Origin of the sequence: Cohnella fermenti, assembly GCF_004801405.1 — a bacterium.
Lineage (GTDB): Bacteria > Bacillota > Bacilli > Paenibacillales > Paenibacillaceae > Cohnella > Cohnella fermenti.
On record NZ_SSOB01000031.1, the window covers coordinates 1 to 57,671 of the forward strand.

General features: G+C 57.0%; 45 protein-coding genes, 4 tRNA genes and 1 pseudogene (1 of these 50 running past the window's edge). 41 read left to right on the forward strand and 9 right to left on the reverse strand.

The features are described 5' to 3' along the window. The coding region (locus tag E6C55_RS21600) for a site-specific integrase (protein WP_168735796.1) at positions 1-295 on the reverse strand (295 nt) is incomplete at its 3' end. A 205-nt stretch (positions 296-500) separates the two neighbouring features. Then, positions 501-1,370: an AraC family transcriptional regulator gene (locus E6C55_RS21605; protein WP_136371903.1), complete on the reverse strand. Its 870-nt coding sequence runs from the start codon at positions 1,368-1,370 to the stop codon at positions 501-503. Positions 1,371-1,499: 129 nt separating this feature from the next. Between E6C55_RS21605 and E6C55_RS21610 the strand changes: the two genes are divergently transcribed. The 3 genes from E6C55_RS21610 to E6C55_RS21620 all read left to right on the forward strand — a co-directional run bounded on the left by E6C55_RS21610 (position 1,500) and on the right by E6C55_RS21620 (position 4,991). Beyond that, a complete protein-coding gene (locus E6C55_RS21610) occupies positions 1,500-2,570 on the forward strand; it encodes a Gfo/Idh/MocA family protein (RefSeq protein WP_136371904.1) in 1,071 nt (356 codons plus the stop codon). Between the two features lie 292 nt (positions 2,571-2,862). Beyond that, on the forward strand, positions 2,863-3,825 hold the full coding sequence (locus tag E6C55_RS21615) for a sugar phosphate isomerase/epimerase family protein (RefSeq protein ID WP_136371905.1): 963 nt from the start codon (positions 2,863-2,865) through the stop codon (positions 3,823-3,825). A 26-nt stretch (positions 3,826-3,851) separates the two neighbouring features. Further along, positions 3,852-4,991: a Gfo/Idh/MocA family protein gene (locus E6C55_RS21620; protein WP_136371964.1), complete on the forward strand. Its 1,140-nt coding sequence runs from the start codon at positions 3,852-3,854 to the stop codon at positions 4,989-4,991. A 1,058-nt stretch (positions 4,992-6,049) separates the two neighbouring features. Here E6C55_RS21620 and E6C55_RS21625 read toward each other — a convergent pair. From E6C55_RS21625 to E6C55_RS21635, 3 genes are all read right to left on the reverse strand, one after another. After that, positions 6,050-6,994, reverse strand: coding sequence for an iron-hydroxamate ABC transporter substrate-binding protein (locus E6C55_RS21625; protein ID WP_136371906.1), 945 nt, complete (start codon positions 6,992-6,994; stop codon positions 6,050-6,052). Between the two features lie 133 nt (positions 6,995-7,127). Further along, positions 7,128-8,792: a helix-turn-helix domain-containing protein gene (locus E6C55_RS21630; RefSeq protein WP_230986801.1), complete on the reverse strand. Its 1,665-nt coding sequence runs from the start codon at positions 8,790-8,792 to the stop codon at positions 7,128-7,130. Beyond that, positions 8,779-9,606, reverse strand: a complete 828-nt coding sequence (locus tag E6C55_RS21635) for a helix-turn-helix domain-containing protein (RefSeq protein WP_136371907.1) — start codon at positions 9,604-9,606, stop codon at positions 8,779-8,781. Before E6C55_RS21635 ends, E6C55_RS21630 begins: the two co-directional genes overlap by 14 nt. Before the next feature lie 119 nt (positions 9,607-9,725). Here E6C55_RS21635 and E6C55_RS21640 point away from each other — a divergent pair, with 119 nt between their 5' ends. From E6C55_RS21640 to E6C55_RS21690, 11 genes are all read left to right on the forward strand, one after another. After that, a complete protein-coding gene (locus E6C55_RS21640; protein WP_136371908.1) occupies positions 9,726-10,535 on the forward strand; it encodes a phytanoyl-CoA dioxygenase family protein in 810 nt (269 codons plus the stop codon). Beyond that, positions 10,504-11,436, forward strand: a complete 933-nt coding sequence (locus tag E6C55_RS21645) for a sugar phosphate isomerase/epimerase family protein (RefSeq protein WP_330999648.1) — start codon at positions 10,504-10,506, stop codon at positions 11,434-11,436. Before E6C55_RS21640 ends, E6C55_RS21645 begins: the two co-directional genes overlap by 32 nt. A gap of 252 nt (positions 11,437-11,688) precedes the next feature. Beyond that, entirely contained in the window at positions 11,689-12,540 is an 852-nt protein-coding gene (locus tag E6C55_RS21650; protein WP_136371909.1) for an aldose 1-epimerase, read from the forward strand. A 2-nt stretch (positions 12,541-12,542) separates the two neighbouring features. After that, complete coding sequence (locus tag E6C55_RS21655) at positions 12,543-13,970, forward strand: glycoside hydrolase family protein (RefSeq protein WP_136371910.1); 1,428 nt, start codon at positions 12,543-12,545, stop codon at positions 13,968-13,970. Between the two features lie 26 nt (positions 13,971-13,996). Then, positions 13,997-14,956 carry an ABC transporter permease gene (locus tag E6C55_RS21660; protein ID WP_230986802.1) on the forward strand — a complete coding sequence of 320 codons (960 nt, stop codon included), beginning with the start codon at positions 13,997-13,999 and terminating at the stop codon, positions 14,954-14,956. 15 nt (positions 14,957-14,971) lie between these two features. After that, a complete protein-coding gene (locus E6C55_RS21665; RefSeq protein ID WP_211093626.1) occupies positions 14,972-15,844 on the forward strand; it encodes a carbohydrate ABC transporter permease in 873 nt (290 codons plus the stop codon). 57 nt (positions 15,845-15,901) lie between these two features. Next, positions 15,902-17,431: an extracellular solute-binding protein gene (locus E6C55_RS21670; RefSeq protein WP_136371911.1), complete on the forward strand. Its 1,530-nt coding sequence runs from the start codon at positions 15,902-15,904 to the stop codon at positions 17,429-17,431. Positions 17,432-17,468: 37 nt separating this feature from the next. Beyond that, positions 17,469-18,221, forward strand: coding sequence for an SDR family NAD(P)-dependent oxidoreductase (locus tag E6C55_RS21675; protein ID WP_136371912.1), 753 nt, complete (start codon positions 17,469-17,471; stop codon positions 18,219-18,221). Between the two features lie 27 nt (positions 18,222-18,248). Further along, the gene (gene dgoD, locus E6C55_RS21680) at positions 18,249-19,409 is read left to right on the forward strand and encodes a galactonate dehydratase (protein WP_136371913.1); all 1,161 of its coding nucleotides are present in this window, start codon (positions 18,249-18,251) and stop codon (positions 19,407-19,409) included. Between the two features lie 11 nt (positions 19,410-19,420). Next, complete coding sequence (locus tag E6C55_RS21685) at positions 19,421-21,508, forward strand: DUF6259 domain-containing protein (protein WP_136371914.1); 2,088 nt, start codon at positions 19,421-19,423, stop codon at positions 21,506-21,508. Positions 21,509-21,543: 35 nt separating this feature from the next. Further along, complete coding sequence (locus tag E6C55_RS21690; protein ID WP_168735797.1) at positions 21,544-22,197, forward strand: GntR family transcriptional regulator; 654 nt, start codon at positions 21,544-21,546, stop codon at positions 22,195-22,197. A 74-nt stretch (positions 22,198-22,271) separates the two neighbouring features. On the opposite strand, the gene E6C55_RS21695 is transcribed toward E6C55_RS21690, so the two are convergent. Beyond that, positions 22,272-22,676 carry a cupredoxin domain-containing protein gene (locus tag E6C55_RS21695; RefSeq protein WP_136371916.1) on the reverse strand — a complete coding sequence of 135 codons (405 nt, stop codon included), beginning with the start codon at positions 22,674-22,676 and terminating at the stop codon, positions 22,272-22,274. A gap of 241 nt (positions 22,677-22,917) precedes the next feature. Here E6C55_RS21695 and E6C55_RS21700 point away from each other — a divergent pair, with 241 nt between their 5' ends. The 13 genes from E6C55_RS21700 to E6C55_RS21760 all read left to right on the forward strand — a co-directional run bounded on the left by E6C55_RS21700 (position 22,918) and on the right by E6C55_RS21760 (position 37,019). Next, positions 22,918-24,144 (forward strand): methyl-accepting chemotaxis protein, encoded by a 1,227-nt coding sequence (locus tag E6C55_RS21700; RefSeq protein WP_136371917.1) that lies wholly within the window; start codon positions 22,918-22,920, stop codon positions 24,142-24,144. A gap of 229 nt (positions 24,145-24,373) precedes the next feature. Next, entirely contained in the window at positions 24,374-25,288 is a 915-nt protein-coding gene (locus E6C55_RS21705) for a phosphate ABC transporter substrate-binding protein (RefSeq protein ID WP_136371969.1), read from the forward strand. Between the two features lie 107 nt (positions 25,289-25,395). After that, on the forward strand, positions 25,396-26,325 hold the full coding sequence (gene pstC, locus E6C55_RS21710) for a phosphate ABC transporter permease subunit PstC (protein ID WP_136371918.1): 930 nt from the start codon (positions 25,396-25,398) through the stop codon (positions 26,323-26,325). Then, complete coding sequence (pstA, locus tag E6C55_RS21715; RefSeq protein WP_136371919.1) at positions 26,322-27,209, forward strand: phosphate ABC transporter permease PstA; 888 nt, start codon at positions 26,322-26,324, stop codon at positions 27,207-27,209. Before pstC ends, pstA begins: the two co-directional genes overlap by 4 nt. Before the next feature lie 12 nt (positions 27,210-27,221). Then, positions 27,222-27,980 (forward strand): phosphate ABC transporter ATP-binding protein PstB, encoded by a 759-nt coding sequence (gene pstB, locus E6C55_RS21720; RefSeq protein ID WP_136371920.1) that lies wholly within the window; start codon positions 27,222-27,224, stop codon positions 27,978-27,980. Between the two features lie 20 nt (positions 27,981-28,000). Next, entirely contained in the window at positions 28,001-28,750 is a 750-nt protein-coding gene (pstB, locus tag E6C55_RS21725; protein ID WP_136371921.1) for a phosphate ABC transporter ATP-binding protein PstB, read from the forward strand. Positions 28,751-28,765: 15 nt separating this feature from the next. Further along, positions 28,766-29,425, forward strand: coding sequence for a phosphate signaling complex protein PhoU (gene phoU, locus E6C55_RS21730; protein ID WP_136371922.1), 660 nt, complete (start codon positions 28,766-28,768; stop codon positions 29,423-29,425). A gap of 221 nt (positions 29,426-29,646) precedes the next feature. Further along, positions 29,647-30,468, forward strand: a complete 822-nt coding sequence (locus tag E6C55_RS21735) for a TerC family protein (RefSeq protein WP_211093627.1) — start codon at positions 29,647-29,649, stop codon at positions 30,466-30,468. 826 nt (positions 30,469-31,294) lie between these two features. Next, positions 31,295-33,982, forward strand: a complete 2,688-nt coding sequence (gene polA, locus E6C55_RS21740; protein WP_136371923.1) for a DNA polymerase I — start codon at positions 31,295-31,297, stop codon at positions 33,980-33,982. A gap of 107 nt (positions 33,983-34,089) precedes the next feature. Next, a complete protein-coding gene (gene mutM, locus E6C55_RS21745) occupies positions 34,090-35,034 on the forward strand; it encodes a DNA-formamidopyrimidine glycosylase (RefSeq protein ID WP_136371924.1) in 945 nt (314 codons plus the stop codon). A gap of 106 nt (positions 35,035-35,140) precedes the next feature. Then, a complete protein-coding gene (gene ytaF / locus E6C55_RS21750) occupies positions 35,141-35,827 on the forward strand; it encodes a sporulation membrane protein YtaF (RefSeq protein ID WP_136371925.1) in 687 nt (228 codons plus the stop codon). A 20-nt stretch (positions 35,828-35,847) separates the two neighbouring features. Next, complete coding sequence (gene coaE, locus E6C55_RS21755; RefSeq protein WP_136371926.1) at positions 35,848-36,444, forward strand: dephospho-CoA kinase; 597 nt, start codon at positions 35,848-35,850, stop codon at positions 36,442-36,444. Further along, positions 36,441-37,019: a lytic transglycosylase domain-containing protein gene (locus tag E6C55_RS21760; RefSeq protein ID WP_136371927.1), complete on the forward strand. Its 579-nt coding sequence runs from the start codon at positions 36,441-36,443 to the stop codon at positions 37,017-37,019. The genes coaE and E6C55_RS21760 overlap by 4 nt, the downstream gene beginning before the upstream one ends. 80 nt (positions 37,020-37,099) lie before the next feature. On the opposite strand, the gene E6C55_RS21765 is transcribed toward E6C55_RS21760, so the two are convergent. Continuing rightward, on the reverse strand, positions 37,100-37,318 hold the full coding sequence (locus E6C55_RS21765; RefSeq protein ID WP_136371928.1) for an alpha/beta-type small acid-soluble spore protein: 219 nt from the start codon (positions 37,316-37,318) through the stop codon (positions 37,100-37,102). 136 nt (positions 37,319-37,454) lie between these two features. Here E6C55_RS21765 and nrdR point away from each other — a divergent pair, with 136 nt between their 5' ends. The 9 genes and pseudogenes from nrdR to E6C55_RS21805 all read left to right on the forward strand — a co-directional run bounded on the left by nrdR (position 37,455) and on the right by E6C55_RS21805 (position 47,291). Next, positions 37,455-37,916: a transcriptional regulator NrdR gene (gene nrdR, locus E6C55_RS21770; RefSeq protein WP_136371929.1), complete on the forward strand. Its 462-nt coding sequence runs from the start codon at positions 37,455-37,457 to the stop codon at positions 37,914-37,916. A gap of 277 nt (positions 37,917-38,193) precedes the next feature. Further along, positions 38,194-38,269: transfer RNA gene (locus E6C55_RS21775), tRNA-Ala, on the forward strand. A 17-nt stretch (positions 38,270-38,286) separates the two neighbouring features. Next, positions 38,287-38,362: transfer RNA gene (locus E6C55_RS21780), tRNA-Lys, on the forward strand. 42 nt (positions 38,363-38,404) lie between these two features. Continuing rightward, positions 38,405-38,480, forward strand: a tRNA-Lys gene (locus tag E6C55_RS21785). Between the two features lie 39 nt (positions 38,481-38,519). After that, a tRNA-Lys gene (locus E6C55_RS21790) sits at positions 38,520-38,595 on the forward strand. A gap of 382 nt (positions 38,596-38,977) precedes the next feature. Continuing rightward, a complete protein-coding gene (locus E6C55_RS21795; RefSeq protein ID WP_230986803.1) occupies positions 38,978-40,108 on the forward strand; it encodes a response regulator in 1,131 nt (376 codons plus the stop codon). A 104-nt stretch (positions 40,109-40,212) separates the two neighbouring features. After that, entirely contained in the window at positions 40,213-43,266 is a 3,054-nt protein-coding gene (locus tag E6C55_RS21800; protein WP_136371931.1) for a hybrid sensor histidine kinase/response regulator, read from the forward strand. Between the two features lie 320 nt (positions 43,267-43,586). Further along, positions 43,587-44,396, forward strand: a pseudogene (locus E6C55_RS35460) (FG-GAP repeat domain-containing protein); the annotation flags it as partial. Positions 44,397-44,450: 54 nt separating this feature from the next. Continuing rightward, positions 44,451-47,291: an S-layer homology domain-containing protein gene (locus tag E6C55_RS21805; RefSeq protein WP_230986806.1), complete on the forward strand. Its 2,841-nt coding sequence runs from the start codon at positions 44,451-44,453 to the stop codon at positions 47,289-47,291. A gap of 666 nt (positions 47,292-47,957) precedes the next feature. Here the strand turns inward: E6C55_RS21805 and E6C55_RS21810 are convergent. Then, positions 47,958-48,698 carry a hypothetical protein gene (locus E6C55_RS21810; RefSeq protein WP_136371933.1) on the reverse strand — a complete coding sequence of 247 codons (741 nt, stop codon included), beginning with the start codon at positions 48,696-48,698 and terminating at the stop codon, positions 47,958-47,960. 504 nt (positions 48,699-49,202) lie between these two features. Between E6C55_RS21810 and E6C55_RS21815 the strand changes: the two genes are divergently transcribed. From E6C55_RS21815 to E6C55_RS21835, 5 genes are all read left to right on the forward strand, one after another. Beyond that, entirely contained in the window at positions 49,203-50,381 is a 1,179-nt protein-coding gene (locus tag E6C55_RS21815) for a GntR family transcriptional regulator (RefSeq protein ID WP_136371934.1), read from the forward strand. Between the two features lie 173 nt (positions 50,382-50,554). Further along, complete coding sequence (locus E6C55_RS21820; RefSeq protein ID WP_136371935.1) at positions 50,555-51,535, forward strand: carbohydrate ABC transporter permease; 981 nt, start codon at positions 50,555-50,557, stop codon at positions 51,533-51,535. Next, on the forward strand, positions 51,522-52,445 hold the full coding sequence (locus tag E6C55_RS21825; RefSeq protein WP_230986807.1) for a carbohydrate ABC transporter permease: 924 nt from the start codon (positions 51,522-51,524) through the stop codon (positions 52,443-52,445). The genes E6C55_RS21820 and E6C55_RS21825 overlap by 14 nt, the downstream gene beginning before the upstream one ends. Positions 52,446-52,536: 91 nt before the next feature. Beyond that, positions 52,537-54,006, forward strand: coding sequence for an extracellular solute-binding protein (locus tag E6C55_RS21830; protein WP_136371936.1), 1,470 nt, complete (start codon positions 52,537-52,539; stop codon positions 54,004-54,006). A gap of 125 nt (positions 54,007-54,131) precedes the next feature. Further along, the gene (locus E6C55_RS21835; RefSeq protein WP_136371937.1) at positions 54,132-57,149 is read left to right on the forward strand and encodes an alpha-mannosidase; all 3,018 of its coding nucleotides are present in this window, start codon (positions 54,132-54,134) and stop codon (positions 57,147-57,149) included. Positions 57,150-57,230: 81 nt separating this feature from the next. On the opposite strand, the gene E6C55_RS21840 is transcribed toward E6C55_RS21835, so the two are convergent. Next, positions 57,231-57,671: the end of a GxGYxYP domain-containing protein gene (locus E6C55_RS21840; RefSeq protein WP_230986808.1), read on the reverse strand. The gene runs 2,397 nt beyond the window's last position; 441 of the gene's 2,838 nt are visible here — the last part of the coding sequence; its start codon lies off the right edge, out of view — the gene reads right to left on this strand; it ends in the stop codon at positions 57,231-57,233.

Below are 57,671 nucleotides of genomic sequence, written 5' to 3' on the forward strand. Positions count from 1 at the left end.
GATTCTTCATCCGGGGCACTTGGAGGTAGTTAAGAGGCCGATCCAGGGTGACCGCAAACAGAAAGCGAATCGCAGCGCTATGGAGATTGATCGTTTTCGTCGCAAACTTCTTCTCTTGAATCAAATACAGTAAAAAGTGGCGAATATCGTTCCCTCCGAGTTGTTCGACAGGACGATGGCAATACGCTAGAAAGGCACGTGCACACCGCATGTAACTTTGCTGAGTGTGTAGCGCAAACCCTCGGAGCAGAAGATCTTCTTGCAGTTTGGATACAATTTGTTCATGATGGGACATAGGGACATCTCCTTCAACTGGATTCGCAGTGGGCTGCTATCTAGTTTAAGAGATGTCCTTTCTAAACACATCGCATGTCCCATCACAAATGGAATGTTTCGTTTACGCTGAGCGTTTGAGCTCTTACCACCGCGACAGCGGTTTAGTCCAAAATCGGATCGGATCGGGTGCCGCGCTCAGCCTGGGCCTCGCTGGCCGAAGGAACTTATTCCCTGCCCCAGGCGAGCATCTTCTTCTGGAATTCCTTGGGCGAGCATTGGTTAAACCGCTTGAACATCTTGTAGAAGTGAGCCATATTCGGCATGCCGGTCATCTCGCCCACCTCGCTGATGCTCATGTCCCTCGTCAGGAGGAGCTGCTCCGCGCGTTTTATTTTGCGAAAATTAACATATTCCGTGAAGGATAATCCCATGTTCTTCTTGAAAAACTTAACGAAGTAGTAGTAGCTCATGTTGGCAAGCCGGCACGCGTCCTCCACGCTGACCCGGTCGCCGATGCTGTCTTCGACGTAATCGAGCACCGGCTTCAGGCGAATCCGCTCGACCCGGTCCTGATTGGCGAGAAGCCCCTGCGTGTCGCTGCGGATCAGAACGAGCAGAATCTTCTTGATCAGCAGGTTGACGGCCAGCTCGTAGCCGCTGTCCTTGCGGAGCGTCTCCTGATGGATCTCCTCGATGCAGCGGGCGACTTCGCGCCGGGCGGAAGGGTTCTCGCGGAAAATGTAGTTCATCGTGGTGAGCGGAACTTTGGTCTCGTTGAAGTATTGAAGGTAAGGAATGGTGCTCTGGTCGAAGAAGGTCTGAAGGTCGAACTGCAAGACGGTGTATTGGACCTTCTCCTCGTGGCTGCGGTCGCGATGAAGCTGGGAGCTTCCGATGATGACGACTTCCCCCGAGCTGAGCGTGTGAACCTCCCCGGCCGCCTCGACATCCATCCGGCCATTCTGGATGAGCAGCAGCTCGCATTCGGGATGGTGGTGCCATTCGTATTGGATATGGGGCTGCCTCATCACTTGCCAAACCTTGATCGAGAGGAGCGGATTCTCGTAATAGATCTTTTCCTGCTTGGCCTGCATGTCGAAGGATGCCCCCTAATGACAAAATAGCATAACGCCGTCCCATCATAGGCAATGGGAATCCGCCGAAAAATCGCTATACTTGAATTGTAGAAGAGATCAAGCAACCTTGCAAGGAGGACAAGATAAGTGAGCGAAGTTTATGTCGGCATGATCGGCTGCGGCGGAATTGCTTATGGCAAGCATTTTCCATCGCTCGCCAAAATTCCGGAAGTGCGGCTGAAGGCGTTCTTCGACGTATCGGCGGAGCGGGCGCACGATGCCAAGGAGAAGTTCGGAGCTCCCGACGCCACGGTATATTCAAGCATCGACGATCTTCTGAACGATACGCGCATCCAAGTTGTACACGTGTGCACTCCGAACGATACGCATGCGGAGATCTCGATCAAGGCGATGGAAGCGGGCAAGCATGTGCTGTGCGAGAAGCCGATGGCGAAGACGTCGGAGGATGCGCGCCGGATGCTGGAGACGAGCGAGCGCACGGGCCGCAAGCTGAGCATCGCGTACCAGAACCGGTTCCGCGCCGACAGCCGCTGGCTGAAGGAAGCTTGCAGCAAGGGCGAATTGGGCGACATCTATCTGGCGAAGGCCCATGCCGTCCGCCGCCGCGGGGTTCCGACGTGGGGCGTGTTCCTCGACAAGGAGAAGCAAGGCGGAGGCCCACTGATCGATATCGGCACCCATGCGCTCGATCTGGCGCTGTGGATGATGGACAACTACGAGCCGAAGGTCGTTCTCGGCATGACCTATCAGAAGCTGGCCGAGCAGGGCAGCCCGGCCAACGCATGGGGCAACTGGGACCCGGCGAAGTTCACGGTCGAGGATTCCGCTTTCGCCATGATCACGATGAAGAACGGGGCGACGATCTGGCTCGAGTCGAGCTGGGCACTCAACACGCTCGATTACGACGAAGCGAAGGTGACGCTCAGCGGCACGAAGGCGGGCGCCGACATGAAGAACGGCCTTCGCGTCAACGGCGAGGAGCACGGCCATCTGTATACGAAGGAGATCGTTCTGGGCAACCAGTGGGATGCCGCCGCGCCGAACGACTCCGCCGAGCGCGAGGCGCGCGCGTGGATCGATTCCATCCTCAGCGACAAGGAACCGGTCGTCACGGCGAAGCAGGCGCTTGTTGTGCAGGAGATTCTGGAAGCGATCTACGAATCCTCGAGCAAGGGTCAGGCGATCTCGTTCGGCTGAGCAGGTCGGGAAGGCCGCAATAGGCAGGAAGGTCGAGGCGGAGCCTCGGACTGCTGCTTATTGCCCGGGCAATTCCGACGAGGGACGGTCGGCTTCCGGGACGATTGGGGCCGAGGGTCCCGTGACATCGCTTGCATCTCATAGTAAACTAGGCTTGTCTCTTGCCTGCGCGGGAAGGGAAGAACGGGACGCACCGGCGCCCCGTTCTTCCGCGCGATTCGGGCGGGGTATGCAGGCTGGAACAATCTGTGACGCAGTACCTATTATGTCGAGAGGTTGGGTGAACGTTAAAATGAAGCTTGGTATTTTCCTCGTCCTGTTCGGACAACAGAATCTGGAACAAGCCTTGGATACGGCGAAGAACGCCGGTATTCAGGCCGTCGAGCTGGGCACGGGAGGCTTCCCGGGCACCTCGCACGTCAATGCGGCCGCTATTCTGAACGATGAAGCCGAGATCGCGAGAGTGAAGAACGCGGTTGAATCGCGCGGCCTCACGATCAGCGCGCTAAGCTGCCACGGCAATCCGCTTCACCCCGATGTAAGCGCCGCCAAGAAGGACCACGACGACTTCGTCGCAACGGTGCTGCTGGCCGAGAAGCTCGGCGTCGACACGGTCATCACGTTCTCGGGCTGCCCGGGCGAATCCCCGAACTCCAAGTACCCTTCCTGGGTGACATGCCCATGGCCGCCGGACTTCCTGACGGTGCTCGAGTGGCAGTGGAACGAGATCGCCATTCCTTACTGGAAGGAACAATCCGAATTCTGCCGCAAGCACGGCGTCCGCGTGGCGATCGAATCGCACCCGGGCTTCCTCGTGTACAATACGGAGACGGCGCTTCGCCTGCGCCGCGAGGCGGGCGACAACATCGGCGTCAACTTCGACCCGTCCCACCTGTTCTGGCAGGGAATGGACCCGATCGAATGCGTCAAGGCGCTCGCCGACTCGATCTATCACGTCCATGCGAAGGACACGCAGATCGACGCTCGCAACACCGCTCTGAACGGAGTTCTCGATACGAAGCACTACGGCGACATTCTGAACCGCTCCTTCGTGTTCCGCACCGTCGGGTACGGGCATGATGACGAGTTCTGGAAGTCTCTGGTCAGCACGCTTCGCGTCGTCGGCTACGACGGCACGATCAGCATCGAGCACGAAGACGGCATCATGAGCGTGAACGAAGGCTTCACGAAGGCTGCCAACTTCCTGAACGGGCTCATTCTGAAGGAAAGCGCTGGTGAGATGTGGTGGGCATAAACCAAAATCAAACGATCAATGTCGGCATGGTCGGCTACAAGTTCATGGGCAAAGCCCACAGCAACGCATACAAGCAAGTCAACATGTTCTTCGATCCGGCTGCGAAGGTCGCCATGAAGGCGATCTGCGGCCGCGACGAGCAAGGCGTGAAGGCGGCGGCGGACAAGTTCGGCTGGGAAGGCTACGAGACGGACTGGCGCAAGCTCGTCGAGCGCGACGACATCGACTTCATCGACATCAACGCGCCGAGCGACGCGCACAAGGAGATTACGCTTGCGGCGATCGCGAAGGGCAAGCATGTGTTCTGCGAGAAGCCGCTTGCGCTGAACCTCGCGGATGCGCGCGAGATGCTGGCGGCGGCGGAGCAGGCCGGCGTGAAGCACGGCATCTGCTTCAACTACCGCTTCCTGCCTGCCGTGCAATTGGCGAAGAAGATTATCGACAGCGGCAAGCTGGGCGAGATCCATCACTATCGCGCGACGTACCTTCAGGATTGGCTCGTCGATCCGGAAGCTCCGCTCGCATGGCGCCTGAAGAAGGAAGTGGCGGGCTCCGGCGCGCACGGCGACATCAATGCGCACAGCATCGACCTCGCCCGCTTCCTGATCGGGGAATTCGACCGCGTCATCGGCCATAACCGCACGTTCGTCAAGGAGCGTCCGATCCTCGCTTCGTCCGAGGGCGGACTGGCCGGCCAGAAGGGCTCCGCCGAGAAGGGCGAGGTCACGGTGGACGACGCGACGGCGTTCCTGGCCGACTTCAAGAACGGCGCGATGGGCATGTTCGTCGCCAGCCGCTTCGCTACGGGCCGCAAGAACCACAACACGTTCGAGATCCACGGCAGCAAGGGAACGATCCGCTGGGATCTGGAGAGCCTCAACGAGCTGCAGGTGTACTTCCGCGAGGACGAGCCGGAGCTGGCAGGCTTCCGCCGCATCCTCGCGACCGAGCCGCAGCACAAGTACGCCGGCAACTGGTGGCCGGCCGGGCACATCATCGGCTACGAGCACGGCTTCGTCCACATCGTGTACGAATTCGTCCAGCACCTGGCAAGCGGCTCCCCGTTCGCTCCGACGTTCGCGGACGGCGTTCGCTGCCAGGAGGTTCTCGAGGCCGTCGACCTGTCGATCGAGCGCGGCACTTGGGTGAGTGTGGAAGAGGTTTAAGGATTAACAGAGGCAAGACGGCACCGGCGAGGGAACTCGCGGTGCCGTTTTTTTCTTGTGTTTCTGAACTTTGAATATCTCCAGTCGATGTTCTATAACATAGGTGGTCTGCGTTGCTATTACCTTTGACAGGACTGCCACACTTGCGACTGGAATGGGCAATTTGAACGAATGAATTTAACCTAGCAAGCTACAATCGCGCAGAACGGCGAACCGGAAACTCCTGACCCGCGGCCGGATCGAACGAATAAGCCTGAAATTTCGACTATATTTCGCGAGCTGCGGCCAGATCGAGCGAATAAGCCTGAAATTTCGATTACATTTCCCGGTCCACGGCCGATCGAGCGAATAAGCTTGAAATTTCGATTATATTTCGCGATCCGCGGCCGGATCGAGCGAATAAGCCTGAAATTTCGACTACATTTCGCGATCCGCGGCCGGATCGAGCGAATAAGCTTGAAATTTCGATTATATTTCGCGGTCCGCGGCAAGAACGGCCAGCTTCCAACTTCATCGTAGTAGAACCTCATACCACGCGTGAAGTATCGAAACAAGTATGCTCATGTGAAATTGAAGGGGCCGAATGGAAAAACCGCGATAGTACCCGTTCATGTATATCAATCATTACCTAATGGACATATCTTATGGCGGCTGATGCCCTAAGGTTGTATCTAGAGGGAATGAATGTTGAAGAGATACCTGTGCAGCCGGATATATTTGATGGGGGATTATTAGTTAACCAAGAACTAGTCTCCATACAAGTAGAGGTCTAAACTAAGCCACATGCGAGGGCAACGACCCCATCTCGTTCAGCGGAAAAAAGAACTGGAAGAGGCGGAAGCGGAAGTCAGGCGCGACCTCGGCTGCTCGGCTGCGAAGATTAGGCGACTTGTGATTGGCGGATGAGATTAAAAGAGCGCATGCCCTCCTTCAAACAGGAGAGTCATGTGCTCTTTTAATTTCGGGCAAGTCAGACATGAACGTTAGGTGGAGCGTCTTATGCCGGTTGATCTTGACCCGGCAACAGGATGCTCCAAGCCGTCAATGCCGCTTGATGCTTATCCGAGAAATTGTTCGACAAAAAACTGCATCTGATATTCCATGCTGATCGGATCGTTAAAGTAGAAGGCTTTGGCGTTCGCTTCGAACACATGGCCGTTCTGAACGGCCGGAAGACTCTTGTACGTCTCGGTATCCTGGAACGAATTGTCCTCGTCTTCGTCCTTGCTGAAGATGACGTAATCGCCCATGAAGTCCCCGAGAACTTCCGTCGACAAGGCTGCGTAGCCGTCCGACTTCGTTCCTTCCTCAACCTTCGGCGGCATCTTCAAGCCGAATTGCCCGTAGAGAATCTCGGTTCCGCGTCCGAAGTTGGCTCCGTAGACGTAGAGCTGCTTGTTGAACGTCTCGATGACCGATACCGTCGCGTCCGCGCCGATCTTCGCCCTGATCTCTTCGCCCGCTTGCTTGCTTCTGGCGTCGAAGTCCTCCACCCAGGCGCTGGCTTCCTTCTCCTTGTTGAGCAGCTTGCCGATCTCGATCTCCTGCTGCTTGAAGTCGACCTTGCCGTAAGTGTAAGCGACCGTCGGAGCGATCTTGCGCATCTTGTCCAGATTCTGGTTATCCACGTCCGCAATGATCAAGTCCGGCTGCAGCTCCATGATCTTCTCGGGGTTCTCGTCAGAGATCACTTCGGCATCCTTAAGCTGGTCGGCGAAGTTCGGGTTGTCCTTGGACATCTCGTCGACGCCGATGAGCGGAACGCCGAGAATCAAGACGTTGCCCGTCAGGAACCGGGTCAGAACGACGATGCGCTGCGGATGGGCCGGAACCTCGATCGGCCCCGTCTCGGATTGATAAACGACCGTATCCGCTCCGGAAGCGGACGACGGCGAGGCGGAAGCGGACGAAGAAGCGGATTGTCCGTTGTTGGCTTGATTGCTGCCGCAGGCGCCCAGCAGCAACATGGCGCTCATGGCGAGCGGAAGGAATGTTTTTCTCATGGCGTAACTCTCTCCCTTTTCTGCATCTCTGATAAGATTTTGACTATTATTTTGACTTTGAAAATCATTCTCACCAATTATAAAAAGGCACGGTCCGTTGAACCATGCCTTTTTGTTGGAAGTTGGCTTTGCACTATTGATTGCCGATATTCTCTCCTGTGAATAAGGCGACCGCCCGGCGAAGCTGAAGCCGGATCGACACCGGGTTGTACGGGACCCAGTCGTCCATCTCCAATTCGTGTACGCGACCGTTCTTCACGGCGGGAAGCTCCTTCCATTCGGCAGAGCCGAACACATTGCCGGAATGAGCGGTAGAACCTGCGGCATCGGGCCAAACGATCACCAGTATCCGATCTCCCGCATACAACGGAAGATCGGAGATTCGGATCGGAACAGAGTGGAACCGGTCCCCTCGCTCCTCCAACTCCTGCCGGATTCTCTCCGGGGGCGTCAAGCCCAACGAGTGGTAAATGATGCAGCCGACGTTGCGCCCGCCGTAGACCAGCAATTGCTCCGGCTTGATGACGAATATCGTCACCGCCTCCTTCGCAAGCTCACCCCGATGAACAAGTTCGCGCGCAACGCGTTCCTCTTCCGAGAATTCCTCCAGCCATTGCTCGGCTGCGTCGCTTCTCCTTAGCAGGCTTGCGATCAGGCGCAGATGCTCTCTCCAGCCCAGTTCCATCCACGAGATTCGCATGACCGGGGCGACAACTCGCAACTGCTCGGCACGAAGCCCCAGCTCTCGCAGATGCTCGTCCGCGGCGATAATGAGCTCGATTCCGTTCTGAACCAGCGCTGCGCGAATCTGCTCGATCTCGCTTCCGACGTTCACGAACTTCATCGATCGGGGAGGCTGGACATCCTCCGCGTTCACGTACTCGTTCGTCTCGGACAACAGAACGGTCGGCTCCACGCCGAGCAGCATCAGATGACTCGCGTACGGGGCAAGCAGGACGGCTATCCGCCCGATCGAGCCTCCGTTATAGCCGGAGGGAGACGCGCCTGTCTGCTGCTTAAAGCGCCGGCTCAGATAAAATTCGTCCTTATAGCCGACCTTCTGCGCGATCTCCCGAAGCGTTCCGGAGCCGCCAAGCAGCAGTTCCTTGGCTCGGTTAAGGCGCAGACGGGAGAGGTAGTCATTAGGCGAGAGTCCGGTCAGTTGCTTAAACAGGATCGAATAGTGCGACGGGCTGACCCCCGCCATCTCCGCCAGCAGGCCCCGGGTTATCCGCTCCGAAGAAGAACTCTCCAGATAAGCGAGGCTTCGCTCCATCGAGGGCTGCTCCCCCGGAGACGGCTTGGGCTCCCGCGCTTCCAGCAATTCGATCAGGATCTGGTGAAGCAGCAACTGATTCCGCAAGTGGCGGGCCTCGCTGTCCGCGAGCCGGTTCCGGAACAGTTCCTCCATTCTCGAGAGTATGGACGGCGCACTCTCCAGGAGGAAGATTTTCCCATTGGCGACGAATTCGCTCTCCCGGATCAAGGCGTACGGCGGCTCGGAGCGTTCGTGGATACCGATGGTCAGCTTATATACGTGGAGAGGCCGGTTCCGGCTCGCCGTCAAGGAGACGGGAAGGCTCCTCGGGAGCAGGAGCAGGCTCCCCGTCTTCAGCTCGAAGGATAAGTTCGCCGCTTGCAGCGAGCCTTCGCCGTCGGCGACTGCGATTACCGCGGGATTGCGGTCCATTAATTCTATAGCGGGCCGGCTTGAAGTCAGGTAGACGGATCGTATGCTATTGACGGAGTACAATGGGAACCGGGATTCCATCCATTCCGGAGCCTCATTCGTATTCAAGGGCCATGCCTCCAATATTACCCTTCCGGAATCCGCTGGGGGTCGTGCCGATCCAGCGGCGGAATTGATCGATAAAATGGTTGTAGTTGTGAAACCCGACATCGTACGCGACTTCCGAGGCGCTTCGATGGGTATGCTCCAGCAGCAGGGCGGCTTGGCGAATCCGCATCTGATTCAGATTGTCAATAATGGACAAGCCGGTCTGCTCCTTGACCAGATGGGACAATCGGGAGGCGGAGATTCCGATCGTCTTGGCCAGCCGGTCGACCTGAACCGGATTCCTCATATGAATGGACAAATAATGCAGCGCTTCCGCCACCCTCGAGTCCAGCTTGCGATTGCGCCGCTGCGACAGCAGGAGCAAGATTTCGCGAAGCGAGTTCACGCACAGCTCATGCCAGAATTCGTTGCGTTCTCTCGAGTCGGAGAGAATTCGGCGGAAGGCCTCATGCAGCCGCGAACGGGTCGAGCTGCTCTCGAACGGCTGCAGGAGCAGAGGCTCGATGGGCAGCAGCTGTTCCCCGACGGAACCGGAGGAGAAGTGCGCCCATACGAAGTTCCATGTGTCATCTTGGACCGTTCCGTACACATGGGGTGTCCCCGGTTTAAGCAGGACAAGGTCCCCTTCGGCGCATTCGATCGTACTGTGCGGCGTCTTGAAGTACCCCTTGCCGCTTAAGGTAAAGGCGATGAGCCAATCGTCCCTGCCGGAAGGGCGGTTGGTCGCATAAGTATCGTCTACTTGAAAATGTCCCGAAATTATGACTCCGTAGGATTTTCCGCTGTAGCCCGACGGTTCGACGTATTGCTCCATGGCAAGACCTCCTCCGAATTGATTATAGCAGAATAGCGTGACTCATAAGCAGGATAGATACTGCCTCGCTCCGAGGATTATAAATATACTTAGCGTAGGATCGATAAGGAGGAGATAACATGTCGTACTCGCTGAATTATTTAACCGAAGAGCAGAAGAGGCAGTTCGAGCAGGAGGGGTACCTCATCGTCAAAGGGTTATTCGATAAGCAGCAGATTCAGGAGATTGAAGACACCTTCGAGGCAATCGGCCGCAACCCGGTGCCGGGTCACTTCGAACCGGATTTGTCCGACGAATCGGGCGACCCTTTGAAGCGGTATCCGCGCGTCATGCACCCGCATCGCTTCAACGAGGCGGCCAAGAGATACATGCTGCACCCCCCGGTACTGGCTGTGTTGGAGGATCTGTACGAAGAGCCGCCGTTGGCCGCGCAGAGCATGTTCTATTACAAGCCTCCCGGCGCCAGAGGCCAGGCGCTTCACCAGGACAACTTCTACCTGAAGGTCGAGCCGGGGAACTGCATCGCCGCGTGGACGGCCGTCGATGCGGCCGACTTGGAGAACGGCAGCTTGATGGTCGTGCCGAAGACGCAGGACTACGATATCGTCTGCCCGGAATTGTCGGACGCGAAGGAGTCCTTCACCACGCATTACGTTAAACCGCCGAAGGAGCAGAAAGTGATGCCCGTATCGATGGACCCGGGAGACGTGCTCTTCTTCAACGGGAATCTGATTCACGGCTCCTATCGCAACAAGACGAAGGATCGGTTCCGCCGCTCGTTCATCTGCCACTACGCGAACGAGTCGGCCTCGCAGATCAGCCACTTCTACAGGCCGCTGTACCGGGCGGACGGGTCGGAGGTCGACTTGAAGGAGAATCCGGACGGAGGGCCTTGCGGTGTCGAATTCGAGAATGTTTATCCGCACTGATTCGGCGGCGGGGTCGCCAAGGCTTGACGTGCAGATGTCTTGGTGGGGAATGGAGGGCTTGGAGACAAGCGCGAAGGCGCGAACCGACGAGGAACGGGCGGCGCGGATTGCGGAAGCGGGCTTCGACGGGATCAACGGACCGCTCCCCCCACCGGAGGAAGCGGAGCGCTGGCGGCGTCTGCTGGAGCGCTACGGTTTATCGTTCAGCGTGAACGCGTACCCGAGGACGGCCGAGGACTTGGAGAGGTTTCTGACGCGGGTGCAGGAATACGGATCATACGGGGAATACGGGGAATACGGGGCTGTGCAGCATGTCAATGTCCAGGTCATGATGCCTTTTGTCATTGGGGAGCCCGCCGTTGATCTGCTGCGCGAGCTCGATCGGCTAGCCGGGGAACGAGGAATCCCGGTGTATATCGAGACCCACCGCGGAACGATTACGCAGGATCTGCTTCGCACTGTCGACTATGTGCAGAAGCTGGAATCCCTGCGATTGACTATCGACTTGTCGCATTACGTCGTTGCGGGCGAGATGCATACCGTATCGGAGGAAGCCGAGCGCTTGTTCGACAAGCTCCTTCGGCGAGCGTCCGCGTTCCATGCGAGAGTGTCGAACGGCGAACAGGTTCAGGTCGACGTCGGTCCCGGCGGCGAGCACCCGATGCTGCGAAACTTCGAACGCTGGTGGGGCGACGGAATGCGGCTGTGGCAGGCAAGCGCCGGCCCGGGAGACGTTTTGCCGTTCGTGGTCGAGCTCGGACCTCCGCCGTACGCGATTGCCTTGGACGAGCATGCGGGACGAACGGCCGAGCTCGGCGACCGTTGGCAGCAGTCGCTATTGTACCTGAGGACGGCCAGACGGCTGTGGGCGGAGGCGACGGAGGGAAGCGGCCGCCGATGAAGTCGTGGGGTCGGGGGTTGCCGGGTTTTATGCGAAAAAAATAGAAGACAGCGGCCGGATCAGCGACCCGAGGAGGCAAGCGGACGGTCGTATATGGAACGAAGCCCGAAACCCTGCGCGAGAGCAGGGTTTCGGGCTATTCGTATGCGCGCAGCTTCAAAAAGAAAGCGTTGACATGAATATAAAATTGTATATAATCATAAATATAATAATACAATATAGATTATTATATATTATCAAGGGGGATAGAGGATGCTGGACAATGGCTTGCATCTGGCCTCGGGACGCTGGAGAGCGACGGTTCTGCCCGGCTTCGGCGCCAATACCGTACGCCTTCGCTACATGGATCAAGATATCTTGCGTTATCCCGACCGGATGGAGCAGCTTAGGGGGAATCCGCACGTATACGGCATGCCGCTGCTCATTCCTCCCAATCGGGTGAAGGACGGTACGTTCGGCTTTGACGGCAGAACATACCGCCTGGAGATCAACGAGCCGAGGCATGCGAACCACATCCATGGCGGCATGGCGGACGCTCCGTTTACGATCGTACGGGCAAGCGGGAGAGAGGCGGTATGCGAGTATGAGAACCGCGGGGAGCGCTATCCGTTCCCCTTCCGGATGACGGTCTCGGCATCCGTGAACGACGATGGCTTCCGCCAGGAGATTGTCATCCTGAATACCGGCGACACCGACATGCCCGTTGTGCTGGGCATTCACACGACCTTCATCGAGCCGGACTCGTTCCGCGTGCCGATCGGACAGCGTTGGGAGACGAACGACAGGTACTTGCCAACCGGCCGGATGCTGGAGCTGACAGAGCGGGAGCGAGAATACCGCGAAGGCTGCCTTGCCGGCGGAGAGCCGATCTCCGGCTTCTACACGGCAAGCGGACAACGGGCGATCATCGGCGATTTCGGTTATTGGGCATCGGATCATTTTACGCAATGGGTGCTGTTCAACGGTGGGGGCGGCAAGGGATTCCTGTGCGTCGAGCCGCAAAGCGGGCCGGTTAACGGGCTGAACCGCACAGACGGTTATCTGCGATTACCAAGAGGGGAGAGCGCACGGTTCTGGACCGCCGTCTCCCGAGAAGGAGCATGATCATGGCCAAAGTACACATCGACACTTCGAAGACGATAAGAGAGCGGCAGCGCCTGGAGAGCTATCAGAACTCGACGCTGCGCTACACGCCGCCGGCCGACTTTCCGGAGTTCTGGGCGGAGAAGCATGGCCGTCCTCGCATCATGCGCTGTTGGGTGACGCTTGACGAGGTGTGGGACTACCGAACCGACGAATACTTCTGGAATTATCGGATCGGGGTTAACCGCTATCGGGACGACCCGCAGCATCACGAATACGATTGGGGCTCGACGGTGCCCTCCGAGGTGGACGTTCAGGATTATTTGTCCGCGCATAGCCGAACCAGCGATGAACTCCTGCTCAATCTGCGGAGATACGAGAAGGAGACCCAGCGGGGAATCGTCTCCCTGGACAAGTATGAGGAGGTCGTCGAGAAGGTCATTGAATATTACAAAAACCTGTACCCCAACATCCGCTACATCGAGCCGTGCAACGAGAGCGACTACGTCTGCTTCGGAGGCATCGATACGGCACATTATTACAAGCTGTACCAGCGTGCCTACAAGGCGGTCAGAAGGCTGAACGAGCGATACGGCTACGCGGTTCCGCTGGAGATCGGCGGCACGGCGATCAATGCCGTAATGGACCGTCCGCATCTGTGGCGAGAATTCCTGCAGCAATTAGCCAACGATCGCGACGAGAACCGTCAGATCAATTATTATTCCATGCACGATTACAATGGCCATCCGAGTCGGCTGAAAATATTTTACGAAATGCATCATGCGTGGATCAAGGAGCTCGGCTTGCCCGACCTGCCCATTTTTGTAGATGAATACGGTTTCACGCAGACGACGGGCGTCTGGACGGACAGCTTGAGGAACGCTTCCGGCGTGCTCTCGGCCATGATCCTGTCCACGCAGCTTCCCGGCATGCATATTTTCCCGTGGTGCACCTTCCATAATCCGTCCTATCAGATGTCGTTTACGCAGTACTTGCTGCTGGAGGACGGACAATATGCTTCCACGCCCAACGGGAATGCGATGCGCATGCTGAGCATGCTGAAGAAGAACGAGCTGGAGATGCAGGGCGAGCAGCAGCATCAGATCATGGCCACGGGCGACGAGACCGGCTATGCCCTGCTGGCGACGAATCCGACCGACAAGCCGCTGGCCGTCGATCTGATGCTGCGCCGGCTCCGCGACACCCAGGTGACGATAACGGAATATCGGGTCGATGCGCTGAACAACAACCGGCTTACCGGACCGGCCTGCACCGAGCTGGGGCTGACGAACCGCTGGAACGAGTGGGTGAAGGGACCCGAGCAGGGGGTCGACATTCGCCGAGTGCTGGAGCCCTACGGATTTACGCTGTGGCTGGTGGAGCCTTATAAGCTCGCGTCTCCGCTTCCGACCACTCACTCCTTGAGCCTGAGCGTCAACGGAGTCCAGTAACCGCATCGTTAAGAGGAGGAACCGGATTGAAGAATTCGACCGGAACACTGCGGCGAGGCAAGGAATCGGCCGTGCTGCAGCGACTTGCCGCCATCAGAAAGGACAAATTTCTCTATTTGATGGCTTTGCCGGGCATACTTTTTTTTCTCGTATTCCATTATGGGCCGATGTACGGCTTGATCGTCGCTTTTAAGGATTACAATATCTATCAAGGCATCTTCTCCAGCGAATGGGTTGGATTGGCCAACTTCCAGGAGCTGTTCGAGTCGTCGGGGTTCAAGAGGGCGCTGCTCAATACGGTCATCATCGGGTTCTATCAATTGCTCTTCGTCTTTCCCGCACCGATTATTTTGTCCATTCTGATCAATGAAGTGGTGCATACGCGCTTCAAGAAGTTTGTGCAAACCGTCGTTTATTTGCCGCACTTCGTGTCCTGGATCGTCATTGGCGGCATTCTGTACGCGATCTTGTCGCCGACGACCGGCATTGTCCAAGAAGTGGCCGATTGGTTCGGTCTTGGCGATTCCGTAATCAATCTGATGGGCAGCACCGAGTATTTCCGCAGTATTCTGATCGCCTCAAGCATCTGGAAGGAGGCCGGCTTCGGCACCATTCTGTACTTGGCGACGATCGTAACGATCGACCCTTCCTTGTACGAAGCGGCCAAGGTGGACGGAGCGAGCAAGCGGCGTCAGATCTGGCACATTACGCTGCCGGGGCTGCGCACGACGATCGTCATTCTGCTTATCTTCCATGTGGGCAACTTCCTTAATGTGGGACTGGAGCAGGTGTACGCGTTATACAACCCTGCCGTCTACGAGGTCGGAGAGATTCTGGATACTTACTTGTACAAGCTCGCGTTCGAGAGCGCGAAGTACGATCTGGCAACGGCTTCCGGGCTGTTCAAATCGTTGGTGGGCTTAACCCTTGTGCTGTTCACCAACTATGCGGCGAAGAAGATCGATCGGGACAGCGGCTTTATCTAAAGGGAGGACAACGGTGTGCAAAAACAACCAGTCAGATGGGGGCTCGGATTGCTTTACTTCTTCCTGGGACTGATCACGGTCGCGACCCTGTATCCGTTCTGGCACGTTCTGATGTATTCCATTAGCGATCCGAAGCGGGCGATGAGCGGGGGAATGTTCTTGCTGCCGCGAGGGTTGGCGTTCGATTCCTACAGCATGCTGTTCCGCAATTCCTTGATCTTCGACGCCTATTCCAATTCCTTGTTCCGGCTATTCGTGGGGACCTTGATTAACGTTGCGCTGACGGCAATGCTGGCCTATCCGTTATCCATCCGCAGATTCATCGGAAGGACGCCGATTACGCTGCTCATCTTCTTCACGATGCTGTTTAACGGCGGCATGATTCCGACCTACTTGCTGGTCAACGGCTTGGGACTCGTGGACACGCTGTGGGCGTTGATCGTCCCGTCCGCGATCAGCGCATGGAACTTCTTTATTATGAAAAATTACTTCCAGGGTCTTCCGCCGGAGCTGGAGGAATCGGCCAACATGGACGGCGCCTCGCCGCTGCGCACCTTGTTCGCGATCATTCTTCCGGTATCGATGCCGGTCATTGCGGCCATCGCGCTGTTCTACGGCGTGTGGCACTGGAACGCTTACTTTGACGCGGTGCTGTACTTGCATTCCCAGGATAAGCAGGTATTGACCCTGTTCCTGAGATCGATGATGAACTTCAGCGCCACCGAATCGACCCGCTCGATGAACGATTCGATGACGGTTGCCAACATCTCGGAGGAATCGGTCAAGATGGCGACCATCATAGCGACGATGCTCCCGATGCTGCTCATCTATCCGTTCCTGCAGAAGTACTTCGTCAAGGGGGTGCTTATCGGCTCCGTTAAAGGATAAGTCCGATTGGAAACGGCAAGTCAAATTCGTATTGAGACGATCGAGGAGGGTCCAGGTATGTTCAAGGGGAAGAAATCGGGAGTTGCGACTGGCGGTATTGCTGTCTTGTTGGTGCTGGCATTGGTGACGGCTGCTTGCAGCAAGAATGAATCGGCTTCGAATTCGGCTTCGAAGAATGGGAATTCCGGCGAGGCGGTCAAGGAAACTCCGGTCGTGACGGCCTTAATGAAGAAGGCGACCGACTTTCCGGAGGATAATGCGGTCATTCAGGAGATCCGCAATAAATCCGGCATCGATCTTAAGGTACAAACCGTGTCCTACGAGGATTACGAGAAAAGACTGAACACGCTGCTCGTCTCCAACGATGCGCCGGATATTTTCACCGTGAACGCCACGAAGATCAAGGAACTGATCGACAATAAAGCGATTCTTCCCTTGAATGAATTGCTGGAATCGGACGGCTCCAACATTACGGCGAACAGAGGAGACGATCTGAAGGGCAGCGCGTATGTCGACGGACAGATTTACGGAATTCCGGAGGGGTTCGCGGCAGGCAACTCCTTGGCGATTCGCAAGGACTGGCTGGACAAGCTGAATCTGCCGGTGCCGACTACGCTCGATGAGTACGAGGAAGTGCTGAAGGCGTTCGTCAATGACGACCCGGACGGCAACCACCAGAAGGACACGATCGGACTGGGGCTGTCCATCCAGGTTCCGGAATCCTGGGTGCACATCTTCGGCGCCTATAATGTTCCGATGGGCAGACAGGTGATGGCGGACGGCAAAGTAACGCCTTGGATGCTCGCTCCCGGCTACTTGGACGCGGTCAAGTATTTGAACAAGCTCTATCATGAAGGCCTGGTCGACACGGAGTTTATGACCATTCCGTCTCTGCAATCGTACCAGAAGCTATGGAACGGCAAGATCGGCGCCTATAACTTCAACGCGGACGGCATCACGCAGAACTGGCTCAGCCGTTACACGGAGAATCCGCAGCCGGAATTCGTCTATGCCCTCATCACAGGCCCGGACGGCCATGGCGGCTACCTCAATCCGAATCTGGCCAACAGTTCATCCTATACGGTCATCTCCAGCAAGTCGAAAAACCCCGAAGCGGCGATGCAGATGCTGAACTTCCTGGTCAGCGACGAAGGGGATAAGCTGACGTGGGCGGGCGTCGAAGGCATTCAATACGAATACAAAGACGGCAAGTTCCAGTGGATATCTCCTTACGAGGATGCGGTAAAGCTGCGCGATTCCGGCGGCTACGTCTATTCCGTGCTGCTGAACAAAAAAAACGGCATGAGGGAATCGCTGTTCAACGACGTGACCAAACAAGGCCGTCAGTTGGCCGCCGACAATCTGATCGAAGAGGTTACGCTGTTCTCGCTGCCGCAGGTTCAGATCGACAAGGGGACGATTCTGAACGATATGGAGAAAGAGTTCAGAACAAAAGCGATCATGGCATCCGGCGATATCGACCAGATGTACGAAAGCTTTAAGCAGAAATATTTGTCCGAAGGCGGCAACGAATGGATTGAGCAAGCTACGAAAATTTATGAGGAAGAGCAGGCGAGTCGAAAATAAGCGGCGCAATCCCGGCAGAGAGAGGAGAGGATCAACCGTGTTCGAGCTTAAAGGGAGAACGGCGCTGGTAACGGGCTCAAGCAAAGGCATTGGCCAAGGAATCGCCCTGGGATTGGCCAGGGCGGGCGCCGATATCGTCCTCAATTCGCACACCTCGGAGGATGACCCGCAAGCGACGATCCGCCAGATCGAAGCGTTGGGGAGGAAGGCGGTCTTCATTCAAGCGGACGTCGCTTCGGAGACGGAGGTTGCGCGCTTGTTCGAGCAGATCGATCGACAATGCGGCAGGCTGGATATTCTCGTTAACAACGCGGGAACGTCCCGATCGGAGTCGATCATGGACACGGAGCTGGACAATTGGCGGCACGTGCTGGATACGAATTTGACGAGCTGTTTTCTATGCTCGAAGCAAGCGATGGAGAGAATGGTTCGCGGTTCGTCCGGGCGGATCATTCAGATCAGTTCGGTCGTGGCGCATCAGGGAGCGGTGTTCGGGCATGTTCACTACGCGGCGACCAAGAGCGGAATGCTCGGCTTCACGAAGTCGCTTGCGCGCACTGCCGCGCCCCACGGCATCACCGTAAACGCCGTAGCTCCGGGCATTATTGATACGGAGCTGCTGCGCAACACCCATGGACAGTCCCGGCTGGACGAATTGTCCCGCAGCGTTCCGTTGGGCCTTGGAACGGTGGACGATGTTGCCGCCGCGGTCGTCTTTCTGGCCAGCGAGGAGGCGCGCTACTTGACGGGGACTACGATTGACGTCAACGGCGGGCTTTATTACAGATAGCAACCTACAGATGGCGAGGGGAACCAGGTGAAAATTACGGATGTGGAGATCTATACGGTTTTTTGCTATCGGACGAACTGGGTTTTTGTCAAGATTCTGACAGATGAAGGCATAAGCGGAGTAGGCGAGGCGACGCTGGAGTACAAAGAGCAAGCCGTGGCCGGCGCGATCGAGCATTTAAAGCAATATTTGATTGGGCAGGACCCGACTCGGATCGAGCTTCACTACCATCATATGTATCGCGACGCCTACTGGCGAGGCGGTCCGGTTCTTATGTCGGCGCTAAGCGCGGTCGAAGCCTGCCTATGGGACATTAACGGCAAGGCGCTCCAGGTTCCGGTGCACCGCTTGCTGGGCGGGAAGTATCACGAGAAGGTGAAGGTATATGCGAACGGCTGGTTCGCGGGCGCTTCCAGTCCAGAGCAATTCGCTTGCGCTGCGCAGAGAGCGGTGAAGCGGGGCTTCAAGGGACTGAAGTGGGACCCGTTCGGCAAGGCGTACATGAGCATCTCCAACGAGGAGTTGGAGAAGGCGCTGGCATGCATCGATGCCGTGCGTTCTGCCGTCGGACCGGATGTCGACTTGTTCATCGAAGGACACGGCAGATTCAATGTGCCTTCCGCGATCCGGATCGCGCGCGAGATCGAACCGTTCAAGCCGGTCTGGTTCGAGGAGCCGATTCCGCCGGACAATCTGGATGCGATGGCGCAGGTGAAGATGAAGTCCAACGTAGCGATTGCCGGGGGCGAGAGGCTTTACTCCCGCCATGCCTTCCGGGAAGCGCTGGAGAAGCGGGCGCTCGACTTTGTTCAACCGGATGTCAGCCATGCGGGCGGGCTGCTGGAATGCCGCAAGATCGCGTCCATGGCCGAGAGCTACTATATTCCGTTTGCCCCCCACAATCCGAGCGGACCAATCGCGAATGCGACGACGCTGCAGTTGGCTGCGTGCACGCCGAACTTCTTCTACTTGGAGATTATGGAGACGGACGTGACGTGGCGGCAACAGATAACCGACGAGCAACTGGTGTTCGAGGATGGCTACATGCATATCCCGGATCGTCCCGGACTGGGCATTGAGCTCAATACGGAAGAGGCGCGCAAGCATCCTTACATGCCTAAGGAGTTGAGGCATTATAACGGCGCTTTGACCGATATCCGTCCGCCGGAGACGTTACCCTACTTCTAGGAGGCAGCTTGATGCTATACGAATTGACGAATGACCATCTATCCGCGAGATTCGACGAACAAGGAAGGCTGACGGAGCTTGTCAACCGGAGGAGCGCTTGCGGCAACGTCATCTCTTCGCCCGCCGAAGGAAGCTTTAAGCTTGTATTCAAACGAGGGGACGATTGGGAAAATGCAGTGTGGGGCAGCGAGCAGTCCTATGAGGTTACCCGAAGGGGCAATCGTCTTGAATTCGCGGCCGGCAGCCTGAATGCTCGCGGTGCAGCGGCGGACATATCGATCAAGCTTACCGTCGAATTGCAGGAGGATCGGCTGATCTTCGGAGCGGAGATCGACAACCGCGAGGATGTGCTGATCACCGATCTCGAATATCCGAATATCGGTATTGTTCATTCGTTGTCCGGCGGCAAGCCCTCCTTGTACTGGCCGCAGCAATGCGGACAGAAAATTACGAATGTCGCCAAGCATCTGGCGGAGATGACGGAGACGCGGGAGCGGCATTCCAACAGGCTTCGCTTGAACTATCCCGGCGGTCATCCGTACGGCGGGAGCATGCAATGGATGGCGCTGGCCGACGGCGATCAAACGCTGTATCTGGCCGGTCACGACTCCGAGTTCTATACATCGGAACTGCTCGTCAGCGGAGGAAGACGTTGTGCCGACGGCGTCGTACTGACGCTGGAAAAAATGCCGTTCATAAAACAAGGGGAAGCTTGGACATCGCCGTCCTCCCTGCTTATGCTGTATACCGGAAGCTGGCACCGCGGCGCCCAGGAATATGCGGAGTGGTCGACAGCCTGGCGCTATGAAGCCAAGACGCCCGAGTGGGTTAAAGATATGCAAGGCTACTTTCTGGTCATCAACAAGCAGCAATTCGGCACAGAGATGTGGACATACGACGAGCTGCCGCACTTGTACGAGCTTGCGCAGGCGCACGGTTGCGACACGCTCGGCCTGTTCGGCTGGTACGACAGCGGCCATGACAACCAGTATCCGCATGTGGAGGCCAGTCCGTCTCTAGGAGGAGTAGCGGCACTTAAGTCGAATATTAGAAAGGTACAAGCTGCAGGAGGCAAGGTAACTCTGTATCAGCAGGGGCATCTGATCGATATCTCATCTGATTTCTACAAGAACGGCGGAGATCAGCTTGAATCGAGAAGCCGGTGGAATGCTCCCTACTTTGAATTTTATAACAAGTCGCATGACAGCTCGTTCTTGAACAGCTATACGAGCAAATCCTTCTCAATCTCCTGTCCGTCCTGTCCGGAATGGAGAGAACTGATGAAGGAGAAGACGGACTTCATTGCCGACTTCGGCGCGGACGGAGTGCTGTTCGATCAAATCGGCGGCATGCCGGCTTATCCGTGCTTTAACGAGGAGCACCCGCACGAGAAGGGCAAGCCTTCCTTGTCCATGTCCCAGGGCCGAATGAAGCTGCTCGAAGGCATACAGACCCGCACCAAGGAACGGGATCGGGAGTACGCGTTCTTCACCGAGCATGTGACGGATCTGTATTCCGGGTATGTGGATTGTCTGCACGGCATGGTTGCGGAACCCTTCCGGGCTTCCGGCCGCAGGGATACGGAGGCGAATGAGGAGCTCGTCGAATGCTTGAATTATCCGGAGCTGTTCCGGTATTGCTTCCCGGATACGATTGTGACGATCCGCAATCCGTACCCGTATATCGCGCCGCGCACGGCGAACTACGCGTTCGCCTTCGGGCTGCGCTACGAACTGGAGATTCGTTATGCGCAAGACCGGGAAGATCTTCTGGCCGATCGCTATGCGGATTATCGCGAGTACGCGAAGCGGGTGACGGAGCTTCGCGCCAAGTACTGGCATGTGTTGGGCCGCGGCAAGTTCCAGGACGGAGACGGCATCGCGAATCGCGCTCCGGGTATGATCGCCAAAGCCTATCGCAAGGACGGACTGCTGGCGGTTGCATTGTGGAACGATACATCCGGCTCTGTCGTGCCTGCGATTGAGGCGAACGGCTGCCGACTGGTCGAGGTATCCACGATCGAGGGAACCTTCCCTTCAATGCCGCATACGCTGGCTCCGCAGCAGATTGCTGTGGCATTGTATGAAGTTGAGGTATGACAGTCAGTTCTATTCGCTGGAAAAGAGGGATTTATGTGGTCAAAAGCGCTAAGGTTACCGCTTATGCCCAAGTCAAGGAATGGATCAAAGAAAGCATTCTCTCCGGAGAGATTCCTGCGGGCTCGCGCATTACCGTAGCGGAGATCATCGAGAAATACGGCGTCAGCCAGATGCCGGTGCGCGAGGCGTTCCAGATTCTCCAAGGCGAAGGGTTCATCGAGCTGCTTCCCCATCGGGGAGCGAGAGTGCTGTCCCTGACGCCGCAGTATCTGACCAACATCTACGAAATCCGGGGAGTCGTCGAAGGGCTGCTGGCCAAGCGGAGCATGCCGCATCTGACGATCTCCGGTCTCAATCGGTTGAAGGAGTTGAACCGTCAGATGGAGGGGATGGTGCAAGCGGGCATCGCCGCGGAGGAGTTGGTGAAGCTGGACAGGCAATTCCACGTTGCGATTTATGAGAACAGCAACAATCCGGAGGGCATGCTGATTTACGAGAAGTATGTCGGCTTGATCGGATCGTTGCGCAACAAGTACGGCTACAGCTCCGAACGTCTGGCCGATATGGTCAAGCAGCACTGGCTCATGATCGACGCTCTGCAGAACCAGGACGCCAATATGCTGGTGCAGATCGTTCAAGCTCATAGCGAGGGGGCAATGCTGGATCTGCTCAAAGCGATGGATAACTGAGCGGAATCAGGCATCCATAGGCGCACCGGAGTCGCGCGACTTCCGGTGCGCCCTCTTCGCGTTCGCCGGAACAATCAAGACACGGTGATCGACCCGACCATGTTGTCGTGGCCGGAGCCGCACTGGATCGAGCAATTGTATTCGTACGTTCCGGCCTTGTCGAGCGTGACCGTCGCGGTCTCGCCGTTCTTCAGGTTCACGTTCAGATCCGGAATGGCGAAGCCGTGGTTGCCGGCCGTATTGTTCAAGGTGATTGTCAGCGTATCTCCGACTTTAGCCTTAATCTCCTGCGGATCGAATTCGAAGTTCTTGGCGTTGACCGTGACCGTCACGGCTTCCCCGCCGCCGGTTGTTCCGGACGCCGTCGGCGAACCGGACGAATTGTTGCCTTTATTGTTGTTGCTGTTGCCGCACGCGCTTAAGGCGATCAAGGCGGCGATGACGACCAGAGCCATGAAGAGATAAGACTTCTTGTTCATCTGCTGATTCCTCCTGGCGGGGAGATCCCCCTCGATTTTCTTTCTATATCAACTTTACCTTGCCCCGAATAAGCCGAATCATTCATTCTTGGCGCCCCCTTCCGCGACAGTACGCAGCAGTATTCGAATCGACAAAAGTTTACACGCGAGGAACATTCCCGGAACCCTCCGTTGACATGCCTCTGGTAGCATCAATAGGCAGAAGCGCCTATTTAAGAGGCGACACGAGGGAGGACTGGCAATGACCCTTCTGATGGATAGACCGGCCGCCGCGACGAAGACGATGGAGTCCGGGCCGGGGGAAGCCCCGAAGAAGTTGGGCAAGCAGGCCGAAGTCGCATCCGGAGAAGCAATGCCAAGGACGGAGGAGCCGCAGATGTCCCCGATCAATCTTGGCGAATGGATTCGCTCCTGCCCCTTGATCAATCAGAATCAGACATGCAGCCAGGTGGATACGCTGTTCCGGGAACGCAGGGATCTCGAGTGCGCGGTTATCTGCGATTCGGTCGGCCGCCCGGTTGGACTCATGATGAAGCATAAATTTTTCCGGCTGCTTGGGGCCCGGTTCGGTCCGTCGCTGTTCGGGGAGAAGCCGATCTCCAAACTGATGGACGCGAGCCCGTTCAAGGCCGAGTTCGACGCGCTGCCGCAGAACCTGATCGACGGCGCGATGGCCAGAAGCGAAGAGACGCTGTACGATGCCGTCGTGATGACCCGTCAAGGCAAGGCGATCGGCATTCTGACCGTCAGCGATCTGCTTCAGTTGTCGAGGCTGCTCCAGCATGAGGCTTCCGAACGGCAGATCCGAACGGTGCGAAGGGCCGAGAAGATGATCTCAAGCATTCATGAAGCGGTCGCCAAAGTGTCGGAGACGTCCCTCCATACGAGAGAGAGCAGCGATCGGATTGCGGAGATGACGGAGCTCGGACGGGACGAGCTGAATCGGACGCTTGATCTGTTCCGGCACTGGAACGAGTCGGCGATCCGGCAGGAGAGTTCGGCTGCGAGCCTGGTGGACAAGGCGAACGAAGCGTCGGGAATTACGGAGTTGATCTCGGATCTGGCCGATCGCTGCAATCTGCTGGCGCTCAATTCCCAGATCGAGGCGGCGCGGGCCGGGGAGCACGGGAGAGGCTTCGCCGTTGTCGCCGCGGAGATCCGGGAGCTGGCGAATCAGACGAAGCAATCGATCGCGAGAATCAATCGCCAGCTCTCGAACATCGCCGAAGCGGCGGAGGCGACGGCGGCCGATGTCCGCGAAGGCCGTCAAGGCGCGGAAGAAGGCGTGCGCAGCGTCCGCAGCACGGAGGCGACGTTTAACCAGCTATGGACGATCAGCTCGGAGCACCGGGGCGATTCCGCCAGATTGACGGCCGCATCGACGGAAGCGAGCGAGATGTCGGAGCAGATCCGGCAGCAGATGGCGCGGCTTGCTTCGCAGCTTGCAGCATCCAATGGCGGCTTATAAGACGGGCTTGTCAGAGGAGCAGAAGCGGCCTGTTAACGATTGATTGTAAAAGAGTTTGATATTTTACATTGCCATAACAAAACGAAAACACGGCATTTACTTAAGGCAAGTAGAATCAGAAACGTAAACACGAGACAGCAACCTGTTGACATGTCGCACCGGCCGGAATCATTCGCAATTCCAAAAAAAATAGGTTGTCCAAATGAAAGGGGATTTCTTCGAAATGAAAATGAAAAAAACATTGCTCACGACGCTCGCTCTTGCCTTCGCGTTCTCGCTTGCCGCATGCGGCAACAACGACAACAACTCCAACGCGGGCTCCAATAACAGTTCTTCCGGCGCGGCCGTCAGCGGCCAAGTGATCGCCGTCGGTTCCTCCGCCCTTCAGCCTCTCGCTCAAGGCGTAGCCGACAAGTTCATGGCCGAAGATGCGTACAAGAACGTCTCCGTCACGGTTCAAGCCGGCGGCAGCGGAACGGGCCTCTCGCAAGTATCCGACGGACAAGCGGACATCGGCAACTCCGATATCTTCGCGGAAGAGAAGCTGGATGCCGACAAGTCGGCCGAGCTGATCGATCATAAGGTAGCTGTTGTCGCGATGGCTGCAGTCGTTCACAAGGATGTCGGCGTCGACAACCTGACGAAGCAGCAACTGGTTGATATTTTCACCGGCAAGGCAACGAACTGGAAGGATGTCGGCGGAGCGGATCAAGCGATCGTCATCGTCAACCGTCCGTCGAGCTCCGGTACGCGCGCTACGTTCGAAGCATTCGCTCTGGGAACGAAGACGGAAGACCTGCAAGGCTCCATTCAAGAAGATTCCTCCGGTACGGTTAAGAAGCTCGTCGCGGAAACTCCGGGAGCAATCGGCTACCTGGCGCTCTCCTACCTGGACGATTCCATCGTCGCCTTGAATTACGAAGGCGTTGAGCCGACGACCGACAACGTAACGACGAACGCCTATCCGGTATGGGCATACGAGCACATGTACACGAAGGGCGAGCCGAGCGCGGCGGCCAAGGCGTACCTCGACTACATCATGAGCGATGCCGTTCAGAACGGCGACGTTGTCGAGCAAGGCTTCGTGCCGGTCTCCTCGATGAAGGTTGACCGCGATGCGGAAGGCAACGTAACGAACAAGTAATTTAGGTTAGCAACCGAATAAGATTACCCCCGGAAGATCAACCGATCTATTGCGGCGAGAGGCGGACGACCAGTGCGCCTCTCCTTGCCGTTAAAGGAGTGGCGCGCATGAACTTACCCGTTACGAATAAACAGGGCGGTCCCCCAGGCAAGTCTGGAAAATGGGGAAAACACGTTATAGAGGAAGCAAGAGGACGCGCGTTCGTCTACTTCTGCGTGCTTCTGATGGTTGTGACGATCTTCTCTATCGTCTTTTTTATCGCTTCGCGCGGCTTAACGCCGTTTATCTCGCAAGGGGTTAGCGTGAAGGATATGCTGTTCGGCCTGAAGTGGAAGCCGGAAGGCAACCCGCCGCTCTTCGGGGCGCTCCCGTTCCTGTTCGGTTCCTTCGTCACCTCCGTTCTGGCTGCCCTGATCGCCGCTCCGCTCGGCTTCTGCGCCTCCATCTTCATGACGGAGATCATGCCCAAGTTCGGCAGGACGGCGCTCCAGCCGGCCATCGAGCTGCTGGCGGGCATTCCGTCCGTCGTCTACGGCTTCGTCGGCCTGTCCGTCGTCGTTCCGTTCCTGCGCGACGTGTTCCCGGGCCAAGGGATCGGCATTCTGGCCGGGGCCATCGTTCTGTCGGTCATGATTCTTCCGACCGTCACGACCATCGGAACGGATGCGCTTCGCAGCTTGCCGAGCGGCCTCAAGGAAGGCTCGTACGCGCTCGGAGCCACGCGCTGGCAGACGATCTACCGCTTGATTCTGCCGACGGCGCTTCCGTCGCTGCTCACCGGCGTCGTGCTCGGCATCGCCCGCGCCTTCGGCGAAGCGCTCGCGGTGCAGATGGTTATCGGCAACGCTCCTCACATTCCTCGCTCGCTCTTCGAGTCGGCGACGACGCTGACGAGCATCATCACGCTTGAGATGGGGAACACGACAAGCGGCTCGCTGCACAATAATGCGCTGTGGAGTCTCGCGCTTATTCTGCTGCTGATGACGTTCCTGTTCGTCTTCGTTGTCCGCATGCTGGAGAGGAGAGTCAAACGATGAGAGCCAAGACTGTCGATCGGATTGCGACCGCCATTATTATCTGCGTCGCGGGATTCATCATGCTCGTACTGGCCGCCTTGCTCGGCTACCTGCTCGTTCGCGGGCTTAAGCATATCAGCTTCGACTTCCTGACCTCGGCGCCTCAGGCGATCAAGGTGGGCGGAGGCATCGGGCCGCAACTGTTCAACTCGCTGTTCCTGCTCGTGCTGACGATGATCATCACGGTGCCGCTCGGCATCGGCGCGGGCATCTACATGAGCGAATACGCGAAGGACAACAAGCTGACGGCGTTTATCCGCCTCATCGTCGAGGTGCTGAGCTCCTTCCCGTCCATCGTCATCGGCCTGTTCGGCTTGCTTGTTATCGTCAACACGTTCGGCTTCGGCTATTCCTTGCTGTCCGGCGCCCTGGCGCTTACGGTGTTCAATCTGCCGATGATGGTCCGCCTCACGGAGCAGTCGCTTCGGAACGTGCCGAAGGAGCAGAAGGAAGCCGGGCTTGCCCTCGGCCTGTCCCGCTGGAAGACGATCTCCTCGATCATGATTCCCGTCGCGCTTCCTTCCATCGTGACCGGTTCGATTCTCGCGGCCGGCCGCGTGTTCGGCGAAGCGGCGGCACTGCTGTTCACGGCCGGCATGAGCTCGCCGCGCCTCGACTTCACGAACTGGAACCCGCTGAGCCCGACTTCGCCGCTCAACCCGATGCGCCCCGCCGAGACGCTGGCGGTTCACATCTGGAAGATCAACAGCGAAGGGCTCGCTCCCGACGCTCCCGAGATTGCGGCAGGAGCTTCCGCCGTTCTCGTCATTATGGTTCTTCTGTTTAATCTCGGCGCCCGCTGGTTCGGCCGCGTCGTGTATCGCAAGCTGACCGCGAGCAAGTAGGAGGGATAACGAATGTCGGCACAAGGATTATCTACGAACAACCTGTCGGTCTTCTACGGCGAGAAGCAAGCGGTCAAGAAGGTCAGCATGGACTTCGAGGAACGGAGCGTCACCGCCCTGATCGGCCCTTCGGGCTGCGGCAAGTCGACATTCCTTCGCTCGCTTAACCGGATGAACGATCTGATCTCCGGCGCGCGCATCGAAGGAGAGGTCTGGATCGGGGACAAGAACATCTGCGACCCGCACACCGACGTTGTCCGTCTCCGCCAACGAATCGGCATGGTGTGGCAGAAGCCGAACCCGTTCCATAAGTCGATCTACGAGAATATCGCCTTCGGCCCCCGTTATCACGGCGTCAAGGGGCGCAAGCAGTTGGACGAGATCGTCGAGACGTGCCTGCGCAAGACGGCGCTGTGGGACGAGGTGAAGGACCGGCTGAGCCAATCGGGGCTGGCGCTGTCCGGAGGCCAGCAGCAGCGTCTGTGCATCGCCCGTTCCTTGGCGGTCCAGCCGAACATTCTGCTGATGGATGAGCCGGCTTCGGCGCTTGATCCGGTATCGACGGCGAAGATCGAAGAGCTGATCTCGGAGCTGAAGAAGGACTACACCATCGTTATCGTTACGCACAACATGCAGCAGGCCGCCCGCGTCTCGGATCGCACCGCGTTTTTTTTCCTCGGGGACCTGATTGAATACGACGATACGCAGAAGATGTTTACGAATCCAAGCAAGAAGTCGACCGACGATTACATCTCGGGCCGCTTCGGCTAAGCCGCGGAAGGAGGAGCCCCATGATTATCGAGATTGAGAAGCTGCACCTGTTCTATACCGAGTTCCACGCGCTGAAGGATGTGAACCTGTCCATTCCGGAGAAAAGCGTGACCGCCTTCATCGGCCCGTCCGGCTGCGGGAAGTCGACGCTGCTGCGCACGCTGAACCGGATGAACGATACGATTCCCGGCGTGCGGATCGAGGGGAAGGTCGAGCTTCAGGGGAAGGACATCTATTCCTCGGAGCTGGAAGTGGAATACTTGCGCAAGCGGGTCGGCATGGTATTCCAGCAGCCGAATCCGTTCCCGAAGTCGATCTATGACAACGTGGCCTACGGTCCGCGCCTGCACGGGGTGGGCAAGAAGTCGGAGCTGGATGCGATCGTCGAGAAGAGCCTGCGGTCCGCATCTCTGTGGAACGAAGTGAAGGACGTGCTGAAGAAGTCGGCCTGGAGCCTCTCTGGCGGGCAGCAGCAGCGTCTGTGCATCGCGCGGGCGCTGGCGATCGAGCCGGAGATTCTGCTCATGGACGAATCGACATCGGCGCTCGACCCGATCTCGACGACGAAGATCGAAGAGCTGACGCGCGAGCTGTGTCGGAACTACACGATCGTCATGGTCACGCACAACATGCACCAGGCAGCCAGAATCTCGGATCGTACGGTGTTTTTCCTAAACGGCGAGGTGGTGGAGAGCGCAGATACGCAGATGCTCTTCTCCAATCCGGTCGATCAGCGAACGGAAGATTATATCTCGGGCAGATTCGGTTAAGGGGGTTGCAGGGCAATGGTGACACGCAGGGAATTCGATATCGGTCTCGAACAGCTTCGCAATATGCTGGTCGAGATGGGCACGAAGGTGGAGCGGGCGCTCGCGGACGCGATGAACGCTCTGGAGACGCTCGACACGGAGGCGGCGCGGGCGATCGTGAAGGACGACCCGAACATCAACCGGATCGAGGAGAATATCTCGGATCTCGGCGCGAAGCTGATCGCAACGCAGCAGCCGGTGGCGAAGGATCTTCGCCGGATTCTCGTCGCGCTGAAAATTTCTTCGGATTTGGAACGCATGGGAGATTTGTCCGTAGATATAGCGAAGGTCGTCATTCGGCTGGATGGGCAGCCGCTGCTGAAGTCGATCGGCGAGCTTCCGCAGATTGCCTTTATCGTGCGGACGATGATTATGGAATCGATCCAATCGTACATCGACGAGAATGTCGATCTCGCATACAAGATGGCCAAGGACGACGACCAGGTCGACGCGATGTATTCGCAGTTCCTGCGCGAGACGTTCACGTACATGGCGGAACAGCCGAAGTCGGTCGCCCAGACGATGCACCTGAGCTTCGTCGGACGCTATATCGAGAGAATCGCCGACCATGCGACGAACATCGGCGAGAGCGTCGTCTTCCTCGTTGTCGGGAAGCGGCCGGATCTGAACCAGTAGACAATTGTACAATTGCATACCCGTTAAAGGGGAGTAGCTGCTACAGCAAAGTCGTCAATACGGGATGAGAATCCCCGGCTTTGTTGGCAATCTAACCATTGTTAGCGAGACCTTTACCAATGAATGTTAGGCGTCCGGAGCGGACAATCCTAGCTTCTTTGGTAAAGGTCTTTTTGCATAGATTCCAGGTTCGCACACAAGCTACAGAAGGAGGAATTGGTATGGATATGTCATTGTTCTTGGAGTACGCGTGGGTGCTGGTCGTTCTGGTTGCCCTCGAAGGTCTGCTCGCCGCGGACAACGCGCTTGTACTCGCGGTTATGGTCAAGCATCTCGATGAGAAAAAACGCAAGAAGGCGCTGTTCTACGGACTTGCGGGAGCATTCGTGTTCCGGCTCGCGTCGCTGTTCATCATCTCGCTGCTGGTCGACGTCTGGCAGGTGCAGGCGCTCGGCGCACTGTATCTGCTCTATATCGCGGTGAGCAACCTCGTCAAGTTCGTGCGCAGAAGGGGCAAGACGGAGGACGAGGTCGCGGCGGCCGGGGAAGGCAAGAAGAGCGGCTTCTGGGCGACCGTCATCAAGGTCGAGATCGCGGACATCGCGTTCGCGATCGATTCGATTCTCGCGGCCGTCGCGCTGGCCGTCGCGCTGCCTCCGAGCGGCATCCGCGCGATCGGCGGCATGGACGGCGGGCAGTTCATCGTCGTGTTCCTGGGCGGCTTCATCGGCCTCGTGCTGATGCGCTTCGCGGCGAACTTCTTCGTGAAGCTGCTGCACTCCCGGCCGTCGCTGGAGGCGGCCGCGTTCGTCATCGTCGGCTGGGTCGGCGTGAAGCTGGCGGTTCACACGCTCGCCCACGAGAACGTGCACGTGCTGTCGCACGAATTCGCGGAGAGCGGCGCGTGGAAGGCGACGTTCTACATCGTGCTTGTCGTCATCGCGGTGTGCGGCTGGTTCCTGTCGAGTCCGAAGAAGTCGGATGGCGGGGCGCACGGCGGATCGGGCGAGACGGCAGGAGGAGACGGCGGGATGGCGAGCTGATCGGGCGAGACGGCAGGCGGAGACGGCGGGATGGCGGGCTGATCGTCGAGATGGCAGGCGGAGACGGCGGGATGGCGGGCTGATCGGTCGAGACTGCAGGCAGAGGCGGGGGAAGACGGGCTGATCGTCGAGATGGCAGGCGGAGACGGCGGGATGGCGGGCTGATCGTCGAGATGGCAGGCGGAGACGGCGTGAAGACGACGGGCGAGGGCATGGGCAATGGGACAAGCATGACGAGCCTGGTCCGGGGCGGAGAACGTCCGCAATCGACGGTGCGGAGCGATGAGGCGAGAGGCGGGCGGAGCGGTCGGCGGAGTGAGGCGGACGGCCGAGATGCGAGAAGAGAGCGGTCGATGGAGCGAGATGAGCGGCCGCTCGACCCATTTTATGTGATAAATCACATTCGTTCGCGGGGCGAAGGGGCCTTGAGGCGCATTGAATGTGAAAAATCGCATTCGTAGCGGCATTTCCGGATAGAAATGCTGGATATATGCGAAAATTCACATAAAAGGCCTCGATTCATCCGAATCCGGGCCAACGAATGTGAAAAATCGCATAAAATCGCGTGAGTCGTTGGAGCAAGGGTTACGAGAGCAGCCGTCCGGGCGATCAGCCCTGGCGGTTGTTGTTCCATTCGGACCCGGGAGTCGGGTGGCAGGGAGCGGGGCGGGATACAAGGTTGGAGCGGGGGGCTGAGCCGGGTATCGGGGGCGAGGGACGGAGGGAGAATGCGGCGGCATCGGGTCTCTCCCGAATCGCCTCGTCCGTCCCGATGTGGTATGATAACGTTGGAAAAAAGTTACCGGACAAGGTGGTCGTTGATCGAATGGAAACCGACAAGCAGAAAGTGCTGCTCATCGACGGGAACAGCATCGTGAACCGGGCGTTCTATGCGATGCCGCCGCTGACGAACAGCAGCGGGCTGCATACGAACGCGGTATTCGGCTTCACGACGATGCTTCTTAAGGTAATCGAGGAGGAGAAGCCGACCCACCTGCTGGTCGCCTTCGATGCCGGCAAGATCACGTTCCGCCACGAAGGGTATGCGGAGTACAAGGGCGGCCGCCAGAAGACGCCGCCGGAGCTGTCGGAGCAGTTCCCGCTGCTCAAGGAATTGATCGGGGCGTTCTCCATTCGGCAGTTCGAGCTTCCCGGCTATGAAGCCGATGACATTATAGGCACGCTCGCAAGGTTGGCGGAGGAACAAGGGCAGACGGCAACCATCGTCTCCGGGGACAAGGACATGCTCCAGCTTGCTTCGGACGGCGTCACGGTGCTGCTGACGCGCAAGGGAGTGAGCGAGGTCGAGCGGTTCACCCCGGACGAGATTGCGAGGCAATACGACGGCCTGACGCCGAATCAGATCATCGATCTCAAGGGGCTTATGGGCGATACGTCCGACAACATTCCCGGCATTCCCGGAATCGGTCCGAAGACGGCGCTGAAGCTGCTCGCCGACTACGGCACGGTGGAGAACGTTCTGGAGCATGCGGACGAGATCAAGGGCAAGGTCGGCGACAATGTGCGCAGCCACGCCGATTCCGCGCGGATGAGCAAGAAGCTGGCGACGATCTTCCGCGAGGTTCCGATGGACTGGACGTGGGAGCAGTTGGCATGGAGCGGCTACGAGGCGGACAAGCTGGCCGCCGGCTTGCGGAAGCTCGAGTTCAAGTCGCTGATCGAGCGGCTGGACTTGTATGCCGCCGGAACGGGGGCGGCCGGGGGATCGGGAGCGGAGGCGGAACCCGCCGAGCTTCTTGTGTACCAGGCCGTTGAGAACGAGGCGGCTTGGGCCAAGCTGAACGGAGATTTGCAGGCGGCGGATCTTGTCATTGTCGAGTCGCACGGGGACAATCCGCATCAGAGCGAAGGCATCGCGCTTGCGGTGGCGACGCCGGAACGAAGCTACATTGTGTCGTACGAGCAATTGACAGGCCCGGAGGCGGCCAAGCTGCGCGAGTGGCTGGCCGACGAGGGCGCGGCCAAGACGGGGTACGATCTCCACCGCGCGGAGCTGGTGCTGGCGCGGTCCGGCATCGTGCTGCGCGGCCAGCAGTTCGACGTGCAGCTTGCCGCTTACCTGCTCGACCCGACCGAGGCGGACCCTTCCCTGGCGGGGCTGCTTCAGCGCCACGGGCTGCGGACGATCCCGCCGGACGAGGCGGTATACGGCAAGGGAGCCAAGTTCAGGCTGCCGGGGCCGGATGCCCTGCGCGCGCATCTGGCGGCGAAGGCCGGTGCGGTTCGGCGCCTCGCGAAGCCGCTGGCGGAGGAGCTGGACGAGAGCGGGATGCGGACGCTCTACTATGAGCTGGAGCAGCCGCTCGCCGTTATTCTTGCCGGAATGGAGAAGCTCGGCATTACGACGAAGGCGGAAGCGCTGGAGGAGCTCGGCAAGGAGTTCCAGGTCGGCATCGAGAGCATGATGGCGAGCGTCCACCGCCATGCCGGCATGGAATTCAACATCGGCTCGACCAAGCAGCTCGGCGAAGTGCTGTTCGACAAGCTCGGACTGCCTTCCGGCCGCAAGACGAAGACGGGCTACTCGACCGATGCGGAGGTGCTCGAGCGTCTCGCTCCGTATCATGAGATCGTGCAGCTTATTCTGAATTACCGAACGCTGACGAAGCTGCAATCGACCTATATCGAAGGGCTGCTGAAGGAAATTCGGCCGGAGGACGGGAAGATCCACACCTTCTTCCGCCAGACGATCGCCGCGACGGGACGGCTCAGCAGCCAGTTCCCGAACCTGCAGAACATCCCGATTCGGCTTGAGGAAGGGCGGCAGATCCGGAAGGCGTTCGTCCCTTCGGAAGCCGGCTGGCTTATTCTCGCGGCGGACTACTCGCAGATCGAGCTGCGCGTTCTTGCGCATATCTCGGGAGACGAGGGACTGAAGGAAGCGTTCCGCAACGAGATGGATATCCATACGAAGACGGCGATGGACGTGTTCGGAGTGACGCCGGAGCAGGTCGATTCGAATATGCGCCGGCAGGCGAAGGCGGTCAACTTCGGCATCGTCTACGGCATCAGCGATTACGGCTTGTCGCAGAATCTGAACATTACGCGGAAGGAAGCGGGCGACTTCATCGAGCAGTACCTGAGCGCGTTCCCCGGCGTCCGGAGATACATGGACGACATCAAGGAGCAGGCGCGCCGGGACGGCTACGTGACGACGCTGCTCGGGCGCCGCCGCTACCTGCCGGACATCAAGGCGTCGAACTTCAATCTGCGTTCGTTCGCCGAACGCACGGCGATGAATACGCCGATCCAAGGAACGGCCGCCGACATTATCAAGTTCGCGATGGTGAGAATGGACGAAGCGCTCAAGTCGCGGAAGCTTAGAAGCCGAATGCTGCTTCAGGTGCATGACGAACTTGTGTTCGAGGTGCCGCCGGAGGAGCTTGAGACGATGAAGGCGATCGTGCCTGCCATCATGGCCGAGGCGTTCCCGCTCGATGTCCCGCTGAAGGCGGACGTCAATGTCGGCACGAATTGGTATGAAGCCAAATAAAGGCATTGCCGTCTTGCGGCCTGAACCGGGTGGTTCAGGCCGCTTCTATGCGTTATAATTAATAGGATAAGCAAAAAGTCAAGAGAGAGAAAGAGAGGGGAACAGCGATGCCGGAGTTGCCGGAGGTCGAGACGGTATGCCGCACCTTGAATAGCCTTATCGTCGGGAAGACGATCGGGCGAGTGACGGTAAGCTTGCCCCGAATTATTCAGAAGCCCGACGATCCGCAATTGTTCGCTGCCCTGCTCGAGGGGCGAACCTTCCTTGGAGTGGAGAGAAGAGGGAAGTTTATCCGCTTGCTCCTCGACGGAATCGTTCTCGTGTCTCACCTGCGAATGGAAGGGCGATACGGGCTTTACCGGGAGGAAGAGCCCGTCGAAGTTCATACTCATGTTATTTTCCACTTTACGGATGGAACCGCGCTGCGATACAAGGACGTTCGCCAATTCGGAACGATGCACTTGTTCGAGCCGGGGATGGAGCTGCGGTCCGCCCCGCTGAAGAAGCTCGGGCTCGAGCCGCTCGACGAGGCGTTCACTGCCGATGCGTTCGCGCGCGCGATCGAACGTCGGACCACCAAGATCAAGCCGCTGCTCTTGAACCAGGAGGTCATCGTCGGACTTGGCAATATCTACGTCGACGAGGCGCTTCACGAGGCGGGCATTCATCCCGAGAGGACGGCCGACGGCCTGAGCCGTTCCGAGCGGAAGCGGCTGCATGAAGCGATCGTGTCCACGCTCCGCTCGGCGGTCGAAGCCGGCGGTTCCTCCATTAAATCTTATGTGAACGGACAGGGCGAGATGGGCATGTTCCAGCATAAGCTAAGAGCATACGGACGAACCGGGGAGGCCTGCCGCAGGTGCGGCGGCGAGATCGTGAAGTTCGTGCTCGGAGGCCGAGGCACCCATGTGTGCCCGAAGTGCCAGAAGCCGCCGAAGCCGCTGGCCGGAACCGGCGCCGCGAAGCGCTTGACTCAGAACAATGCGGTGAAGAGAAGGCTGGACGGAATGCCGACGGGCGGGAAGAAGGCTTCTTCGGGCCAAGCACGCTGACGCCGAGGGGGCAAGAAGGCCGGAATCTGCATAGGATGGAACAGAGCCGCAGCGGCGCAAGGCGCCGCGACCGGCCGAGGCTTCATGTATGCAGGAGGAACGCCCGATGCACCCATACGGCATGTTATCCCTTATCCTGCTGTCCATGGCGGTCAGCCTGGACGGCTTCGGAGTCGGAATTACGTACGGCTTGCGCAAGATCCGGATTCCCGTCGTCTCGGTCCTGATCATCTCTATCTGTTCGGGACTCGTCATTCTGCTGTCGATGCTGGTCGGCGTTGCGCTCTCATCCTGGCTGTCCCCGGACGGGGCGTCGGCGCTTGGGGCGATCATCCTGATTGCGATCGGAGGCTGGGCGCTGCTGCGCTTCATCCGCAATCGCGGGCAGGACGGAGAAGAGAGCGGGAACGAGGAGCCGAAGGAGGCTCCGGTGCCGCGGTCCGCCCAGAAGCGCGCTCTGATTACGCTGGAGATTCGAAGATTGGGCATCATCGTTCAGATTCTGCGCACCCCTTCCGTCGCCGACGTGGACCGCTCGGGCATCATAACGACGGGAGAAGCGTTCCTTCTCGGAATCGCGCTGTCGCTCGATGCGTTCGGGGCCGGGATCGGAGCCGCGCTTGTCGGATATCCGCCGCTCGTTACCGCCTTGCTGATCGCAACGACAAGCGGCCTGTTCCTCTGGCTTGGAATGAGGGTAGGTTTTCTGGTGGCGGGAATGCGATGGGTAAGGCGCTTAAGCGTGCTTCCCGGCATTATTCTTATCGTTATGGGAATTATGAAGCTGTTATAGACAAAGTCGAGGTGCCGAGCATGAATATGGGATTGACCGGTGGGATCGCCACCGGCAAGAGCACCGTCAGCCGGCTGCTCGTGGAACGAGGCGCAGCCCTTGTGGATGCGGATCGAATTGCCCGGGAGGTCGTCGAGCCCGGGCAAGCTCCTCTTCGCCGGATCGCAGAGCGGTTCGGACAAGCCGTCCTGCTGGAGGACGGAACGCTGAACCGCAAGAGGCTCGGGGAGATCGTGTTCTCCGACCCCGCCGAACGCGCGGCTCTGGAGCAGATTACCCATCCGGCGATTCGCGCCGTCATGAAGGACAAGATGGCCGCCTTCGAGCGTGAGGACCCGAAGCGTCTCGTTGTGGTCGACGTTCCTCTCTTGTACGAATCGGGGCTCGAACCTCTTTTTCACAGAGTGATGGTCGTGTACGTGCCAAGGGAGCTCCAACTCGCTCGGCTGATGGAGAGGGATGGGCTGACTGCGGAGGCGGCAAGCCGCCGCTTGGGCGCCCAGATGGACATCGAGGAGAAGCGAAGGCGGGCGGATGACGTGATCGACAACTCGGGAAGCCTGGAGGATACGATCCGGCAGCTCGATTCCTTCTGGCAGGAGCGCGGACTTCGATGAGGAAGGGACATGCCAAGCGCAGAAGAAGGTTGGTGCTTCTCCTGTTCCTTGTCGTTGTCGGACTGCTGTTTTACCAATCGGAGTGGCTTGGCAGAACGATTTATCCGATATATTATAAGGATGAAATTCAGCGAAGCGCCGATCGGTATCAGATCGATCCGAAGCTGATCGCCGCCGTCATCCGTGTAGAATCGAATTACAAGGCGGGAGCGGTATCTCCGAAGGGTGCATTGGGAATTATGCAGGTCATGCCGGAGACGGCGCGTTGGATTCTCGAGAAGGAAGACTTCGGGGCGATCACGATCGAAGATATCGGCCGCAATCCCGAGGCGGGCATCCGGGTCGGAACGTGGTACATACAGGAGCTGCTGCGACAGTTCGACGGCAACCTGAACTTGAGCCTGGCCGCTTACAACGCCGGTCCCGGCAAGGTGAAGACATGGGTCGCGGAGCAGGTATGGGACGGGTCCGAGAAGCGAATCGCGGATATTCCGTACGGCGAGACGAGGCATTACGTGAAGAAGGTTCTGTATTATTACAACAAGTATCAGGAAGTTCATAAGGACTCATTCTAAGCTCGACAGCCGTCAGTCCGCAATGAGAAGAACCTTGAAGCCGGCATGGCTTCAAGGCCCTTCATGAAGAATGCGGATTGTTACTTGAATTGACCGGCAAGTTGCTGCTCGGCGATCTGAACCAGACGTTTGGTGATTTGTCCACCGATCGAGCCTGTGTCGCGGGTTACCATGTTGCCATAGTAACCGTCTTGAGGAATCGCGATACCGAGTTCCTGCGCCACTTCGTACTTCAGTTGGTCCAGCGCGCCGATCGCTTGAGGGACGACCAGCGTGTTGCTGCGGGATCCTGCACCCATTGTTGTTCACCTCCTTGCGGTTGGTACAAGTATTATGTGCAGGAATGTCCGCGACATGTAGGAACGGCGTTGGCAATTATCGGATAACGTCGAAGAACAAAACAAAAGCGCGAATAGAGAGGAGATGAAGCAACGAGTGAAGTGCCCATTCTGCGATTACAACGGTACGAAGGTGCTTGATTCCCGGCCTGCGAACGACAACAAGTCGATCCGCCGCCGCAGAGAGTGCGAGCAATGCAGCAGACGGTTCACGACCTTCGAGATGGTCGAGGAGACGCCGCTGATCGTCATCAAGAAGGACGGGGGACGCGAAGAATTCAGCCGTGACAAGGTGCTGCGCGGCTTGCTGCGCTCCTGCGAGAAGCGCCCCGTGTCCATCGAACAACTGGAGGTGATCGTCTCCAACGTGGAGCGCGATCTGCGCAATACCGCGAACCCGGAGATCGAGAGCCGCATCATCGGCGAATTGCTTATGGAACAGCTATACAACGTGGATGAAGTCGCTTACGTTCGCTTCGCTTCCGTTTATCGCCAGTTCAAGGACATCAATATGTTCCTGAAGGAACTGAACGTATTGATCAACAAGCACGGCATTTAGCCTGCAGCGCAGCGGGCGGCAGGCGCTCCGCCGGGGCTCCGGGAGGAAGGAGGCCCAGGGGAAGCTAAGTTCTCCGGGAGGTTCTCCAAGAGCTTATGCGGGGCGCCGACCTGTCGTCTTCCAATCTGAAGTCGGATGTGCATTGGCAGCATTTGCACATAACAAGCCAACTGGGCCAATCGGCAAAAAAGTTCGTCCATATGCTCGAAAATCCGTTGACACCCCGTAGGGCCGTATGATACACTCATTCTTGTCGCCAAGAGAGGCAAGGCATTACGGGCCCATAGCTCAGCTGGGAGAGCGCATCGCTGGCAGCGATGAGGTCAGGGGTTCGATCCCCCTTGGGTCCACCAAATAAGCCTAACGATGTGGATTCTTAGCTCAGTTGGTAGAGCAGTTGACTCTTAATCAATTGGTCCAGGGTTCGAGTCCCTGAGAATCCACCAGTCCCTTTCATTAGGCGCAGGCAAGACGGAATGACAGGATATGGGCTCTTAGCTCAGTTGGTAGAGCAGTTGACTCTTAATCAATTGGTCCAGGGTTCGAGTCCCTGAGAGCCCACCATTCATTTCCGAATGGCCCGGTGGCACAACTTCATAATATGGATTCTTAGCTCAGTTGGTAGAGCAGTTGACTCTTAATCAATTGGTCCAGGGTTCGAGTCCCTGAGAATCCACCAGCTTCTTAAACCGAAACGGCAGCGATGCCGTTTTTTTAGCATTTACGCCTGTGAGCGCCAATTATTGCAGGTGTTTAATGAATACACTCCCGCAGCCGGATGTCTTTGTCAATTGTTGTATTGACCTGGATCTTCCGGTTGTCTATAATTGAGACTATGTAACCGACCAAGACGAAGGGGCGCTTCGCTGGCAGCCATAGAGGTCAGCGGTCCGACCCCGCCAAGGTTCCACCATATACGATGATCCAACCCTTCCATAGACAGGGTTTTTCTTGTTTATTTAGATTTTTTCAAACTCCTGCCTACTTACTCCATCTCATGCGTAGCGCCCTTATTCGGCAACGGAACAGCCTGCAAGGAGGATATCTTGGTGAGAGTTCTATTGGTCGACGATGAACCATTGGCCTTGACCGGGCTTCGAATGGCAATAGAGAGCGAATTCGGCGATATGGAGATCGTAGCTGCGTATTCGAATCCGACGGAGGTCATTGCGGGCGCAATGGAGCATGGTCCGGATGTCGTATTCCTGGATATCCATATGCCCGAGATAGATGGGCTGAAGCTCGCCAGACAGCTTCAAGCGATCGTACAGGGTATTGAAATCGTATTCATTACCAGCTACGACCAGTATGCGATTCGCGCATTCGAGCTCTATGCTCTGGACTATATCATGAAGCCGGTGGAGAGACAGCGTTTGATCCAGACCGTCATGCGCGTCAAAGAAAAGCTGAATTGGAAAGGTTCGCTGAAACCGCCGAAGCCGGATTCGGCCTGGATTTGCTGCTTTGACCGAATCCGATTCCGACACCCCGGAATGGAGTCGCAGATTGTGAAGTGGCGAACGAGCAGGGCGCAGGAATTGTTCGCCTACCTGCTCCTTCATAGAAACCGGACGGTCAGTCGCAGCTCACTGCTTGAACTGTTATGGCCTGATATTGAGGAGACGAATACGGTGCAGCATCTCTATACGGAGATTTACCACGTCCGTCAAACCTTAAAGCGATATAAGATGGACATGATTTCTATTCAAGCCGGAGAACTGGAGGCCGGATATCGGCTGGATATCGGTGAAGCGCGAGTGGATACGGAGGCGTGGGAACACACCGTGAAGCAATTGGGGCCACTTGATGCGAGTACGGTCGATGCTTATGAACGCGCGCTGCACTCTTATGAAGGCATATATCTTGGGCAAAATGATTATGTTTGGGCGGAGCACGAACGGGAACGTCTGCGATTGATTTGGCTGTATAATATGACCCGATTAAGCGAGTTCTATGAACAGCACGGAATGCAAGACAAGGCTATTCAAGTGAATAGGCGTGTTCAGGACCTGTATCCGGAAGAGGAGGCCTGCTACTTCGCGCTTATGAAATTGTTCGATTCCATCGGCAATAAGATCGAAGTGGAGGAACAATACTTGCTTCTTCGAACGAGGTTGGGAAGCGAGTTGGAGCTGCCGATCGGCGCTCATATCGTTCGCTGGTACGAACAGTGGAAATTGACTGCCGTATGAAACGGCTCATTCGATTTTTTTTGCCTTATTGACTCTTTTTTCTCGTCCTTGTATTAATTGGCGTGCTCTTCGGACTTCGCTCGGTATGGAACGAAGTTTTTCCAATGGACAAATCGTTTCATGCGATAGACGGAATCGTCGACTTGCGCGGAACGGACCTTGCGGCATCTTCTCCGTTAACGTTGGACGGGCAATGGGAATGGTATCCCGATCAGTTGTTGTCCGAGCGGCAAATTCAGGAGGAAGAGCATGCATCTCGCAGCATCCAGGTTCCGGGTAACTGGAGAGAGGCGATCATGTCCGAAGCGAATAACATCGAAGCGAATAACGGCTATGGTTACGCAACGTATCGGCTTCGCATCCTGACCGATCCGCTTGAACAGCCCGTTGCGTTCCGGTTCCAAGCTATTCAAGCTGCCTCCGAAGTCGAGATCAACGGCAACGTTCTGGGGGGAGCCGGGGTTGTTGCCGGGACGGCAAGCGAGTACGTGCCTAGCCAATCCTCGTATGGAGTTTCATACACGGACAAGGGCGCAACGGAGATCGATCTGCTCATTCGCGTGGCGAACTTCGATGCTCCGTTCTCTGGAGGGATTACGCATTCCGTCCAATTCGGCTCAGAGATGACGATCGATAATAGGAGCTTGATTTCGCTCGTCTTGCAGTTATTGACTGTGGGTATCGTGCTGCTGCATGGGGTGTACGCTTGCATTGTCTACTTGTATAGACGCCAAGATCCATCACTATTGCTCACAGGCATGCTTTTTTTGTGCGTTGGCGTTTCGGTATCCAGCGGCTTTGACCTAACTTTGTTCATGTGGCTGCATGTCGACTATACATGGACGATCAAGATCAGGCCGATTGCGTTGCTGTGGAAAAACCTATTTATGTTGCTTGTCTACATGAGGTTCGCAGGAATTGCATGGCGTGGAAAGTGGTTGCGAAATTACGCAGCTATACTTGCGATGCTGACGGCGGCGTTCTTGGTTGCGCCCGTATCGGTCGTGAACAGCGTGATGGACTTGCCTATTTTCCTTGTGGTTTACTTGCTGTCGTATGTTTGGTTTATTGGGATCGTAGTCAAGGTGACCTTCAAGAAGCAAAACGACAAGGATATGAGCTGGTTGCTAGTTGCCGCGATTAGTACGTTATCTAATCTGGCGTGGGTCATGGCGGACGATTACACGGAAGGGACGAGCGTCTATTATCCATTCGATATCTTGTTGGCCGTCATCGCCTTTTCAACCCATTTGTTCAAACAGTATTTACGCAACACCGATGAGATTAGCGAATTATACGGGCAGTTGAAGATCGCAGACAAAGCGAAAGATCGGTTTCTCGCCAATACCTCGCATGAATTGCGGACGCCGCTGCACGGCATTATGAATATCGCGGGCAATCTCTACGACAGAGAGAAGGATAGGCTTACGGAGGACAGTCGCCAAGAGATGGAGCTGCTCGGTACCATCAGTCGGCGCATGTCTTATCTGCTCGATGATCTGCTTGACGTCGTACGCTTGCGGGATCATCGCATACACTTGCAGTTGGAGCCGCTTTGCGCCCAAGCGATCGTCCCCGGCGTTATCGCGATGCTTCAATATATGGCGGAAGGCAAGTCGATCAAGCTGCACATGAATATAGCGGAATCGCTGCCGCCTGTGATGGCGGACGAGAAACGTTTGGTACAAATCATGTACAACTTGCTGCACAATGCGCTAAAGTATACGGAGCAGGGATCTATCACCCTATCTGCCGAAGTCCGGAGCGGGCAAGCCGTGATTGATATCTCCGATACCGGCATTGGCATGGATGAGGAGACGCAGGCGCGAATATTCATGCCTTACGAACAAGGTATAGACGGAATCGACGATGGTAGAGGAATCGGGCTAGGACTTAGCATCTGCAAGCAATTGGTCGAATTGCATGGCGGCGAGCTGTCGGTCGAGTCCGCGTTAGGCAAGGGCTCGACATTCCGCGTAGCTCTTCCGTTGGCGGATGCGACCGCGCAATCGCTCGTTGGGCGGATTCGGCTTGCGGAGCGAGAAGCGGCAGCGGCAGCGCAACCGTACGAAGACTTGCGGGCGGAAGGGCGAGAGATAGACGGCAGATCTGTACGCGACGTGGTTCCGCCGTTGCTCCATGGCGACGATATTCGCTTATTGGCAGTTGACGACGATCCGGTCAATCTGAGAGTGCTCGTCGGCATACTTGAGACAGAGCCTATCCAGGTCGTGACGGCGAGCTCCGGGGAAGAAGCGTTGCGATTGCTGGAGCAGCAATCGTGGGATCTCGTAATTGCCGATGTTATGATGCCGGGAATGTCCGGTTACCAGCTGACGCAGAGGGTGAGAGAGCGTTACTCCGCTTCGGAGCTGCCCGTGCTGTTGATGAGCGCACGCAGCCAGCCTGCCGACATCTACACGGGATTCCTGGCGGGAGCGAACGATTACGTGACCAAGCCTGCGGATGCGCTGGAGCTTCGATCCCGGATTCGCTCGTTGATCGCGCTCAAGCGATCGATCCAAGATCGGTTGCGAATGGAGGCCGCGTACTTGCAAGCGCAAATTCAGCCGCATTTTCTATTCAATACGCTCAACGCGCTGATGGTGCTTAGCAAGATCGATACGACGAGGATGCAGAAGCTGGGTGAAGCGTTCACCTCCTTCCTGCGGATCAGCTTCGATTATTTGAATACCGGGAAGAAGGTCGAGCTCGCTCACGAGCTTGCTCTTGTAGCAGCTTATCTGCACATCGAGAAGGAGCGATTCGGCGACAAGCTGGAGGTTATTCAGGAAGTAGAGCAAGGCATTCGTGTGATGCTTCCGCCGCTGTCGATCCAGCCGCTGGTCGAGAATGCCGTAAGGCATGGTCTCTTGAGCAAGGCGATAGGCGGCACGGTCCAACTGCGGGTTGCTCGCATCGAAGAAGGCGTTCTGATCGAGGTGCAGGATAACGGCGTTGGCCTGTCATCGGACAGGATCGAGAAGCTGCTGAATCCATCCCTGCAAGAGCAGGGCGGCATTGGCATTGTCAATACGAATCGGCGGTTGATTCAACTGTATGGGGGCGGGCTGAGTATCGAGAGCAAGCCAGGTGAAGGAACGACGGTGGCCTTCGTTGTTCCGACGGGGCGAGCGCAGCTAGAAAGAGTTGAATAAAGGGCTGCGACTGTGACTGTATATGGTTTGTATAGTTTGGTTTGATATCCTATTGCATGAGTCGACAAAACTTTAGGGAATGGTTTGGGAGGAGAAGAGTAACAGTGAGATGGAAGTCCGGCAACAAGCTTAGCAAACTTATACCTGTGATTCTTACAGCATTGTTAACAGTAGCGCCGCTTCATTCATTCGCAGCCGACCCGCCGCATTATCAAAGCTCTACAACCATCTATACCGTTGCAGCACCGGAAATAATCTATGACATAAAGTACGCCGATCTCGACGACGATGGAAACCTGGATATGATCGTTATTCAGATTATGTCCAATCAAATCGGGGTTCTGCGAGGCAATGGCGACGGAACGTTTCAAGTGCCTCAACTTTATAATGTTGGCGACAATCCAAGGTCCGCAACCGTAGGTGATTTCAACAAAGATGGGATAAACGATATTGTCGTTGGCAGTTACAACAGCGCCTTCGTTTCCATTCTTCTTGGCAAGGCTGACGGCCAATATGAGGACGCCGTCCCATACCCGTCCGGCTATAAATCATTGTCTGTGACCTCCGGAGATTTCAATAAAGACGGGAACTTGGATGTAGCTGCTACGAACGATTCTGCAGGCAGGGTCTCCATTCTGTACGGGAATGGCGACGGCTCCTTCCAGACGGCTGTTACGGAGACGGTGGGAAGCTATCCGCGCATCGTGAAGTCGGGCGACTTCAATAGAGACGGGAATTTGGATTTGATCTGTACCAACGATGGCTCCAATTCGATAAGCGTCTTGCTTGGTGACGGTAATGGCGGATTCAGTAGGCAAGATTATCCGACGGGAGCCGCTCCTTTTGAATTTGCGATCGGGGATTGGAATCGCGATGGCGTGGAGGATCTTGCGGTAAACGCGAATGGCGCTGACGCAATGACGATCCTGATCGGCAACGCAGACGGCTCGTTTGGCGCACCGATCCTCTATTCGTCCGGTGGTGGGACATACCCGATCTTTATAGACGCCGGCGACATAAATGACGATGGTTATCTTGATATCCTGGTTACGACTCAAGGGTACTCTTATGTCCAATATCTTGGTAACGGCGACGGTACTTTCCAAGCGGGAATCACTTATGCCCCAACTGCTGATGTAAGAGAGGTCAACGCTGAAGATTTCAACGGCGACGGAATCCCGGATTTGTTACTCAGATCCTACACTTCTATTGAGCTCATACTCAGCAAGTCCGAAGGGACGGTCGCCTTCGATTCGGCTGCTTACTCCGTCTCCGAGGACGGAGGGTCCGCCATCGTTACCATCGTTCGAAGCGACAGCTACGGGCCGACGACGGTACGATTGACGACGACGGACGGCTCCGCCACTGCCGGTACCGATTATACGGCAGTCACGGATACGATCTCGTTCCTGGCCGGCGAAACGGTCAAGACCTATCCGATCCCGATTGACGATAACGCGGTGTACTCCGGCAATCGGATGTTTACGGCAACGCTCTCCGATCCTTCGAACATGGTGTCGCTGGGAGCGCAATCAAGCGCGAGCATCACGATTATGGAGGACGAGCTGCCGGATACGACGGCTCCGACCGTAGATGTGACGAAGTTCACGGCTATCGACAACTATGACGGAACGCCGGATCAACTGCTCGGATCGGCGAATGCGATCGGCGAGTCCGGAGCGAACGTTCGCGCTTACGCCTGGAACGACGCCAATGACGACAACGCGATCGATGCGGGCGAGTTGTCGGCGACGGGAGTGGATCTGGGAACGAGCGCTGCCGACGGCTCCGTATCCGCGGCCGATCTGGGCGATCTGCCGCCCGGCTCGTACAAGTATGTCCTTACCGCAACGGACGCTGCTGGCAACGAATCGCTGCGAGTAGTGAGCGCAGCCATCTCCGTTATCCTATCGAAGGCGGCTATGCCGCAGGATAGCGAGATCAGCCCGACGACGGCGACGTTTGATATAAATCCGGCGAACCGGTCAGATGTAACGACGGAGATGACGCTGAACGGCAACACGCTGACGGGCATTGTGAACGGCGGGTCGCCGTTGGTAGAAGACGAGGACTACACGGTAGTGGACGACACCGTCACGATTGGTCAGAGCTACTTGGCAGAGCAGCCGGTAGGCTCGACGACGCTGACGTTTACATTCAGTGCCGGATCTGAGCAGACATTAGTGATAACGGTGAGCGATTCGACGCCGACGACGTATGGCGTCATTTACGATGGCAATACGTCCGACGGAGGCACGGCCCCGACGGAGACGAATAAGGCATCCGGTGCGACCTTCGCGGCGAAAGCGAACACGTTCACGAAGACGGGCTACACGTTCTCGGGATGGAATACGGAGGCGGATGGCGAAGGAACGGCGTATGCAGAAGGCGCAACGGTGACGATGCCAACCGCGGCGCTCACGCTGTATGCGCAATGGTCTGCGATCCCGACGTACGCGATCAGTCCGTTGTCGAACGAGACGCTGAATGCGTTGACAGCAGGCTATGCATCAGGGACGCAGGATACGATAACGGTGACCGTGACGCAGACGGGAACGGGAGACTTGACTGCCTTGGCGACAACGCTGAGCGGGACGAATGCGAGCAGCTTTACGATTACGCAGCCAGTAGCTACTACTCTTAATAGCGGGATGCCGTCCACGACTTTTACGTTGAAGCCGAACGACGGACTTGCTGCAGGAACCTATACGGCAACGGTAACGGTATCGGCGACCCATATGACGCCAGTGACCTTTACGGTGACACAGGTTGTTAACCGCGCCGACAGCGGCAGTTCAACATCTTCGAATACGACTGTCGATTTGGTTATCGACCTGAACGGAACCAGGCTTGATCCGGACACTATCGATACGACGAAGCCGTCCGTCACGCTGCAAGTGACGCCGAAGGACGGCGTAGCTTATGTCAGCATCCCTGGCAGCCTATTAACGAGATTTGCGGGTCAGAACGCAACCTTCTTCATCGAGATTCAGGCGCCTTATGGCAGTTACCGAGTGCCGGTTAATCTGGCTTCCCTCGTTCCGGGACTGCAGGATTTGCTTGCCGCGAACAAATTGAATGCCGAGGATATCAGCTTCAAAATCACGCTGACCGACAAGTCCGGGGACGCGGACATTCAGGCGGCGTTTGCACGTGGCTTGCCGAACGGCAAGGTAATGGGCGCCATTGTGGATTTCAGCATCGAGATCATCAATACCAAGACCAAGCAACCGGTTGGTGCGGCAGACAAGTTCAGCAAGGCGATGGTAAGAATCATCCCGATGCCGAAGGAAATGACCGACCTACCGGATCAATGGGGCGCGTTCCGCTATAACGAAACGGCGAAACAATTCGAGTTTGTCCCTGCACGCAAGGTGCAAATCGAGGGCAACTGGTATGTGATGATCAGCTCATTATCGAACAGTGTGTATGTCGTGGCGGACAATTCGGTCTACTTCACTGATGTACGACAAGATTGGAGCCAACCTTTCATTGATCTGGCGGCGGCAAAAGGTCTTGTTAACGGCGTAGGCGGCGGCTTGTATGATCCGAATAAAGAGGTAACCAGGGCGGAATTCGCCGCGATGCTCGTACGGGCGCTTGGACGCGGCCATTCAACCAACACGGCAGCGCCATATGAGGATGTAAAGCAAGGAGCTTGGTATTATAGCGAGGTAGCCCAAGCGAAGGAACTCGGCCTATTGGCGTTCGCGAGCAGCAACCGCTTTAAGCCGGAGCAAGTGCTGACGCGCGAGGAAATGGCGAGTATGCTGGCGGCTGCCATTGAACTTGAGAAGCTGCCATCCACAGGAGAAAAGGTTAGCTTGAATGGCTACAAGGATATGGGAAGGATAGACCCAATCTATATGGAGGACGTTCGATTAATGGTTAGTCTTAACATCATGAATGGTACCAGCAAGGATACGTTCAGTCCGGAAGGCGAGACGACACGTGCGCAAGCGGCGGCCGTTCTTGTACGGGCACTTCGGGTGCTTGGATTCATTGATCAATTGAACCATCCATAAGTCAAAATCAAAGACCGTCCAATGGAGTCGAATCCATCAGGACGGTCTTTGGTTTGACTGTGCTCTTCATGACTGACGGATAAATAGGAGATCTACCAAAAATCCCGCTTGAATTGGAAAAGTCCATTCAAGCGGGATTTTATTATTTATCATGACATTTTACCGCTAATTCACCCCCTTTCGATAAAATGAATCGAAAAAATGGCCATTCGACATGCCCGCGCGTTGCCGTATATATGCGAAAAACAACTATGACAACAAGGACAGTTGTCACCCCCTACCATGAAAATTTTTCGTATGCGGCCATCCGAAGAGGCGGTTGGAGAGGGAGATGTGCGGGAAACCCGCCTATCGACAGTTCGTTCCACTTGCCATCCTGCCCGGCAACGCTTCCAACTCCCCCATATGTGTTTTCCCTCTGGCGGGATTAGGTCTCTTCTCCCTTTCGCTCAGGATAAGGAGGTACAAGGGGAATCGGCAGTCCTAAGACCAAAGCGAATCATCGGCGAGCGAAGGTTCCTGAGCCAAGGGGAGAAGAGGCATAAGGGTTCAGAAGGGGGATAGCGCCTCTCTTATCACCATAATATGGATATCGATTCGCCGACTCACCAACATGCCGATCGTGTCGGGACGGTAGACGGCCCGGACGCCGGCTCCTCCCTCTATTCAAGCTTGCACAAGACGAGGGAAGAAGGTGCGAGCCGCACTTCGTACCGAACGGAGCCGTCCGCGTCCGTGCCGAGCCTCTTCGGATGCTCCCGCCCGGCGATCCGGATCAGCTCGCGGCCTTCCGGCACGCGGACGGTCCAACGCTGCGGGATCGGAGCGAAGTTCTCGAGCACGAACGTCCCGTTGTCGTAAGCGAACCAGCCCGCCTCGCCGGGGCCGTCGATCCGGTATGGAGCGACATCGCCCGCCAGCACGGCGCGCAGCTTCGAGGGCGACGTCCTCCGGCAGCTTCCACAGATCCGCGTAGTCGTCGGGAATGACAAGCGTATGAATTCGGCCCCGGCTGTAATTGTCGTACATCAGAACCGGAATGTTGTTGTGCCCCTTCAGCGCGACGATGGACTGCCAGGTGCCGTTCGTGCTGTAGTCGAGAATCGGGAAGAGCAGCTCCTCCCGCGACTCGGAGAACCGATCGAAGGTACAGCTATGCGTCTCGGTTGCGAATTTGCTCACGGCCAGTTTTTTCCCCGTTGGATGCAAGGTCGTGAACTCCTCGGCCCCTCTCCCGCTCATCCTCGCCACGAAGCTGGACGTCATGACGATCTGTCCTCCCGCACGCAGATACCCCTTCATCTTCTCGATAATGCCCTCGTCCCGGGCCGCGTTCGCGGTAATGAGCAACGGCTGGGACACCTCGGTTGGAAAATCGGGAGAGAGCTCGAACGGAATCGCCAGCATCCCCAGGTAATCGTACAGATGGTCCTCGCCCTTGGCGTGATGAGGCTCGTAGACGTAAGCGCCGACCGGACGGCCGAGCGCCGCCGCCGCTTCGTCCAGCTTATCGAGCTGGAAGCCGAGGGCGGGGACGTGAACGCTGTCCTTCAGCAGGGAGTAGCAGAACAGGGTACCCGGACGCCTGGTAGGCTTCGTTCCAGTTCGGGTACTTGATGATCATCCTCGCCTTCGGGTTGACCGCCCGCGCCGGCTTCAGGATGAACAGCCGGCTGTAGCCGGGGCGGTAGGCGTCGCCGAGCGTGAGATACGGGTCTTCGCTGAGCGAAGTTGATGGAAAACGTTTTACTTCTATTTATTACACATGAAATATGCTGAAACGGCGGAAACGATGGTTTGGGAGAAAACAGATAAATCGCGCAAAATTTCTTTTCGTTTGAACAAGCCCTGTTGACTAAATGCTATAATTGATATATTTTGATGATAATACACAGTAAGGAGCAATAGCATATGCAAAATGAGCGTCCACCATTGTACGTTCAAATCCAGCAATATTTTAAAAACCTGATTCACCGTCAGGAATTGAAAAGCAACGACAAGATTCCATCCGAGAAGGAATTGATGGAGCAATTCGATGTCAGCCGGATTACGGTGGCCAATGCGCTTGTGCAGTTGGCCAAGGAAGGCTGGATCTACCGGGTGCCCGGCAGAGGGAGCTTCGTGAGCGAGCGTATCGGCGAGCTGATCGGCGGACTGTCGGAGGAGCGCTTGTCCGAGACGGAGGTCGTCACGCCGGATTATCCGATGACGGCTGCGGGAGGGCAGAGAGCCGCAGGCCGAACGATCGGACTGATTCTGCCGGAGCTTGCGGACCACTTCGCCCTTCGACTTATTGAAGGCATCAACCGCAGGCTGACGGAGAAGGATTATCGCTTGCACATCGCGCTTACATCCAATTCGATCGACAGGGAGAAGGAAGCGATCCGGAGCTTGCTCCAATTCGGCGTCCAGGGGCTGCTTATATTTCCGTGCGATGCGGAGACCTACAATGAGGAGATTCTGTCGCTGAAGGCGGTCGGATTCCCGTTCGTGCTGATCGACCGCTACCTGGCCGGTATCGACACGAATGTCGTTCGCAGCGACGGGCTGATCGGCGGCAAGCGGGCGGTGGACTACCTGTGGGAGCTCGGCCATCGGGACATTGCGATCTGCTCGGATTCCATCCTGCCGACGATTACGGTCGAGGACCGCATTGGCGGCTATATGGAGTCGCTCAAGCACCACGAGGCGCTGATCAATCCCGCGTTGATTCTGACGGACTTTAATGTGGATTATCAGAACGCCGACGAGACCCACCCGCTGTACCGCTTCGTCAAGAATCGTATGGCAACCGCCTATATTACGCTTAACGGCAGGCTCGGCGTTCATATTGCTTCGATCTGCCGGAGCATCGGCCTCCGAATACCGGAGGATGTCTCGATTCTGACCTTCGACGATCCGTATTCGGGGCTTGCCGAGGACGGCTTCTACTCTCACATCTCCCAATCGGAGGCAACGATGGGGGAGAAGGCGGCATCCATATTAACGGATGTCATCGAGGAACGACAAGGCCGGGAGCGCTATGTCAAGACGGTAATGGCGCCCGAATTGGTCGTTCGCCACTCCGCCGGTCCGGTATCGGGCGCATGAAGGACATAATGGATTGAACTCCATAATGGATTGAACTCTCCGAAGGAGCTGCACATAGCGGCTCCTTTTATTTGATATATTTAATATATTCAATATTTACATCCAGTTTGCTTCCGTTTATAATGAAAATTGTCCGATATGATCAATTGTTATAGAGAATGGAGAGATGCGCAATGCAGCGGATTACCGCTGAAGGAGTGGCGGACGATAGATCGGGAGGATCGTGGAAGCGCTTTATCAAGAGGCATAGAGACGCCCTGCTGGCTGCGGTCATTCTGACGCCGCTAATCGGATTCTGGCTGGTCGTCAACGGATTCCCGACAATGTTCGGCTTCGTGCTGGGCTTCTTCGATTGGGTTGGATTGACGGATCGACCGTCCTTCGCCGGATTGGACAACTTTATCGCCTTTTTCCAGGATCCGCTGTACACGGGGGCGCTGTGGCGCTCCATATGGATCGGCGCGCTTGTCACCGTCGTTACGCAAGCGGCGGGCTTCGGTGCGGCGCTCCTGATGAATATGCCGCTATTCGGCAAAGGCATCTATCGCACGATCTGGTACATTCCGGCGGTGACGTCCACCGTGGCGACCACCCAGATTTTTAACCTGCTGCTTAGTCCGAGCAATGGCATTATTAACAACATTCTGATTTCGCTTGGCAAGGAACCGATCGTCTGGCAATATTCGGTCGGCTGGAGCATCTTCTGGATTGTCGTGTATTCGGTCTGGAAGGGAGTCGGAGCGGCATCGCTCCTCTGGTTGGCGGGATTGCAGTCGGTCGATCCGACGTTGTATGAGGCGGCAGAGGTCGATGGGGCCGGCAGGATGGCCCGATTGAGGCACGTGACGATACCGGGCCTCAAGCCGATTGCGACGTTTATCTTCATTACAAGCCTCGTCGCGGCCATTCAGATTTATGAACAGGTTCTGTTTATTACCGACGGCGGACCGTACAGCCAGACGGAGGTTCTCGTGCTTCGGATTTATCGGGACGGGTTCTGGGACTTCAATCTGGGCATGGCTGGAGCCTCCTCGCTGATTATGGCCATTCTGGCCATGTCAATTACAATGATCTATTACCGGTGGTCGTCCAACTCCGACCGCCGCACCACGATTCCAATCAGAGGAGGGGGAGCAAGCCGTGAGCGCAAGTGAATCCCGTTCGACGCGAACCCGAGGCGGCGCCTCGCGAATTGTCGCCCATGCCGTTCTGCTGGGCTTCGGCGCTGTTCTGCTGTATCCGCTACTATTCATGATTCTGGCCGGATTTTTTACCAGAGAGGAATTCAACCGCACGGTGCTGAGCGCGTTCCCGATTCCGGATCGACCGACGCTGGCCAACTACAAATCGCTTGTGACGGGGACGGTGACAGCCGCGGTCACGAAGTATATGGGGAACACCATTCTGCGTACGGTCTACTCTACCCTGTTTGCGGTGTTGACCTCGTTCCTTGCCGGCTTTGTCTTCTCCCGGTTGAAGTTCAAGGGCAGAGGGGCGTTGTTTCTCGTTCTGTTGGCGACGCAGACCATTCCTCTGACCATAGCGATTATCCCGACCTATTTGGAATTCGCCCGTTTCCCTTGGGCCGGCGGGAATGACATCTTTGTCGGCGGCACGGGAATTCTGAATACGTGGTGGGTCTATCTCATTGGCGGTCCGGCGATGAACATCATGGGGATGTTCCTTGTCAAGCAATCGCTTGAGAAGGTCCCAATCGAGCTGGACGAGGCGGCCAAGATGGATGGAGCGGGGACGCTCCGTCTCATGTTCCAGATACTGTTCCCGCTTCAGCTCCCCGTTGTCGCTTATATTGCCATTACAACGGCGTTGGGAACCTGGAATGACTTCATAACACCATTCTTCTATACGAGCAGCGATGACCTCCTGACGCTTCCCGGAGCGATTGCTCGTCTCTCTTCCATCAGTTCGGGAGCCGGAGGTACGATCAATTATCCTCTCATTATTACACTCGGTCTGGGCAATACCATTCCCGCTGTGCTGATTTTCTTTTTCTTCCAGCGATATATTGTTCAAGGACTCGCTAATTCCGGAGTTAAAGGGTAAACAAAATTTGCATAAAACATATTGAATATAATAAATATGTGTGATATGTTTTAAACGTAAGTCGCTACTTAATTCAAGGAGGGTCTATAGGATGAAAAGCAAAAAGGGTTGGTTGGCTATCAGTGCGTTGACGATGGCGGTTGGATTATCTGCATGCGGCGGCAACGGGAACAACGGCAACACGGCGAGTCCGAGCGCTTCGGCATCCGGCAGTGAATCGGCATCCGCATCCGCGTCGTCCAGTGCGGCGCAGCCGGTAGAGATCAAGGTGTTGACGGAGGGGTCCGTGAATGTCGGCACGGGAGTGCTGAACGACAGTCTGCTCGCTACCAAGAAGAAAGCGCTTGTCGCGGATGAGACGATCAGCCCGAGAGTGCAGGAATCTGACTTCAATTATGTCAAGGGCCAATCGTATAATTCCAATCTGTACGCTTATTATTATCAGCAGATTATTAAGGACAAGCTGGCGGAGAAGAACATTACGGTCAACATGGAAGATTGGGGTTGGGGCGAGACTCTCACCCAGAAGGAGACGGCTGGCTTCCTGGCCGGCAATATTCCGGACGTAATTGTCGGCGAGACGCAGATGCCGGGCTTCGCGATGCAAGGGCTGTTGGAGCCGTTCCCGGATGATATGGCGGATGAGATTCGCGAGAATATCGCTCCTGCCGCTTGGAAGCCGATGGAGGTCGACGGCAAGATTTACGGCTTCGCAGCACAACCGGGAGTAAGCAGTCTGTTCTGGAACAAAGGTCTGGTCAAGCAAGCCGGAATCGATCCGGATAAAGCCCCCGAGTCTTGGGATGAGCTTCTCTCCAACATCAACAAAGTAACAGAAGCGGGCAATGGCAAGTTCTATGGAGGCGGTGTATACGCCGGTCCGAACGCGGGCGGTTATCTGCGCTACGGCCCGTTGCTCGTTATCAATAACGGCGGATTCATCGATGCCGATGGCAATCCGGCGTTCAACAGCGACGCCAACGTGAAGACGGTCGAATACCTGCGCAGCTTGTATGCCAATCACCCGGCAGGATTGATGGTCAACACCGAAGAAGGCCCGTACTTCGATGCCTTCAAGAAGCAACAAACCGCCTATATCATCGATGGACCTTGGCGGGCTTCCGAGAGTACGGCACTCGGGATCGACTACGGAATGGCTCCGATTCCGTTGTCCGAGGGCGGTCAGGCCGGCAATATCACGATCGGCGCCGCCTTCAATGCAGTGCCGAAGAATGCGAAGAACAAGGAAGCTGCATTCGAGTACATTCGCACGTTGTACAGCGACGAGATTCAGAATCTGGTCGCGGACGGAGATCTTCGTTCGCCGGTCAAGAAGTCGGTTGCCGAGACGGCGGAATATCAGGCTGCGCATCCGGCCATGTATTTGCACTATCAGGCGATGAGCGGCAACGTTCAAGGCTTGCCGACCTTCAAGAAGAACGATTCTCAGGTATGGCAGTTGTTCGGAGATGCGGTTACCAAGGCGGTCATGTCGAACAAGGACATCAAGGCCACTCTCGACGAGGCGCAGGAGAAGGCGGAGGCTGCAATCGCCAAGTAATGCAGCAATAAAATAAAACATAAGGAAATCGTATCGTAACGCAATAGAATACGGATCAACGGGCGAGAGTGCGACGATGTCGCGCTCTCCCTTCGTTCCCGTCAAGATCAAAGGGGAGAGCTATCATGCCGCAAGAGACCGTGCCAGTCATGCTGGAGAGAATCAAACACACGAAGGAACGATTAAACGAACGAATCTATCGCTCTCTCGCTCCGCTTGCAGTGGAAGCATGGGTGACGAGAGAGCCGGTGTCTTTCGCGGAACGCGAATCGGGCAGTTACCGGGAGCTGACGCCCGGCGATCGCTGGGGTGAGCTGTGGGAATGCGCGTGGTTCCGCTTCAGAGGCATCGTTCCCATGGAGGCTCAAGGCTGCAAGATTGTGCTCTTGATCGATGTGAACGGCGAGCTCTGTCTTGTCGACGAGACAGGCACCCCGCGGCAAGGGCTTACGAACGTGAACTCGGAATTCGCGCTGGAGCTGGGGAAGCCTGGCAAGCGGGTCGTAGAGGTGGCTGCTGCCTGTTGCGGCGGCGAAGCAATCGATCTGTGGGCGGATGCAGGCTGCAACGACCTGTTCGGCCATTACCGCAGCGGCACCTTGAAGGAGGCGGACATCGCGGTGTGCGATGAGGCGATTCGCAGCCTTTACTATGATTTCGAAGTGTTGCTGGAGCTGGCCGAGCAGGTTCCGGAACGAAGCTCGCGACGGGCGCGGCTGGTGCGCAAGCTGTATGAAGCGACTCTGGCGCTGGCCGATCCGACGGCGGAAGCGGCAGGGCGTGCGGCGGCGCTGCTTGCCCCGGAACTGCGCCGGCGGGGCGGGGATGCGGAGCTGCAGGTCAGCGCGATCGGGCATGCCCATATCGATCTGGCCTGGTTGTGGCCGATTCGCGAGACGATTCGCAAGGGGGCGCGCACCTTCTCGACCGTGCTGCGCAATATGGAGAAGTATCCGGAGTATGTATTCGGCGCCAGTCAGCCCCAATTGTATCAGTGGATGAAGGAGCACTATCCCGGCCTGTACGACCGAATCAAGGAACGCGTAGAGGAAGGGCGCTGGGAGGTTCAAGGGGCCATGTGGGTCGAGCCGGACGTGAATATATCCGGCGGCGAAGCGCTTGTCCGTCAGATCCTGTATGGCAAGCGCTTCTTCCTTCAGGAGTTCGGCGTGGAGCCGGAGACGCTCTGGCTGCCGGATGTATTCGGTTATACGGGCAGTCTGCCGCAGCTTCTCGTCTCCTCCGGCGTTCGATACATGATGACGCAGAAGCTGTCGTGGAGCGTGTACAATCAGCATCCGCACCACAGCTTTATCTGGGAAGGAATCGACGGAACCGGCATCTTGACGCATCTTCCTCCCGAAGATACGTATAACGGTCCGGCCGCTCCCCGCTCGCTCGCCAAGATAGAGCGGGATTATCTGGACAAGGGCGTATCCGGACATGCGCTTATGCTGTTCGGAATCGGCGACGGCGGCGGCGGTCCGGGAGAAGAGCATCTGGAGAGATTGTCCAGGCTAAACAATCTGTCCGGCTTGCCTCCGGCAAAGCAAGAGACGTCGCTGGCCTTCTTCCGGAAGCTGGAGAAGGAGGCGCCGCTCCTTGAGCGGTATCGCGGTGAGCTGTATCTGGAGAAGCATCAGGGGACGCTGACGACGCAGGCGCGGAGCAAGCGCTATAATCGGCTGATGGAGCTGGCGCTCCGGGAGACGGAATTCGCGGCGTCGCTGGCGCTTGCGCATGGCGGAGGCGGCTATCCGGGCGAGGAACTGGAGCGGATCTGGAAGGAGGTGCTGCTGTATCAGTTCCACGACATTGTTCCCGGTTCCTCTATCGGGCGAGTCTACGACGAATCGCTTGAGCGGTACGAGGCTCTGTACAAGGAGACGCTCGGGCTGCAGCGAGAGGCGTACGGGAGACTGGCCGCGCTTCTGGGCGCGAACGGCGAGCCTGTCCTCTTCAATTCGCTGCCGTGGGAACGGGAGGGATGGATCGAGTCCGGAGGAGAGTGGCTGGCGGTGCGAGCTCCGTCGATGGGAGCCGTTCGCCTGGCTGACGCTTCTCGCAAGCTGCCGTCCGAGTCCGTGCCGGTCTGCGCCGACGGCGTGCTGGAGAATGATCGGCTTCGAGTCCGGTTCGCGGCCGACGGCAGCTTGTCATCGGTGTTCGATAAGGCGGCCGGACGCGAATCGCTGGCGGCGGGAGGGCGCGGCAATGCTCTCGCTGTCTTCCATGATTCGGGAGATGCCTGGGACTTCCCGAGAGATTACCGCCAGATGCCGGCAGGGGAGATCAAGCTGGAGCAGGCGGAGTTCCGCGTAGAAGGTCACCGCGCTGTCTCAAGACAAGTATACAGGTACAAAGACTCCGAGATCCGTCAAATCGTCAGTCTGGCTGCGGGAGAAGACATGGTCGTCTTCGAGACGGAGGTCGACTGGCGAGAGTCGGGCAAGATGCTGAGAACGTCCTTCGATACCTCGGTCAGGGCCGATATGGCAAGCTGCGAGATTCAATTCGGCTATCTGCGTCGTCCGACAAGCCGCAATACGCTGCTCGAGTTCGCCAGGGACGAGGTGTGCGCCCAACGCTACATCGACCTGTCCGAGACGGAATTCGGCGTCGCCCTTCTTAACGATTGCAAGTACGGACATCGCGCGGAGGGCGGCACGCTCGATCTGAACCTGCTGCGGAGCCCGTCCTATCCCGATCCGAACGCCGATCGGGCAGAACATCGGTTCAAGTATGCGTTGATGCCGCACAAGGGCGATCATGTCCGGGCGAATGTCGTTCGCCGCGGCTATGAATTCAATATTCCGCTGGTCGCTCTGCACGATACTCCGGCTTCCCTGCCTGGCGCAACGAACGCCGCTGGCTCCCGGTCCTGGCTGTCGATCGACAGTCCTTCTCTGATTATCGATTCGGTCAAGAAGGCGGAAGACGGCGACGAGCTTGTTCTTCGCATCTACGAGAGCGCAGGAAGCCCGGTTGCCCGCGCTCGGCTGAGTATCGGATTTCCGTGCGCGGACGCGTGGGCGTCCACAATCATGGAGGAGCGGGGCGAGGCACTGTCGATAGCGGATGGTTGTGTGGAATTGGAATTCCGTCCTTTTGAAGTGAAGACGATAGCTCTTCGTTGTCGGTGAGGATTAGGATGGAGGTCTTGTACGGAAGAGGCTGTCTCGATTGGGAGACAGCCTCTCTTCGCGTACGGCGTGGTTCTTGCTTTAATGAATCGTGACCTTGTCGACAGTTATGGTCGCCTTGTCCTCGAAGTGCACGCGATACTCGAGCTTGTGTCCGGGAACGCTATTCGTGAAGTCGAGCGTGAAGGTCTGATATTGATCGGAAGCGGCGAATTGCTGCCGCAGGATCGAGCTTGTTGCGATGGATGCGCCCGTTGTCGCATCGTAGACATCCAGAATCGCCACGGCGTCGTTGTCGCCTCCATTGTTGTCCACCTTCAGGCGGAAGTCCGCCTTATGCGTTCCGACGGGCACATTGCCATCGTATGGCCCATACAGCATATGGCCGCTATTGTCCAACGATGGGGAAGCTTGCCAGCCGTCTGCGACGGCGCGGCCGACCGCGTGGCCGACAACCGTCCCTTCCGCTTCATACTGGCCGATGCTGCTCGTTATCGTCACCTTGTCGATGTTTAACGCCGA

Coding starts and splice junctions, on each gene's coding strand:
- pstB (WP_136371920.1), top strand. CDS start 27,222: ATGTCGGCACAAGGATTATCTACGAACAACCTGTCGGTCTTCTACGGC.
- E6C55_RS21735 (WP_211093627.1), top strand. CDS start 29,647: ATGGATATGTCATTGTTCTTGGAGTACGCGTGGGTGCTGGTCGTTCTG.
- pstB (WP_136371921.1), top strand. CDS start 28,001: ATGATTATCGAGATTGAGAAGCTGCACCTGTTCTATACCGAGTTCCAC.
- E6C55_RS21650 (WP_136371909.1), top strand. CDS start 11,689: ATGCTGGACAATGGCTTGCATCTGGCCTCGGGACGCTGGAGAGCGACG.
- E6C55_RS21820 (WP_136371935.1), top strand. CDS start 50,555: ATGCAGCGGATTACCGCTGAAGGAGTGGCGGACGATAGATCGGGAGGA.
- pstA (WP_136371919.1), top strand. CDS start 26,322: ATGAGAGCCAAGACTGTCGATCGGATTGCGACCGCCATTATTATCTGC.
- E6C55_RS21640 (WP_136371908.1), top strand. CDS start 9,726: ATGTCGTACTCGCTGAATTATTTAACCGAAGAGCAGAAGAGGCAGTTC.
- E6C55_RS21670 (WP_136371911.1), top strand. CDS start 15,902: ATGTTCAAGGGGAAGAAATCGGGAGTTGCGACTGGCGGTATTGCTGTC.
- E6C55_RS21800 (WP_136371931.1), top strand. CDS start 40,213: ATGGACAAATCGTTTCATGCGATAGACGGAATCGTCGACTTGCGCGGA.
- E6C55_RS21810 (WP_136371933.1), bottom strand. CDS start 48,698: ATGCTGGCGATTCCGTTCGAGCTCTCTCCCGATTTTCCAACCGAGGTG.
- E6C55_RS21655 (WP_136371910.1), top strand. CDS start 12,543: ATGGCCAAAGTACACATCGACACTTCGAAGACGATAAGAGAGCGGCAG.
- E6C55_RS21830 (WP_136371936.1), top strand. CDS start 52,537: ATGAAAAGCAAAAAGGGTTGGTTGGCTATCAGTGCGTTGACGATGGCG.
- phoU (WP_136371922.1), top strand. CDS start 28,766: ATGGTGACACGCAGGGAATTCGATATCGGTCTCGAACAGCTTCGCAAT.
- E6C55_RS21685 (WP_136371914.1), top strand. CDS start 19,421: ATGCTATACGAATTGACGAATGACCATCTATCCGCGAGATTCGACGAA.
- E6C55_RS21815 (WP_136371934.1), top strand. CDS start 49,203: ATGCAAAATGAGCGTCCACCATTGTACGTTCAAATCCAGCAATATTTT.
- E6C55_RS21765 (WP_136371928.1), bottom strand. CDS start 37,318: ATGGGTGCAGGATCCCGCAGCAACACGCTGGTCGTCCCTCAAGCGATC.
- E6C55_RS21760 (WP_136371927.1), top strand. CDS start 36,441: ATGAGGAAGGGACATGCCAAGCGCAGAAGAAGGTTGGTGCTTCTCCTG.
- E6C55_RS21705 (WP_136371969.1), top strand. CDS start 24,374: ATGAAAAAAACATTGCTCACGACGCTCGCTCTTGCCTTCGCGTTCTCG.
- pstC (WP_136371918.1), top strand. CDS start 25,396: ATGAACTTACCCGTTACGAATAAACAGGGCGGTCCCCCAGGCAAGTCT.
- E6C55_RS21620 (WP_136371964.1), top strand. CDS start 3,852: ATGGTCGGCTACAAGTTCATGGGCAAAGCCCACAGCAACGCATACAAG.
- E6C55_RS21695 (WP_136371916.1), bottom strand. CDS start 22,676: ATGAACAAGAAGTCTTATCTCTTCATGGCTCTGGTCGTCATCGCCGCC.
- polA (WP_136371923.1), top strand. CDS start 31,295: ATGGAAACCGACAAGCAGAAAGTGCTGCTCATCGACGGGAACAGCATC.
- ytaF (WP_136371925.1), top strand. CDS start 35,141: ATGCACCCATACGGCATGTTATCCCTTATCCTGCTGTCCATGGCGGTC.
- mutM (WP_136371924.1), top strand. CDS start 34,090: ATGCCGGAGTTGCCGGAGGTCGAGACGGTATGCCGCACCTTGAATAGC.
- E6C55_RS21605 (WP_136371903.1), bottom strand. CDS start 1,370: ATGCAGGCCAAGCAGGAAAAGATCTATTACGAGAATCCGCTCCTCTCG.
- E6C55_RS21700 (WP_136371917.1), top strand. CDS start 22,918: ATGACCCTTCTGATGGATAGACCGGCCGCCGCGACGAAGACGATGGAG.
- E6C55_RS21615 (WP_136371905.1), top strand. CDS start 2,863: ATGAAGCTTGGTATTTTCCTCGTCCTGTTCGGACAACAGAATCTGGAA.
- E6C55_RS21625 (WP_136371906.1), bottom strand. CDS start 6,994: ATGAGAAAAACATTCCTTCCGCTCGCCATGAGCGCCATGTTGCTGCTG.
- E6C55_RS21835 (WP_136371937.1), top strand. CDS start 54,132: ATGCCGCAAGAGACCGTGCCAGTCATGCTGGAGAGAATCAAACACACG.
- coaE (WP_136371926.1), top strand. CDS start 35,848: ATGAATATGGGATTGACCGGTGGGATCGCCACCGGCAAGAGCACCGTC.
- E6C55_RS21635 (WP_136371907.1), bottom strand. CDS start 9,606: ATGGAGCAATACGTCGAACCGTCGGGCTACAGCGGAAAATCCTACGGA.